This window comes from Marinobacter zhejiangensis (assembly GCF_900114775.1).
GTDB lineage: Bacteria > Pseudomonadota > Gammaproteobacteria > Pseudomonadales > Oleiphilaceae > Marinobacter > Marinobacter zhejiangensis.
On record NZ_FOUE01000002.1, the window covers coordinates 343,280 to 397,846 of the forward strand.

37 protein-coding genes, 1 tRNA gene and 1 pseudogene (1 of these 39 running past the window's edge) are annotated in these 54,567 nt (G+C 54.9%); 28 read left to right on the forward strand and 11 right to left on the reverse strand.

Translation table 11 applies throughout. The features are described from left to right. From BMZ67_RS06965 to BMZ67_RS07015, 11 genes are all read left to right on the forward strand, one after another. A protein-coding gene (locus tag BMZ67_RS06965) for a DUF262 domain-containing protein (protein WP_092021231.1) crosses the window boundary here: on the forward strand, positions 1-334 show its 3' portion. It extends 1,655 nt beyond the left edge of the window; 334 of the gene's 1,989 nt are visible here — the last part of the coding sequence; its start codon lies off the left edge, out of view; its stop codon occupies positions 332-334. Next, on the forward strand, positions 331-1,461 hold the full coding sequence (locus tag BMZ67_RS06970) for an AAA family ATPase (RefSeq protein WP_092021232.1): 1,131 nt from the start codon (positions 331-333) through the stop codon (positions 1,459-1,461). Before BMZ67_RS06965 ends, BMZ67_RS06970 begins: the two co-directional genes overlap by 4 nt. Before the next feature lies 1 nt (position 1,462). Continuing rightward, on the forward strand, positions 1,463-2,206 hold the full coding sequence (locus BMZ67_RS06975; RefSeq protein WP_139214341.1) for a hypothetical protein: 744 nt from the start codon (positions 1,463-1,465) through the stop codon (positions 2,204-2,206). Then, entirely contained in the window at positions 2,203-4,830 is a 2,628-nt protein-coding gene (gene pglZ, locus BMZ67_RS06980; protein ID WP_092021234.1) for a BREX-1 system phosphatase PglZ type A, read from the forward strand. The genes BMZ67_RS06975 and pglZ overlap by 4 nt, the downstream gene beginning before the upstream one ends. A 28-nt stretch (positions 4,831-4,858) precedes the next feature. Next, the gene (gene brxL, locus BMZ67_RS06985) at positions 4,859-6,898 is read left to right on the forward strand and encodes a protease Lon-related BREX system protein BrxL (protein ID WP_092022085.1); all 2,040 of its coding nucleotides are present in this window, start codon (positions 4,859-4,861) and stop codon (positions 6,896-6,898) included. A 40-nt stretch (positions 6,899-6,938) separates the two neighbouring features. After that, positions 6,939-8,360, forward strand: a complete 1,422-nt coding sequence (locus BMZ67_RS06990) for an SMEK domain-containing protein (protein WP_092021235.1) — start codon at positions 6,939-6,941, stop codon at positions 8,358-8,360. Then, the gene (locus BMZ67_RS06995; RefSeq protein ID WP_245749902.1) at positions 8,344-9,792 is read left to right on the forward strand and encodes an argonaute/piwi family protein; all 1,449 of its coding nucleotides are present in this window, start codon (positions 8,344-8,346) and stop codon (positions 9,790-9,792) included. The genes BMZ67_RS06990 and BMZ67_RS06995 overlap by 17 nt, the downstream gene beginning before the upstream one ends. Before the next feature lie 149 nt (positions 9,793-9,941). Continuing rightward, entirely contained in the window at positions 9,942-10,793 is an 852-nt protein-coding gene (locus BMZ67_RS07000; protein WP_092021236.1) for a hypothetical protein, read from the forward strand. Next, positions 10,790-13,783, forward strand: coding sequence for a hypothetical protein (locus tag BMZ67_RS07005; RefSeq protein ID WP_092021237.1), 2,994 nt, complete (start codon positions 10,790-10,792; stop codon positions 13,781-13,783). The genes BMZ67_RS07000 and BMZ67_RS07005 overlap by 4 nt, the downstream gene beginning before the upstream one ends. Next, the gene (locus BMZ67_RS07010; protein ID WP_092021238.1) at positions 13,780-15,198 is read left to right on the forward strand and encodes a coiled-coil domain-containing protein; all 1,419 of its coding nucleotides are present in this window, start codon (positions 13,780-13,782) and stop codon (positions 15,196-15,198) included. The genes BMZ67_RS07005 and BMZ67_RS07010 overlap by 4 nt, the downstream gene beginning before the upstream one ends. Further along, positions 15,195-15,809 carry a condensin complex protein MksE gene (locus BMZ67_RS07015; protein WP_092021239.1) on the forward strand — a complete coding sequence of 205 codons (615 nt, stop codon included), beginning with the start codon at positions 15,195-15,197 and terminating at the stop codon, positions 15,807-15,809. Before BMZ67_RS07010 ends, BMZ67_RS07015 begins: the two co-directional genes overlap by 4 nt. 151 nt (positions 15,810-15,960) lie before the next feature. Here the strand turns inward: BMZ67_RS07015 and BMZ67_RS07020 are convergent, their stop codons facing one another. Further along, complete coding sequence (locus tag BMZ67_RS07020) at positions 15,961-18,690, reverse strand: ankyrin repeat domain-containing protein (RefSeq protein WP_092021240.1); 2,730 nt, start codon at positions 18,688-18,690, stop codon at positions 15,961-15,963. 186 nt (positions 18,691-18,876) lie between these two features. Between BMZ67_RS07020 and BMZ67_RS07025 the strand changes: the two genes are divergently transcribed. Beyond that, positions 18,877-19,788 carry a viperin family antiviral radical SAM protein gene (locus tag BMZ67_RS07025; RefSeq protein WP_092021241.1) on the forward strand — a complete coding sequence of 304 codons (912 nt, stop codon included), beginning with the start codon at positions 18,877-18,879 and terminating at the stop codon, positions 19,786-19,788. Positions 19,789-20,170: 382 nt separating this feature from the next. On the opposite strand, the gene BMZ67_RS07030 is transcribed toward BMZ67_RS07025, so the two are convergent. Continuing rightward, on the reverse strand, positions 20,171-20,383 hold the full coding sequence (locus tag BMZ67_RS07030; protein ID WP_092021242.1) for an AlpA family transcriptional regulator: 213 nt from the start codon (positions 20,381-20,383) through the stop codon (positions 20,171-20,173). A gap of 165 nt (positions 20,384-20,548) precedes the next feature. Here BMZ67_RS07030 and BMZ67_RS07035 point away from each other — a divergent pair, with 165 nt between their 5' ends. Then, the gene (locus BMZ67_RS07035; protein ID WP_092021243.1) at positions 20,549-21,013 is read left to right on the forward strand and encodes a hypothetical protein; all 465 of its coding nucleotides are present in this window, start codon (positions 20,549-20,551) and stop codon (positions 21,011-21,013) included. 122 nt (positions 21,014-21,135) lie between these two features. Here the strand turns inward: BMZ67_RS07035 and BMZ67_RS07040 are convergent. Continuing rightward, positions 21,136-21,212, reverse strand: a tRNA-Pro gene (locus tag BMZ67_RS07040). A 404-nt stretch (positions 21,213-21,616) separates the two neighbouring features. Here BMZ67_RS07040 and BMZ67_RS07045 point away from each other — a divergent pair. Then, positions 21,617-23,206, forward strand: a complete 1,590-nt coding sequence (locus tag BMZ67_RS07045; RefSeq protein ID WP_092021244.1) for a BCCT family transporter — start codon at positions 21,617-21,619, stop codon at positions 23,204-23,206. 50 nt (positions 23,207-23,256) lie between these two features. On the opposite strand, the gene BMZ67_RS07050 is transcribed toward BMZ67_RS07045, so the two are convergent. The 4 genes from BMZ67_RS07050 to BMZ67_RS18585 form a co-directional block, all read right to left on the reverse strand. Next, positions 23,257-24,216: an alpha-L-glutamate ligase-like protein gene (locus tag BMZ67_RS07050; protein WP_092021245.1), complete on the reverse strand. Its 960-nt coding sequence runs from the start codon at positions 24,214-24,216 to the stop codon at positions 23,257-23,259. Continuing rightward, positions 24,213-25,727 (reverse strand): inactive transglutaminase family protein, encoded by a 1,515-nt coding sequence (locus BMZ67_RS07055; protein ID WP_092021246.1) that lies wholly within the window; start codon positions 25,725-25,727, stop codon positions 24,213-24,215. The genes BMZ67_RS07050 and BMZ67_RS07055 overlap by 4 nt, the downstream gene beginning before the upstream one ends. Then, positions 25,724-26,530 carry an ATP-dependent zinc protease family protein gene (locus BMZ67_RS07060; RefSeq protein WP_092021247.1) on the reverse strand — a complete coding sequence of 269 codons (807 nt, stop codon included), beginning with the start codon at positions 26,528-26,530 and terminating at the stop codon, positions 25,724-25,726. Before BMZ67_RS07060 ends, BMZ67_RS07055 begins: the two co-directional genes overlap by 4 nt. A gap of 179 nt (positions 26,531-26,709) precedes the next feature. Beyond that, positions 26,710-27,075 carry a hypothetical protein gene (locus BMZ67_RS18585; protein ID WP_175481860.1) on the reverse strand — a complete coding sequence of 122 codons (366 nt, stop codon included), beginning with the start codon at positions 27,073-27,075 and terminating at the stop codon, positions 26,710-26,712. 288 nt (positions 27,076-27,363) lie between these two features. Between BMZ67_RS18585 and BMZ67_RS07070 the strand changes: the two genes are divergently transcribed. Both BMZ67_RS07070 and BMZ67_RS07075 read left to right on the forward strand, forming a co-directional pair. Then, positions 27,364-28,944: a DNA recombination protein RmuC gene (locus BMZ67_RS07070; protein WP_425434228.1), complete on the forward strand. Its 1,581-nt coding sequence runs from the start codon at positions 27,364-27,366 to the stop codon at positions 28,942-28,944. Positions 28,945-28,970: 26 nt separating this feature from the next. Beyond that, positions 28,971-29,834 (forward strand): tetratricopeptide repeat protein, encoded by an 864-nt coding sequence (locus BMZ67_RS07075; protein WP_425434229.1) that lies wholly within the window; start codon positions 28,971-28,973, stop codon positions 29,832-29,834. Between the two features lie 12 nt (positions 29,835-29,846). Here BMZ67_RS07075 and BMZ67_RS07080 read toward each other — a convergent pair whose 3' ends face one another. Then, a complete protein-coding gene (locus tag BMZ67_RS07080) occupies positions 29,847-30,857 on the reverse strand; it encodes an AraC family transcriptional regulator (RefSeq protein ID WP_092021248.1) in 1,011 nt (336 codons plus the stop codon). Between the two features lie 185 nt (positions 30,858-31,042). On the opposite strand from BMZ67_RS07080, the gene BMZ67_RS07085 reads away from it, so the two are divergent. Beyond that, positions 31,043-32,167, forward strand: coding sequence for a CaiB/BaiF CoA transferase family protein (locus tag BMZ67_RS07085; protein WP_092021249.1), 1,125 nt, complete (start codon positions 31,043-31,045; stop codon positions 32,165-32,167). A 66-nt stretch (positions 32,168-32,233) separates the two neighbouring features. On the opposite strand, the gene BMZ67_RS07090 is transcribed toward BMZ67_RS07085, so the two are convergent. Together BMZ67_RS07090 and BMZ67_RS07095 are read right to left on the reverse strand one after the other, a co-directional pair. After that, on the reverse strand, positions 32,234-34,933 hold the full coding sequence (locus BMZ67_RS07090) for a hypothetical protein (protein ID WP_092021250.1): 2,700 nt from the start codon (positions 34,931-34,933) through the stop codon (positions 32,234-32,236). 330 nt (positions 34,934-35,263) lie between these two features. Next, on the reverse strand, positions 35,264-36,037 hold the full coding sequence (locus tag BMZ67_RS07095; RefSeq protein ID WP_092021251.1) for an enoyl-CoA hydratase: 774 nt from the start codon (positions 36,035-36,037) through the stop codon (positions 35,264-35,266). Between the two features lie 296 nt (positions 36,038-36,333). On the opposite strand from BMZ67_RS07095, the gene BMZ67_RS07100 reads away from it, so the two are divergent. After that, positions 36,334-37,848 (forward strand): fumarate hydratase, encoded by a 1,515-nt coding sequence (locus tag BMZ67_RS07100; RefSeq protein ID WP_092021252.1) that lies wholly within the window; start codon positions 36,334-36,336, stop codon positions 37,846-37,848. A 76-nt stretch (positions 37,849-37,924) separates the two neighbouring features. Here the strand turns inward: BMZ67_RS07100 and BMZ67_RS07105 are convergent, their stop codons facing one another. Further along, positions 37,925-39,379 carry a protein adenylyltransferase SelO gene (locus BMZ67_RS07105; protein ID WP_092021253.1) on the reverse strand — a complete coding sequence of 485 codons (1,455 nt, stop codon included), beginning with the start codon at positions 39,377-39,379 and terminating at the stop codon, positions 37,925-37,927. Between the two features lie 166 nt (positions 39,380-39,545). On the opposite strand from BMZ67_RS07105, the gene BMZ67_RS07110 reads away from it, so the two are divergent. The 10 genes and pseudogenes from BMZ67_RS07110 to BMZ67_RS07155 form a co-directional block, all read left to right on the forward strand. After that, a complete protein-coding gene (locus BMZ67_RS07110; protein WP_092021254.1) occupies positions 39,546-40,487 on the forward strand; it encodes a hypothetical protein in 942 nt (313 codons plus the stop codon). Then, positions 40,484-41,287, forward strand: a complete 804-nt coding sequence (locus BMZ67_RS07115) for an HAD-IIB family hydrolase (protein ID WP_092021255.1) — start codon at positions 40,484-40,486, stop codon at positions 41,285-41,287. Before BMZ67_RS07110 ends, BMZ67_RS07115 begins: the two co-directional genes overlap by 4 nt. Positions 41,288-41,332: 45 nt before the next feature. After that, the gene (locus tag BMZ67_RS07120) at positions 41,333-42,559 is read left to right on the forward strand and encodes a glycosyltransferase family protein (protein ID WP_092021256.1); all 1,227 of its coding nucleotides are present in this window, start codon (positions 41,333-41,335) and stop codon (positions 42,557-42,559) included. 48 nt (positions 42,560-42,607) lie between these two features. Then, positions 42,608-44,335: an alpha-amylase family glycosyl hydrolase gene (locus BMZ67_RS07125; protein WP_092021257.1), complete on the forward strand. Its 1,728-nt coding sequence runs from the start codon at positions 42,608-42,610 to the stop codon at positions 44,333-44,335. 147 nt (positions 44,336-44,482) lie between these two features. Beyond that, positions 44,483-46,561 (forward strand): type VI secretion system Vgr family protein, encoded by a 2,079-nt coding sequence (locus tag BMZ67_RS07130; protein ID WP_092021258.1) that lies wholly within the window; start codon positions 44,483-44,485, stop codon positions 46,559-46,561. Positions 46,562-46,595: 34 nt separating this feature from the next. Then, positions 46,596-47,351, forward strand: coding sequence for a DUF4123 domain-containing protein (locus BMZ67_RS07135; RefSeq protein WP_175481861.1), 756 nt, complete (start codon positions 46,596-46,598; stop codon positions 47,349-47,351). Positions 47,352-47,376: 25 nt separating this feature from the next. Further along, a complete protein-coding gene (locus BMZ67_RS18695; protein ID WP_245749905.1) occupies positions 47,377-52,434 on the forward strand; it encodes an RHS repeat-associated core domain-containing protein in 5,058 nt (1,685 codons plus the stop codon). Between the two features lie 9 nt (positions 52,435-52,443). Next, positions 52,444-52,821 (forward strand): barstar family protein, encoded by a 378-nt coding sequence (locus tag BMZ67_RS07145; protein ID WP_175481862.1) that lies wholly within the window; start codon positions 52,444-52,446, stop codon positions 52,819-52,821. A 57-nt stretch (positions 52,822-52,878) separates the two neighbouring features. After that, a complete protein-coding gene (locus BMZ67_RS07150) occupies positions 52,879-53,304 on the forward strand; it encodes a hypothetical protein (RefSeq protein ID WP_092021261.1) in 426 nt (141 codons plus the stop codon). A gap of 439 nt (positions 53,305-53,743) precedes the next feature. Next, positions 53,744-54,567: pseudogene (locus BMZ67_RS07155) on the forward strand (hypothetical protein); the annotation flags it as partial.

Consider the following 54,567-nt stretch of genomic DNA (forward strand, 5'->3'; position numbering starts at 1 on the left):
ATTGTCACGCTCGAAAAACGCATCACTACAAAATGATAGCTTCCCTCTTAAGGTTAATAATGGCTCTGGGGTTGGATATTACAATGGTTCGGTTTCTGAAAATGAAGTAGCACAGAGTCCGGAATGGCGGCCCGAAGAAATCTTTAATCGTGGTTTGACCCTTCTAGAGTTCATGGAGCAGCGCTGGAATATTGAGCTAGGTAATACAGACTTTAAAAATCGATTACTACACACTAACAACATCAGATGTTGTAGTGAAAGTGAGCAACATGCTGGAGTATCAAATCCTGAGGAATCAGGGTTTTTGGATAATGCTTCCGAGATAAGTTTATGATTAATTACATTTGGGTTGATAATTTTAAATCACTGGTTGATTTTAGAATCGATTTGGCCAAATTCAATTGTGTTGTTGGTTTAAATGGAGCTGGTAAATCAACGTTGCTCCAGGCATTGGATTTTGTTTCTCAGCTGATGCTTGGTGATATTGATGAGTGGTTGAAAGGACGCCACTGGGATAGCTCTGACCTTAATTCAAAGTTGACAAAGAAAAGCAATATAGATTTTGAGGTAGGACTTGAAATCTCAGGTAAGAAAGTGTCTTGGTCTGGGAGTTTTAATCGGTCGTCTTTAAGCTGTACTAAGGAGTTTATTATTGAGGAAGGCGAGAGGCTGCTGTCGGTTGAGGATGCCGGATATACGTTTAATGGTCTTCGTCATGAGATTGTTTTTGATTATCAAGGGTCTTTGCTCTCACGCTTAAAAGAAAGCCAGCAAGGTAATACACTTCGTTTGGTGAAAGAGCTGATTCTTAATATACGTTCGCTAGACCTGATTAGCCCTGAATTACTGAGAAGCCAGTCTCGCTCCTCTGAAGGAAAGCTTGGGTTGGGCGGTGAAAAGCTATCGGCCCTTATCCATGAATCGGGTTTTGAAGCTAAATCCAAATTGAAGCGTGAGTTGAAAAAGGTTTATCCACAGCTGGACTCTATTGTTACTAAGTCTCTACGTTCTGGCTGGAAGCAGCTTGAAGTTAACGAACATTATGGAGAGCGGAAGCTAACATCAACTGCCAGACATGTGAATGACGGTATGCTTAGGCTAATGGCAATTCTGCTTCAGCTGGAAATTGGTAATGCCTTTTTGCTATTCGATGAGATAGAAAACGGGATTAATCCAGAATTAATCGAATATTTGATTGACCATCTTGTTAATTCCAATGATCAGGTCATGGTGACTACCCACAGTCCAATGATTCTGAACTTCATGGAAGATGATGTGGCGAGAGCAGGTGTTCATTACCTCTATAAAACTAAAGAGGGTTTCACTCGTTCAATTAAGCTATTTGATATTCCATCAATGTCTAAAAAGTTAGAGTTTATGGGGCCTGGCGAAGCATTTATCGATACCGACCTTACTCAGCTATATAAAGAAATCTCAGATATTAATCCTGCGGAGGCTTAACATGTATTTGTTGTTAAGCGGGGAAGGACCTAGTGATATTGGGCGGTGCAATCCTTCCGCAGGTTCTTGTGAGCGTACAGGCTTTGCTGAAGGGCCAATGGCAATCATAGTCGATCAGTTGGTAGAGGTATTTCAGGGGTATGAAATGTCTCATCTGGCTACGGAGCGAGTTAGCTATGTATCAGAAGCTTATTTGGCAGCAAATAAATTGCCACCCAAAAGAAGAGCCATGGCTCTGAAAGGTAAGAAAAAACCTGCTGAAACGAAATATTTCTACGAAAATGCCCGAGCATTAGCTGCTACAGCCAAGGCAAAAAGCGAAGAGGTCGGTGATAAGGTCGTGGCTGTTTTGTTTAGGGACTCGGATGGCACCGCTTCGGCTGGTCGCGGGAATTGGCACGACAAACGCAACTCTATGTTACAAGGCTTCAAAGATGAAGATTTTGAGTTGGGTGTGCCGATGGTGCCTAAGCCAAAGTCTGAGGCGTGGTTGCTATGCGCAACGAAAGTGAACCCTTATCAGCATTGCGCTGCCTTAGAGAATGAGTCGGGTAATGATAAATCAGTTAATCCGCTCAAAGACCAGCTTTCAGCTTCGCTTAATGGAAAAGCAGGCACTGCTCATGTCAATCGCCTAGTTACGGATAAAAAGATAGATATTGATCGAATCGACATGCCTTCGTTCAATTGTTTTAAAGCCGATCTTCACCGAGCAGTAAATTTAGCTAATGGAGTTGGCGAATGAACCTCAGCCAACTTCGTCAAGGCCTGGAGCAGGCATTCTACAAAGAAAATCATCGTCTGGTGTTCTGGTATGACCCGGAGCTGTCATTTTTGGATGAACTGCCATCTCTGTCTCTCGTGGACGTGCAGATCCTTAACATGGCAAATGAATCGACACTGGGAATCAAGATCAAATTGGAGCTGGAAGACAAGGCTGGTAAGTACCTCCTGTACTTCCCCTTTGCGGAGCCAGATGCGGAAAAAGACTGGCTGCTCGACATCAAGTTGTACTCCAGATGTTTCTACGCCGATCGCTTCTCAATCATCTTCAACGATCTTGGCCTTCACCAGCAAAGCTTGAGAGAGCACCTGGCCAAGCGAGACAAATTCCTTGCCAGCAAAGCAAGGCTGACGGCGCTGCAGCGCTATGTTCAGCCTGATTTTGACGAGACTGACCTGGACATGGCCATGATTGCTTCCGTAGTTAAGGCGGAAAGCTGTGACCTCCCACATGTGATCCTGGCACTTGCTGAAGAGACGGTGGCGGATGATCTAGGCCTGGAAACCAATCCGGCAGCACTCAATGAGCTCGAAAAGTACGACCTGGTACCGGCACTGGTAGCCGCGCTTCAGTCTGAAATTGGCTACCCGGCTAAGTTTGAGGAGTTGAACGGCGAAGCGCCGTTTAAGCTGGGGCATTTCTTTATCCGGCTGCTGATTACAGGTTTCTGCGAGAGTGTTGGTGATGTACCAAGCTGGGCGAAAGAACTCGTGATGTCGTCAGCCAGCTCCCGCGCAACGGCCAGAGCGCTGCTCTCACGTTGGCGGGACAGTTCACGGTACTACAAGGCATTCGATGCTGTGTCCGGGTGGGTAGCAATCGCGTTGCGCATCAAGGATAAGGTTGGTGTTTTCGACATTGACCAGCTCAGCGATGTTGTCACCTTTGAGGCCGTGGAGCAGAAGATCATCGTTGATCTTGCCGAGGCTATTCCACATGCTCCCAGGGGGGAGCTGGAGCGCTTCCGCGCAATGATTGCGTCGCGCCTGGACGGTTACTGGGCTTCCAAGCATAAAGACGATACGACGCGCCGGAAGTACCGCACCGTTTACACTGCATTGCAGGCTGCTATCGACCTGTTCAGTCTGCGTATTCAGCATGATGGCGGATTTCACTTCGAGTCGAGTGAGGCTCTATACAAGGCTTACGAGCGAGATCTATACCGCTTTGATATGGCCTACCGCCATTACTGTGAAGCCTCTCACCGTGCTCATGTTGAGATCCTGAAAAAGCTCGATGACGAAGTGGAGAACTGTTACGCCTACTGGTACATCGACAACCTGGCGAAGAACTGGGGTGACCGCATCGAGGCAGAGCAACGTCTTGCTCAGTGGCGTTTCCCTGGAACCCCCAATCAGCAGGACTTCTTTCAGGGCTTGGTGAAGCCGCTTTTTTCCAGATCTACCAAGCGCCGGGTGGTGGTGATAATCAGTGATGCCTTCCGCTATGAGGCGGCCGTTGAGCTACGTGATCGTATCAACGATAAACGATACTCAGAAGCCACCCTGTCTTCGCAGCTTGGCGTGGTCCCAAGTTATACGACTTTGGGGATGGCTTCCCTCTTGCCCCATAAAACACTGGAGTACCGAGAATCAGCGTCCGATGACGTGTTTGTCGATGGCCAATCCAGTAAAGGCACGGCGGCAAGATCCAAGATCCTTGCTGCACATGGCGGCCTGGCCGTGACAGCGGAAACCGTAAAAGGGTGGTCGCGGGATGAAGGCCGGGAGGTTCTCAAGGATCAGGAGCTGGTGTACGTCTACCACAATATTATCGATGATCGTAGCGACGGTGGTGGGCCTTCAGAGATATACACCTTCAAGCATGTCGAAGATGCAATTGAGGATCTTACGGAGCTGAGCCGCAAGATTCTGATGCACTTCAACACATCAACGGTGCTTATTACCGCAGATCATGGCTTCCTGTTCCAGCAAAGCAAGCTGGAAGCTGCCGATCGCTCGTCTCTGGCTGAGAAGCCAACCAATGCCCTGAAGAACAAAAAGCGCTACGTCGTGGGCTTTGGACTGCCAGATACCAAGGAAGCTTGGAAGGGCTCCACCAAGGCAACGGCCGGAACTGCTTCAGAAACTGATTTTTGGGTACCAAAAGGGGCTAATCGATTCCACTTTGTGGGCGGCTCGCGTTTCGTCCACGGAGGGGTCATGCCACAAGAGATTGTTGTCCCAGTGCTAACCGTCAAGCAGCTTCGTGGGGAGAAAGCCGAGAAGCGTACCAAGCGCAAGGTGGGTGTAATTTCTACCAAGTCCACTCTGAAGATGGTGAACAACATTCAGAAGTTCGACCTGATGCAGACCGAAGTGGTCAGTGATTTGGTTACGCCGGTCACGGTGTCAGTGGCGATCTATGACGGTGACAGTAAAGTCTCCAGTGAGGAATCGGTGACTTTTGACTGCGCAACGGATTCCGTGACAGAGCGGGTCAAACAGATACGCCTCTCATTGTCTGGCACGGATTTCGATCGGAAGAAGGATTACTTCCTGGTGCTTAAGGACAAGGATCTGAATACCGAGATGGAGCGCTACAAGGTTACGATTGACCTGGCATTTACCGACGACTTCTTCTGACTACGAATTGACTTAGAGCATGCTGAGTATGGAATCCGCTAACGATAAAGAACTGGATCAACTGCTGAATGAGCACTTTGCGGGGCGCGTGGTTCGCAAGGATCTCACGAAGCTCATCAAAGAGGGGGCCAATGTCCCTGTCTATGTGCTCGAATACCTTCTTGGCATGTACTGCGCTTCTGATGATCCGGAGATCATTGAACAGGGTCTCAACAACGTCAAGACTGTGTTGGCAGAGAACTACGTTCGCCCGGATGAAGCCGAAAAGGTTAAGTCGCTGGTGAAGGAGCGGGGTACCTATAAGGTCATCGACCGGGTAACCGTGAAGCTGAATGAGCGCAAGGACAAGTATGAGGCCTCCTTCAGCAATCTGGGGATCAAAGACGCTGAAATCTCCTCAGGTATCGTCAAAGAGTACGAGAAGCTGCTGGTGGGCGGTATCTGGGTGATTGCCACCTTGAGCTATTACCATGAGGAAGGCCAGTCCGGTTCTCCGTTTGGGGTGACTCTTCTCAAGCCTATCCAAATGCCGAATATGGACATGGATGAGCTCTTCCAGGGACGATCCGCATTAACAACGGACCAATGGCGCGAGTGTTTGATCCGCTCGGTCGGTATGGAACCTGCGGCATTGGGTGTGGATGTACAGTGGCACATTCTGGCTCGGATGATTCCATTCGTAGAAAACAACTACAACGTCTGTGAGTTGGGTCCACGCGGGACAGGTAAAAGTCACATTTACAAGGAATGCTCCCCCAATAGCATCTTGGTATCCGGTGGCCAGACGACCGTGGCCAACCTGTTCTACAACATGAGTTCACGCCGGATTGGCTTGGTTGGACTCTGGGATCTGGTTGCTTTTGATGAGGTGGCAGGTATTTCCTTCAAGGACAAAGATGGCGTCCAGATTATGAAGGACTATATGGCCTCCGGCTCCTTTGCCCGTGGTCGCGAACAGATGGAAGCCTCGGCCTCAATGGTCTTTGTCGGCAATATCAACCAGAGCGTTGAGTCTCTGGTGAAAACCAGTCACCTGCTGGCACCATTTCCGGAAGCCATGATCGACTCCGCTTTTTTTGATCGTTTCCATGCCTACATCCCAGGCTGGGAAATCCCCAAGATGCGCCCGGAGTTTTTCACCAATCGCTACGGTTTGATTGTGGACTACCTTGCCGAGTTCTACCGCGAGATGCGCAGGCGGAGCTTCGCCGATGCCATCGAGAAATACTTCAAACTGGGGAACAACCTGAACCAGCGCGACGTGATCGCGGTACGTAAGACCGTTTCCGGGCTATTGAAGCTGCTATTCCCGCATGGACAATTCGAGAAAGAAGATGTCCGTCAGTGTCTGGAATACGCCCTCCAGGTTCGACGCCGAGTGAAGGAACAACTCAAAAAGATTGGTGGTATGGAGTTCTACGATGTCCACTTCAGTTACATCGACAATGACTCGTTGGAAGAGCATTTCGTATCAGTCAAAGAGCAGGGTGGCGGCGGACTGATCCCCGAAGGCCCTGGTAAGCCCGGATTCCTTCACACCATTGGTCTCAGTAACAAAGGGATGCCGGGGTTATACCGGCTGGAGCTTCAGGTTACTAAAGGTTCCGGCAAGCTGGCCACGTCCGGGCTATGGAACTCCAGTGCAGCTAAAGAACAGGTGAAGATTGCCTTCGATTACTTTAAGGCAAATGCCTCGAGGATCAGCGGTGGCACTAAGGTGGGCGAGCATGACTTCCATTTGCACGCGGTTGAACTTCAGAACACTGGTCCATTCAGTCACCTGGCACTCTCCAGTCTGGTTGCCTTTGCGTCAGGCCTCCTTGGTAAGCCTCTCCAGAACCAGATGGTGGTGTTGGGGGACATGAGTCTTGGCGGCTCAGTCACCCCGGTAGAAAGCCTTGCTGAGTGCCTGCAAGTTGCTTTTGATGCAGGTGCCAAGAAGGTGGCTTTGCCGATGAGCAGCGCAGCTGACATCCCAACGATACCGGCCGAGCTGTTTACCAAGTTCCAGACCAGCTTCTATGCCGATCCGGTGGATGCGGTGTTTAAAGCTCTTGGGGTGGACTAATAGTAAGCATCAAATTGAAATCGGGACTGGAAGGACGCCAATGAAACAAGTCGAGATCGAAAATCAGTTACGGGAGGTTGTCAGCAGGTTGATGACCGAAGTTGATCTGGCGACAAAGCAGGGAAGGCTTGATTTAAACCTGATTTCAGAAGATGCCTGGATACCGATCCTGAAGGAGGTCTACCAGTGCCCAAATCTGGTTAACCTGAATAGGAAACACAAGAATTTTCCAGGTATCGATTTGGGGGACGAACAGGATCGGGTTGCTTTTCAGGTTACTTCCTCCACGGATTTAGAGAAGGTCAAATCGACCTTAGAGCAATTCAAGAAACGCAACTACAAGAATGCTTTTGACGAGCTGTATATCTTTACATTGCGGGCTAAGCAGAAAAGCTACTCTCAAGAAGCCATTGATAAGGTGATCGGTGATGATATTCGGTTTGATCCAAAGGACCATATCATTGATCCAGGCGATATATTGGCCACGATCACCGGGTTACGATTACCTGCTCAAGAGAGGATGTTGCAGGAGTTTCGGACAATCCTTGGGGATGTGCAAACTTCAGTTCATGAGCTGAACGCGCCTGAGAATGCTCCATATATCTTAGTCTCAAACCTCATTGAGGTTACTCCTCCAAAAGCATTGTATGTAGCGGAATTGTGCATAGACGAAGAAAGCACGCTTGTCGCCGCTCGGCGGGATTTTAATTACAAGGGTCAGCGCCCTAAAAAACATCTCCTGGTGCGGTTTGCACTACAGATTGCAGGTTTGGACTGTTATGGCTGGACTATACATGAAAATCGGATTTTTACGTTTTATGACATGGAACGAGAGTCTGCATTCAGGTCTGTAGTGGACATTGGAAGTATCGAAGAGCTGATGACGGAGGATATTTCTCAGCATGAGTTAGTGGAGTATCAAAATCTGTTCAAGTACTTGATGAAAGATACAGTGCGCGACCAGCTTTTGGCTTTCAATGTGAATTGGAGCAAGCAGCAGAAGCAGTTTTACTTCCTTCCTAATGAAAAAGACGCAGACCAAAGAAAGGAAGAGTGGGTAGGTAAAAAACTCTCTAGGAGAACGGTTTTCGAGCGAAAGCTCCAAAAGAAAGATCCGACCAAGGTGGCCTTTTTCAAGCACCTTGCATTCGATATTTCGTTCTTGGATGTTGACTCTCAGTGGTATGCCACCGTCACTCCGAGTTGGTATTACACTTTCAACCTATATAGGCCGAGCATCTTCCACGTTGACCTGTTAACCAAGCAGAAGCGTTTGGAGCACAACCACTCCGTCAGGGACCAGGTTCGGTTTATTGGATATTTTCTTTCTCACAATCGGAATGAAGAAGATCTAATCGGTTTTGGTGATCTTGTCGAACTCCAGTGCCTGTCAAACATCTCGCTTGAAGAAAATGAGGAGCTAGAGGAAGCCTTGGAAGGGGAGGATGCCTGTGCAAATTAAGATCCTTGACGAGCCAAAACTGGAATTTGCCAACGGTACCCATATCTGTCCGAAGGCAGGTATTGAAACGCTTGGCGTCTATGACATGAACGATAAGTTCCGGCAAAGCGAACTGAGGCTGGGTATTGTTGGGCGCGGTGAAGGTGTAGATCTATTAGATCTATGGATTGCGAAATGTCAGGAAGGGATAGAGGGCAAGGAATCTAAATACTCAAACCTCTTCCGGGGATTTGGTGGGTTCACCCAGCATCACGGGTTTTACGCGAAATTTTTATCTGGCCCGACCCTAACCAGGACCATTCAGAAGTCTGAATTAAACAAGACATTGAGAGTTGAGTCTAGGGAAAGGCGGGTTCAAGTATGCGTAGATCTGTACTTTGATCAGATCCGCTTTCTTGCGGAACACCGCCCAGTAGATGTCATTGTCTGTGTTATTCCAAATGATATCTTTGAGTCACTTACTAAAGAAGGGGCTAAGGCTGCCAATCCAGAGGTCAGTGACGAAGAAGAGGATGTGGATGCGGCGAAGAGCACGCTAGAACATAACTTTCGCCGCCTCCTGAAAGCGAAAACCATGCACCTGGGAAAGCCCTTGCAGCTTGTTCTGGAGAAGTCATTGTCTCTTGATACCGGTAATAAGGGCCAGCAAGATGATGCCACAAGAGCATGGAACTTTTGTACGGCACTCTACTATAAAGGGAACAAAACAATTCCCTGGCGACTGGTAGAGGAAGCCCATAAACCGAAGACGTGTTATGTAGGGATAGGGTTCTATAAAAGTCGCGATAATGAAACGGTATCGACCAGTCTGGCGCAGGTGTTTGACGAGTTTGGACATGGAGTGATCCTCAGGGGCTCGCCAGTTCAGCTAGACAAGCGAGACCGGCGGCCATACATGAATGAGGCGCAGGCGTTCGAGTTGCTGATGAATGCCCTGAACGAGTACGACCATGCATTGATGCAAATGCCTGCCCGTCTCGTCATTCACAAATCAAGTAATTTCCGAGAAGAAGAAATTCGCGGCTTTACCAAGGCGATTGAAAGTAAGGGAATACGAATGAAAGACTTCGTGACCATCATGGAATCCAGGATACGGCTCTATAGTTATGAACAGTATCCGCCCGTCAGGGGAACCCTACTATCCTTGTCGGAAAGTAAGGCGATTCTCTATACAAAGGGAGCTGTGAATTTTTATAGGACCTATCCCGGCATGTACGTTCCTTCTCCCTTGGAAATCCGGGCTTTTGAGCAAGACTCCTCACTTGAAGATTTATGCGAGGAAGTTCTCGGTCTGACCAAGATGAACTGGAACAACACGCAGTTTGACGGACGTTATCCAATCACATTGGAATGTTCTCGGAAAGTGGGAGAAATCATGAAGTATGTTGAGGCTAATGAGAAGCCCCAAGTCAGCTATAGCTTCTATATGTGATAAATGGGCAATAAATAATGATAAGTCACAATCTACGACTTCGATTCTCTTGGTAACCCTCCCATTTTGGTGCGGGGTAATTATCGAGAGAATTCGTCAATGCGAGGCGAGCTTGGTTTCCGTTTCCATCAAACGTCGCAGGAGTAAAAATGGTGGCACGGCGCATTTCGCGGAGCCAGCTATTGGGCTATCTCCATAAACTATCTCGAGAAGAAGCCCTGCCTGAGCCCAAACTGTATCAGGCCGCAGACCAATTTGCGCTGGACATCGACCAACTGCTCGCCAACGCCACTCGGTTACATGTTCGTCGTGACATGGTCAGATACCTGGGGGTAAATAAAGACCTCCTGGCAAAGTGGCAACGTATAGCGGAGGAACGCCACGAGGTTCCCCGGATTGACCAGTCCAGCCTGGGCAACAGCCATGGCGCTCGGGTCAGCGGCGCGATGGTCACTGTCCGTAGCGCCCGCCAGCCACACCCTCAGGTTGTCATGGTGAACGATCAAGGCGAGATCAGCGCCCCATTGGGGAGCACCCCTGCCGCTAGGCTGGTCATCGTGGAGAACCTTGAGAACTTCCTGAGCCTTGACGGCACGTTGTCACTTCTTCCAGCCTGTGGGCTAAGTCCTACCTGGCAGGACGCTGATATCCTCTACGGCAGTGGTAACAGCATCACGAACATTCTGCTCACTCCTTTTTTCCAGCAGTACCAGGAGATCGGCTGCCTATTCGACCCGGACCCTGGTGGCATCCGCATGTGTGACACGCTTTACCAGCGCGGAGACCTTCCTCCCCTCTATTTTTTGGCACCAGCGGACCTTCGGGAGCGCCTGAGTGCTTCCAGGCGAGAGCTAACCATGAAACAGCGCCAGCAGTTGGCCACTCACATACGCCGTTCACCGCCCTGCGCTCATGTAGCTGGCCTGATCCGCACTATGGGTAAGCACCTCGAACAGGAAACCTACCTTCTCCCCCTGTCAGCTAAGGAGGCCGCCCGATGAATCTGGGCTTTGATACCTTTGATACTTTCCGCTTCAAGCAACTGGTCTTCGTTAACAGTGCGGCCTATGCATACACCCAGATTCGGATCGATCAGCACACAGCGCTTTTTGGCGAGAACAACCTGGGCAAGACGTCCATGCTCAACGCCCTTAAGTTGTTTCTCCTACCGGAGGTCAACTTCCGAAACTGCGGCAGCAAGTTCAACTTTCGGGGTACCAACGGCAATCTCTATGACGGAATGGCGAGCTTTCGCTACTACTTCCCGGAAGACCGCGCCTTCATCATACTTGAGGCTGAGAACCCCCACGGTGACTTTTGTATTGTCCTGCATCGTGGCGGTGCCACCGAAAAGATGGAATACGCCCGCCTGGTGGTGCCTTGCCCTTATGCAAAGCTTGAAGCGCTATTCTGGGATGTCCACGCTGGCGGGGACGGCGGAATCGGGGCACCGGTCGAGAGCATGACCCTGCAGGGGGTGAAGACGGTACTGCGTGAGATGGGCGGTGAGCCGCTGAGTGACCCGAAGACCATTCTGGAGCGCCTGTTCACCAACCAGCCCTATGACAAGAAGGCCGGACGATACAGCCTGCTCCCCCTGCGCAATGGCGCCGGCAAGCGAGAGATGGATGCATGGCGCAAGCTCGTGCACCTCGCATTCGATATCTCCGCGTCTGACGAGCGCACGTTGCCGGATACTCTGGCTACCATCATCGAGGGCCAGAAGAGCCGAAAAGCAGAGGAATTGCAGCTCGACCTTAATGCTATCGTTGAAGAGGCATACCAGCTTCGTGAGGAGGGCGACCGCATCACTCGCATCAACAACGCGTCCGACAGCTGGGAGAAATTTGACGAGTCATTCCAGCACGAGACGCAACTTCGCGGCCAAGCGGCCAAGGCGTATGCGGATCTTTATGAGAGTGTTGAGGTCGAGGAGGGACGACTGCAGGAGGCGCTGGAGATAGCCTCACGGGCGCACAACGAAGCCGAAAACCGCGCAGAGACCCTTGGTGGCATCAAGCGAGACACTAATAATTCGGTCACCAACACCGCTGCCGATGTGAAGGCCACCGGCAAGCAGGTAGAGCGCCTACGCAAAGAAATTAATGCTGCGCACGCCACCTTGAACGAGTTCCCGGGCCTACCTCGCCAGGGAATTATAGAAAACCTCGACGAGCACATCGCCGAACAGGAAAAAGACATCAAGGGCTACAACGACAAGGCTGTGGCCCAACAGCAACACGCTGAAATCTGTGATCGGCTGGCCAGCAATGAACGTCAAGCCAAATGGCTGGATCAACAGATCACCAATCGCACCCCAACGCTATTGGACGACCTCGCCGTAAGTGATGCCAGTATCCTGAACTCCCTGAACCGCTCACTGGGCACCACCCATGGAGTGCTCACCCATGAGCAGAAACAAGCATTCGCTCAATTCAGCCAGCAATTCCGGTCGGAAGATGGCCATCTCATGTTAGGCGCGCCCCAAGAGGGCATTGCTCTGAATGATATTTCATACCAAGAGTATGACGCCGAGAAGACCCGCCAGCAGATGCGTAGTCAACTGGATGAGCTGAAAGAGAGGAATGCTCAAGACAAAAAACGTCGCGACAGGCTACTGGAAGAGGCGACAATGAGCTCAGAGGAAATAGCTCGCCGCCGGCAGCGGGCCGAGAACGAAATCAGCAAGGCCCAGAAGGACAAGAACGCGCTCAACGCCCTCGATGCAAATCTCCAGACGATGGAGAGCCTGGAGGGTGAACTGCGCGAAAATGAAGAAAAACTTGAAGAGCAAAAGCGCCAACACGCCGAAGCTGATGCGCAGTGGAAGGAGGCCGATGAAAACCGCCAGAAAGCGCGGCAGGCTCATAAAACCCTTCAAGGTCAGGCACAGCAGGTACGATTGATCCGGCAGCGCATCGACCGCATCGGCAGGGATGCCAACAACGTCCTAGAAGGGCGCCACAAGGTGATTAAGCCGACTCTATGTGAGGTCAGCGAGGCCAATATCGAGGCCCTTGAGAAGAATGTTGATGATCTGAGCGCCCTGCGCAACAGAGTCCAAGAACGGCTCCGTAAGCTGCTTACCATGAATATCCTGCGCAATGCCGACAACCAGGCTCACCTCAGCTCATTCACCGGCGATCAGGTGGTTGAATTCCATGAGCAGCTCAAGGCGGTGTTCGATAACCTAGATACCCAGGAGGCGAACTACCGCCATCAGGTCGACCGCCACAACAAGACCACGCACTCCCAGGTCGATATCCTGCGCAGCGCCAAACAACTTGTGGCCGCCTTCATTAGTGGAATCAACGCTGAGATGGGACAGTTCTCGATCTCTGATCTGGAGGAGGTACGGGTGGACTACAAGCTTCACCCACGCTTCGAACAGCTCCTGGCCGACCTTGAGAAAGCAGACCTACTTAGTGACGAACTGCAGGACAACAAGGTCTACGAGCAGCTGAAAGCCTTTCAGGCCGACTTCTTCAACGCGGATGCCCGGCGTACAGGCATCCTGCTCAGCCTCGACAAGATTCTGGCCGGCGTGCATTACAAGTACCGCAAACGTGGCGAGGAAGGCTGGACGACGAATGCCCAGTCTAACGGCACGACCATGATGATCACGACCAACCTGCTCTCGGTGTTGATGTCGCGCTTGATGGACGGTGACGCCCAAGTGACTATGCCGTTGGTCATGGACGAATTCGGCTCTCTGGCCACCCAAAACATGCGCACCGCTCGCCAGATAGCCGAGCAGCACGGCTACTGCCTTTTCGTGGCCAACCCCAATCGAGACTCGAAGATTACTCAGGTCCTCGGCAACTACGTCCATCTCGGCCTGTTTCACGCCACTCAGGCTTATGCTGAAAATCGTACTGTTGTGCACCACGGCGTCTGCGAGTCATTCGCTCGCAAAGGGGGGCTCACTAGACGGCCGGAAAACCCCCAGGTTGAAGGAGCGCCTCTTTCGGAAGAGGAGGCTGACCTGTGAACATCAAGTCGCCGTTCGTGCTCAAGCAGATCATCGAGCACCGTCAACTCTTTACTCAGCTGGTGGCCTACATAGAAGAGCACGACGGGGATGTAGAGATCCCCTCAAGGCTCTACCGCTTCATTGTGCGCCAGGCTATCCAGACAGAAGCAATCCAGGGGAATGATCGCGAACGTGAGCGCATTCGCTATACCCTCTCGGAAGACAACCTGTTGCGTGAACGGTTGATCATCCGGAAAGATCCTGCTCGTGGAACACTGGTGTTGGCACCCTTCGTCGTCGACATGCTGCGCCACTTTGATATCGGGCGCATGCGGGGCTTGAGCCAGGCGGAACTTGAAGACCTACGTGACGGCCTCAACCAGAGCCTGGCGGCCTTCCAGGATATGCCCATCGACTTGGAGAACGACGACTTCACCGATGAGTTACGCCTGCTCCGGCGTCGGATACAGGACACGCTCGGTAAGATGCAGGAGAGCATCGCGGCGCTCGAAGCTCAAGGGGATCACCTGGCGGATCAGGTAGAGAAACAGGATGTAGGCAGCCTCGAAGGTGCAGCGGAAACCCGCAGGGCCTTAGAGAAGATCAACCGCATCTACCAGCGATATATCCTACCCGCGCTTGAATTTCTCGACCCCAAGACAAGTTTCAAGAAAGGCGTCCCGGCGATCACTGCCATACGGCGCATCGCCAAACTAGCGGGCGAAAGCGATCATCCAGCGCTTAATGAGGAGATGCAGCTCTCAGCCAACGCCATCCAGAGTTACGTCAAGGACATCGATTCTTTGCGCCTTTCACTTGAACGCTATGTCCGCCAAGACCGGCATCAGCGCGAGCAATATGACGCCATCGAGCGAGCCTTCAATACCATCCGGCTCGCCACGGAGGAGCGTCATGACGATAGCTTCCGCAATCTTTACATTCCCGTTCGTCACGCCGCCATCCAGTCGCCAGGTACTTTCTTGGGGATCAAGCGGATGCGCTTTGCTCGCCTGGACTGGCACGAAATCGACCACCGGGCCGATATTGAGGAGTTCACAGATCGACGCATTGAAGAGCTGCGCACCCGGCTCGATAAAGCCGGCTCTGTTACGGTAGATCCAGCGCGGGCGAGGCGTTCAGAGGCCGAACTGCAAGAACAGATGCGACAACACCAGATCCAGGCGCTACTGGAAAAATGGATGATCCCGGATGATTGCCAAGACCTTCACGCTTCACTTCACGAATACTTAGGCGGTCACCTTGAGAACTACACCCTCAATGACCTTCTCGAAGGCCTGGACTGGGTAATGGCTCTCCCGGACTTCAAGTTTCATGCCCGCTTCCAACACCTCGAAATTGCCCACGGTGAGTTAGCGCTGTCATATCACCCCCTCATTCCCCGGGAAGCCCCGACCCAGGAGATCACCGCATGAGCGACATCCCCCTTACTCAAGAAACAAATCCTGGACGGCCGGTCGTGAATCGTCGCTTGAGTCAGGAAGCTTTTCGCAAGTTGACTGCGGGCCAAGTCATCAACCAAACCCAATATGTGAATGGTCAGTTAGCCCCCAACCCTCTGTTCGATGAGCTCTTCAAGGAGCGGGACCGATATTACGTCGAGGCCTACGCCAACATGGGAATGGAGTTGGTTCAGCGCCCCGGGTTCTTCTACATTCGCTCTCTATCTGAAGCGCAGAACGATGATGACACCAGGGATCATGAAAGCACTGGCGCCATCCGCCAAATTCAGGGGGTACTATTGGTGCTGGGTCGCGGCGTGCTTGAGAAGGGCTTCATGTTCGAAGCACTAACGCTACCTGATGCCGGCATCTCTCGAGAAATCCTCGAAAACATCGGTAACGATCCGATCTTTAACCAGATTCTTAAGGCATGCAAGATGGATCAACCGCTCCCCGAGGCGGCAAAGGTGGCTCTGGTGGACCGAGATATCGCCTACTTCAACGTGAAAGGGAACCTGGTGCTTGCCGAATCCGGGAAGGCGTTCTTCGACGACCTTTTCATCGAATATCAGTCCGGCGAATAGGCATCAGAGGGATGCTCTCCGGATGAATCGAGGATGATTCAGTAACGTAATTAATCCGAGCATTTAAGGTTTGGATTGCGGATTAGGGCGGAGGTTATACCTGGCCGATGGGTTTTAACCGGCCAGGTATGTTGTCGTTGGAAGTAGTGGTTCAATTAATCATAGGGGCGTTTTCCAGAGAGCTAATGAGCCCCTGCAAGTCCTTTGCATAAACCGGTCTTCGCTTCTGCTTCTCCAGTTCTTGGTTGAGATAGGCGAGGGCATCTGGTTCTTCGCACAACTTTTCGGCGAGCTCCAAGGGGGTCATGTCATGCGAGTCTCGTCGCCACGCAAGTTGCGGAGATAGCTCAATAAGCCGATCGATTGCATACCCATTTCCCGACCAAGCCCCAGTGTGCATCGGCGAGCGCCCATCCACCGTGCTCAAATCGGTGGTGCATGGGTGATCTAATAAAGCATCGATCGTCCTTTTGTCGTGCGATTTCACAGCAGCATGAAGGGCAGCCCTACCTTCAAAATCCTGAAGATCAGGATCTGCACCAGCGTCGAGGAAGGATTGAACCAATTCCGCATCACCCGCCTCAGCAACCAGCATCAAGGGAGTCTGGCCCTTGAAATCAGCGTAATTCAACTGCTTTTCAACCTTGCTTGCGAGCAATTTGATTGCCTGTCTCCAGGTTGTTGTTACCGTTTCCATTCGTTGCAGCTCTGACTCGAACTCCGCCGGGTCGATATGCCGTAATTTGGGGAGTTGATCATTGAAATGGGATCGGAGTTTGATCCACCGCATCAGAACCGAATCTCCGGTAACGCATTTCAAGCTACTGCTGAATTTGCGGGAGTTATCCTTAATCCAGTTTTCCAGTCCGGGTAAGTCGCCAGACATGATGAGACCAAAGGAGTCATTCAAGGCTTGCTCGGAGACGGGCTTCATTGGTTCAATGCCGGGGTAGGGGCTGTATAGCTGATGCCAGAAATAATCGGCAGCTTCTCGCGCTGAATCATAGATGTCTAGCACCTGACGATTGTTGAAGACGCCCCAGCCAAGCATCGCCCGATAGTATCTTTCGTGGTTATTTGGGACTAGCCTTTGGTTCGCGACTTCAGTGGCGAGGCAATCCAGGGCGATCTCACCCTTGAGGGTTCCGAACGCCTTTTCGTCCGAGGCCTCAAGAGCCTGGCGGAAGCCCTTTGACGCATTGTTGATGTCGTTCATGGCCAGCTGGTGTTTGGCCTCAAAGTGAAGCAACAGTGCCCGCCAATTCTCATAGGCTGAATTTTGCTTGGCCTCATTCAAAAGCGATTCGACCCGAGTACAGGCGTCGTTTGGCAACATCTTCTTGCCCTGGCCTCCGAGGTAGTTGCCGAGCTCAAGCAGTATCGGTTGAATTTTCTGTTCGGGAGTGTCCGCCAGCTCTTTCATTCTCGCTGTCGCAGCCCATCTTGCCTTGGGTGAAAGTCCGGCGAAGTTTGCGACTTGCGCCATGACAGCGAAACGGTTTTCCTTTTGAAAAGTCCGCCAGGGTGAGGCCGTTCTAGCCCTCTTTATGAGGTCTCGAGCGGCTTTTGCTTCCTCTGCGTGGCTCCTGAGCAGCTCTACCCGGGAACGAACTATCTGCGCGTGAGTCGGCGCGTCACTGCCAACGATGTCCGTCAGTTCATCGCCAGGCCTTGATAAAGAGAACAGCTGGGTCAGCAATTCCGCCAATTCGAGATTTCCGGTCTCACGTTTTGAAGGAAGGATGGACAGGTAAAGAGTGTTTGCATCCCAGGGTTCAAGCTGCTCTTCGAACCAGACATTTTCTGCCGCCTCGCCAGAGCTTCGAAAGTTGCGCCAGGCTTCTACCGTAAGATTGTAGATATGTTTATAGCTCGCAAGAATTTGCAGCAGTTTGTTCTGCTCGAAGTCAGAACATAACTTATCGACACCGGGGCAGAGCTTTTTCAGGATTCGGTCGTAACCGTCTTGCATCAACCTAGCGAAAAGCAGGCGTTGGCGGATGATCTTGGCAGTTGGTTTCTGGTAGCGGTCTGCAACCAGGCGTACCAAAAGTTCCTTTTCAGATTCCGTTGATTGGCCAGAAATTATACGCTTGATATCGTTGTCTTCGCCCATTGCGAGCTCTCGCCTGAGAGCATCCTCGTTATCATCCAATTTTCTGTTTTTCAAAAAGGCCACTGCGGCGTCGAACTGTTGCGCAGCCGGCTGGGCTTTGTCGATTTCAAACGTGCCCTCGAAGGGAATGTACAAGTCATCGGGAAAAAACTGATAGATCTTGTCGTGGTATGGAAGTGTACCGCTTCTCCAGTTGTATATGGTTCTGGTGAAGGTATCGGCATCATCTTGACCTCTATCGTTTTTAGCTCGAATTCTGGCCTGGGAGAGGCTTTCAATCGAACCCCCAGCCAGATCCGCCAGCCAGTCGATAACCTGCTTCACCGGAAGATCTATTTCCGTTCCATCAGAAGTTGTACGCGGCTCTGGAAGATACCAAAAGCTTCCGCTAGGCATGCCCCGATCTAAATTACCGTATAGGTTCCAGAAGGCTGTATGGCGAGCAACGCCGGGTATAAAAAAGTATCCCAATAGCACCCAAAGGACCTGCCGTTCGTCGGCCTGGAACGTCCATGTATTGCACTCCAGTCCCTTGAAGGCATTACCGAGCTCCGTCAAATTGGTCATGAAATCTGCACGCGCTTGCCCGCCAAGTTCGAGCTCATCGAATATTTCACAAAGGATTCGCTCGCCCATTACCTGGTGCTCAGCAAGGCGCATATTTCCGGTACCGAATTTTCTTTTGGTCTTCGTCTGATCTTGCTTCAGCCCCAAGCTTTGATGGATTTCCATCAATACGGTCTCAATCGAAGGGAAGGTAGCCATATATTTCTCCTTGGTTAGTGATGGCTCCATCCTTGTCGAAATTGGTAGCGCTTTCACTGAAAAGTGGCGTACCCCCCCCTTATTTGTTTGAACTCGGTTGAGTGAGAAGGGGGGTACGGCGGATTTCATACTGGGAAAATCTGATGCCTGACATTCTGGCTCCTCGATTAATCGATAGGAGCTTTTATGAGTACAACTTCACACCCCGTGCCCGTTGTCGTCAATTGGCATCTGACTGAAGCATGTAATTTTTCGTGTCGATACTGTTATGCCCATTGGGAGAGAGCGGAGAGCATAAAGGACTTGATCAGAGAGGAACACCAGGTTCGTGCCTTGGTGACAGAGCTTGGGCGATTCTTCCGTTCTGATGAGGCCGCCAGAAAGTTTGGGTTCCAAGGTGTCAATCCGCGTTTGAATATCGCGGGTGGGGAGCCTTTGCTTTTCCCTTCAGCACTCCAAACAGCTATACATCAGGCGCGCCGGCTTGGTATTCGGGCATCTTTGATTACGAACGGCTCCTTTTTGACCGAGGAGCTATGCGAATCACTGGCGCCCGGGCTCGATATGCTCGGGGTTAGTATCGACTCTGGGAACGTCGACACCAACAACCTAATCGGGAGAGTTGATAGTCACGGCCGGCTCCTGAACCTGGACTCCCTCAGCCGCTCTTTTAAGGTCCTGAGGCGTTGCAATCCTGCCTTAGCGGTGAAACTGAATACCGTGGTTAATCGGCTTAACTGGCAGGATGACCTCTCAAACGTTGTTGACTTAGTAGAGCCCGAGAAATGGAAAATTCTCAGGGCGCTGCCGCTTGTTGATCAATCGACTAGCGTGACGGACATTCAGTTCCAGGCTTTTGTTGCGCGGCATGCAGCTTATCGGTCAATCGCAGTGGTTGAGGACAGCCAGGACATGCAGGAGTCCTACATAATGGTTGATCCTCAGGGGCGCTTTTTCCAGAATTCCCCATATTCTGTGGGGTATCAGTACAGCCAGCCCATTCTGGAGGTGGGAGCTGAAAAAGCATTTGAGCAGGTGAACTTCGATCCGGAGCGATTTCTTTCTCGGTATTCGAAAGAAGCCGGGGATGCGACGTGAAGTTCTCTTCGGATAAGGATATTAATCGGTATGCGAAGCACCTGGTCCGTGATGGCTGGAGATTCAAGCAGGGTAAGAAGCATTGGAAATTACTCGCACCGGGATCTCAGGCAATGGTGGTGGTTCCTTCTACGCCCAGTAAAAGAAGGTCTCTGCAGGAGATGATGTCCACTGTGAGAAGGATAAAGCACCGAAGCTAGAGGCCGCTCAGGAGTCCGGATCAACTTCATGGTATTGGCGTTATCAGCTGGGTGGAAGGTGGCACCGTTTGCACGTTGACTCCGACAGCAAATAACTAAGAGGGAATAAGGCCGCCGGTTTTAAGCCGGCGGCTTTGGGTTCCATTGGAATCCACCGAGGTCTATGGCAGACACTTAAAATATCAGAGGCTCCAGCCCCTAGGTGCTTCATGCCTCATATCGCGTTCAACCTGTTTTTCCTGCAACCACTCATGGATTTCCGAATCGATCCATCCCACAGATTTTCCGCCCAATGATATTGGCCTGGGGAATCTGCCCAGATCGGCGTACTTATAAATAGTCGATCTTGCCAGGCCGGTTTTCTCGATCACCTCTGCGAGTCTCAGTACTCTCATAACATAGCTCCTGTTTTCATCCATAACATCTGTTGGAAGTCAGCGATATGACAACACCGAAAAGTCGGAGTTGGCACGATTGCCATTATTCGCCACAACTTGTGCAGTGGCGTGCCACTTTCTGTTGGTACTGTTTTTAGAACACAACAAGAAAGGAGCGCTGTTATGGGATTTGTTTCATGCCTAGAGGATCAACAAAAGCGGTTTGAATCGGATTGTCACCTTCTACAAAGAGGTGTTCGGTCGGGTAAAATTGATGGTGAAAAGGCGAAGAAGGAAGCCCTTCGTCTGCTTGGTGATGCAAAGGTTCGCTGGGCGCAAATGTTGAAGTACTTCGACGAGCTGACAGAACCCGATTCTGTCGTTGGTGAGACGCCTCAGGAGCTTCGTAACCGGTGTTCAGCATTGGAGGGGGAGGTCGCGAAGCTTAAACAGAAGGCATCGAAATTGGGCGACGTGGCAGGGATACTTGCTATGCAGAACCAATTACTTCAGGAGCAGTTAAAGCATGAGCGTCGCCAGCGTAAGAAGCTTGAGCGAGAATTCGAGAAAATGGGACATGAGGACTTTGGCCGATTGGTTGAGCCGTTCATGACAAAAGGGATGTTTGAGCGACATGCGAAACGGTGAGCGAATGGTGACGGGAATTCCAAGCGTTCGCGAAACGGTGACCAAACGGTGACGAAAAAGGCTATTTTCCAGAAACAACAAAGCCCGGATCTTTCGATGCCGGGCTAAGTTGTTGAAGAATATGGTCGGGACGGCAGGATTTGAACCTGCGACCACCTGCACCCCATACAGGTGCGCTACCAGGCTGCGCTACGCCCCGAGACGCTACGGTAATCGTTCGAAAGGCCAAACCTCTCGTGATACCGCTCCACTGCTATAGAGGTGTCAGGCGACAACTCTCAGTGGCTTAGCGGGAGCGAAGTCTACACTAGCCCACAAGGAAAAGAAACCGTTTTATAAGGCTGGCCTGAAAACCGGGCTCCCTACCGTTGGCCTTGGGCTTCTAACTTGGGTGTTGCGTGGCCAGTTAAGCTGTATTTTTCACCATTACTGTTAGTGTTGTAATTATATTGTCGAGCGATATCTCCGCGTTGATCTATGATTTAAGGGTGGCTAGTTATTTTTTGCGCAATTTGATGCTTAGATCTCAAAGTTATAGGATTACATAATTGTTATCTAAGTGTTGGTCCATGTCGGACTGGCTTTCAGACAGGAGATTCGTTCGTGGGAGACGTAATCAAAGACGAGTACCAAACGGATTATGTGGTTGGTCAAGACAACATAAACCCGTTGGGCTTGGATCTGCATGCGCCGGTATTTCCCATTACAGCGGTGCTGGTGGTGCTGTTTGTTATGGGGACGCTGATGTTCCCCTCCGAGGCAAAGGAGTTGCTCGACGGCGCCAAATGGGGGGCGATCAATACGTTTGACTGGTTCTTCCTGATCAGCGCCAATATCTTCGTGGTTGTGTGCTTTGCCTTGATTTTTATGCCCGTTGGCAAGATTCGTATTGGTGGGCAGGACGCCCGACCAGACTTCAGTACCATGTCGTGGTTCGCGATGCTGTTTGCCGCTGGCATGGGCATCGGGCTGATGTTCTGGGCGGTGGCTGAGCCGGTTGCGTATTACACCGGTTGGTATGGAACGCCGCTCAATGCGGTTGCAAACACGGCCGAGGGTCGTGAGCTTGCGATGGGTGCGACCATGTACCATTGGGGTTTCCACCCCTGGGCAATCTACGCCGTAGTGGCGTTGTCGCTGGCGTTCTTTGCCTATAACAAAGGTATGCCTCTGACTATTCGCTCGGCGTTCTTCCCGCTGCTACGGGACCGTGTTTGGGGCTGGCCTGGGCACCTTATTGATATCCTGGCTGTGTTGGCGACCATCTTCGGGCTGGCGACATCTTTGGGGTTCGGTGCTCAACAGGCGGCCTCGGGGCTGCATTATCTGTTCGGTATATCCAGCGGTATCAATGTCCAGATGGCGATCATTACCGGGGTGACCTTTGTTGCCCTGATCTCAGTGGTCCGCGGGCTTGATGGCGGCGTAAAGGTGCTGAGTAACATCAATATGGTGACAGCCGCAGCGCTGCTGCTGTTCATTATCTTTGCGGGGCCAACAGCGGCGATTCTGGATACCATGTGGGTGACCACGTCGAACTACGCGACCAACATTCTGCCTTTGAGCAACCCGTTTGGCCGCGAGGATGAAACCTGGTTCCATGGCTGGACCGTGTTCTATTGGGCCTGGTGGGTTTCCTGGTCGCCCTTTGTTGGTATGTTCATCGCGCGAGTGTCCCGTGGCAGGACGGTACGTGAATTTGTCACGGCGGTACTGATTGTCCCGACGCTGATCACCGTCGTGTGGATGAGCGCGTTTGGGGGGGCTGCCCTTGAGCAGATTCAGCAAGGCATTGGTGCGCTGGCACAGGATGGTTTGACGGAAGTGCCGCTTGCGATGTTCCAGATGCTTGAAAACCTACCGTGGGTGGCCGTGTCATCGTTTGTGGGCATTGTTCTGGTGCTGGTGTTCTTTGTGACCTCATCAGACTCCGGTTCGCTGGTAATTGACAGCATTACGGCCGGGGGTAAAACCGATGCCCCGACGGTTCAGCGTATCTTCTGGGCGGTCATGGAGGGCGCTATTGCAGCGGCCTTGATCTTTGGTGGCGGCGATGACGCCTTGGGCGCGATCCAGGCAACGGCCATTGCGGCAGGGCTTCCGTTTACTGTCATCCTGCTGGTGATGACTTGGGGGCTGCTGAAAGGGCTGACCCATGAGCGCAAATTGTTGCTAGCCGAGGGTAAGCTCTAAAGCGCGCGGCATTTGTGTGAACTAAAAAACCGGGGTTTGTCCCCGGTTTTTTAGTTCTGCTGAATGGGTCGGGCAAACGCCTTGATGGCGTAGGCAACCCGCTCTTCAGGGGTCAGGTGGAAGCGTTTTAGCTGCTCAATGGTCCTCAGGCGGGGCAGTAGCCCCTCACCGTTGGCCATCTGGATAGCCAGCCCGGGGCGGGCGTTGAGTTCCAGCAGGAGAGGGCCCTCAATCGCATCCACCACTAAGTCCACACCCATGTAGCCGAGCCCGGTTGCTTCATAGCAGCGGGAGGCCATTTCCAGCATCTGTCGCCAGTTCTCGATAGCAATGTTCCCCAGCGCCAGCCCAGTGTCCGGGTGCAGGTGAATTGCCCGGTTGAACTGGACGGCGTTCAGGCTGTGTCCGGTTGCGATATCGAGGCCTACACCGACAGCGCCCTGGTGCAGGTTGGCTTTACCGTCAGAGTCGGTAGTGGCGAGCCTGAGCATGGCCATGACAGGGTAGCCCTGGAAGACCACAATGCGGATGTCCGGAACCCCCTGAAAGGAGCACTTGGCAAGGTCGGCGGCCGGTTGCACCAGGCTTTCGACGATGGCGACATCCGGCGTGCCGCCGAGGGAGTAGAGGCCAGCAAGGATGTTGGACAGGTGGCGCTCCAGTGTTTCCAGGGTCACTGGTGCGCCCGAAGCCTTGATGTAGTCATCGCCGTCGCGGCGAGTAATCACCGTGATGCCTTTTCCGCCGGACCCTTTGGCCGGTTTGATGGCAAAACCGTCAAGTTCGTCCACTAACTCCCGAAAGTGGGAGATTTCATGCTGCTGCCGAACCACCTGCAGCAGGCGGGGCGTCGGGACGTCATATTCCGCGGCAATCAGCTTGGTTTTCAGCTTGTTGTCGACCAGAGGGTAGGACGAGCGTTCGTTATACCGGCCGATATAGCCAACATTGCGCCGGTTCATGCTCAGCATGCCGGCGCGCTTAAGCCTGAACGGGGAGATCCAGTTCATGGCTTATAAGCCTTCATCGGATGAAACCTTCTCAGCTCGCTCAGCTTGTAGCCGGTGTACTGGCCCATCAGCAGGATCAGTCCCAGGATCACCAGGTGAAGCTCCGGGAAATTGAAGGTGAGGTGGCCAGCCAGCGGTGCGCTCATCGCCAGGTAGGCGAGTACCGCCACAAACAGGCTGCCGAAGCCTTGGACCAGAACTTCCCTGGCTCCTTCCTCTTCCCACAGGATCGACATCCGCTCGATGGTCCAGGCGAGAATGATCATTGGGAAAAAGGTGACCGTCATGCCGGTATTGAAGCCCATCTGGTAGCCCACGATGCTGATACCGGTGGTGATGAAGATAACCAGAATAATCAGGGCCGATATTCGTGACACCAGAAGCAGGTTGAGGGCTGACAAATAGCCCCGCATGAGCAGGCCCATGGAGACCACCGAGATGAAGGCGATCAGGCCGGGCAGCAGGGAGGTCTGAACAAACGCCACCGCAATCAGCACCGGCATGAAGGTCCCGGACGTGCGGATGCCGATAACGATCCGCATGAACGCGACAATCAGGGCGCCAATGGGCAGGAGCAACAGCATGCGGAACATGCTCTGCTCTTCAATGGGGAGCTGGTACAGGCTCAGGAAACCCAGGCCATTGTCGCCAGCCTGAGCCCGTGCCAGCTGCAGTGCCGGTACCGTTTGCCGAAGCATGGAGAAGCTGACCTGGGACTCGTTGCCTCCGACGACGTCGAGCAGGGAGACCGCGTTCTGCCGCCACAGCAGGACATCGTCAGGCAAGCCCTGGGCACCGGTGTGGGGGTTAAACGTCAACCACTCGTCGCCGTTGTAGATCTGGAGGTAGGGCTTCAGGGTCTGGCGACGGCGGGCGTCTTCCAGCTGGAGACCATCGGCAATCCGCGCCGGGATGCCCGCATGGTTCAGCATCCGTGCCAGTAGTTCCGGGTAGTTGGTGGACGCTGTCAGCAGGCTGGTGTTCTGTTCCGAGTTTTCCGGCTGCAGCAGTTTGATGAGCTCACGGGTCAGGCTTTCCGGGGTGCTGGATTTGCGTCGTGCCTGTTGCAGGACCTCGCGTACCGCGGTCGCCTGGGGTTCTTCCCAGAATACCCTGCGTGCTGTGGGTTGCTGCCTCGGGGGCGGAGTGCTGCTGGTCGTATCGGGAATCAGTTGAACCTTGAAGTACAGTGTTTGAGCGCCGGTCGCAAAACGTTTGGACCACTCGGCACGACGGTTGCCGGCTTCTTCGACGATGGAGAAGCCGTAACCCGGGGAAGCAGCCTGCTCTGACAGCAGCAGGAACCCCGGTGGCTGGTCGGGAACGTTTAGGCTTGCCAGGACCGGTTCGTTCGAAGCCACGAAATCCACGCGGGCTTCCACAAGCCAAACCGGTTGTTGCTTGCCGGGAAACCAGGGAATTCCAAGCTCAACATGACGCAAAACCGCCAGGACAAGCCCGGCGGTGATGAGCAGGAAGATGGCAAAATAGAACGGTAACCTGGAGGTCAAAGGTTGTCTTCCTCTGCGGAAAGAAGGGATTCGGGGAGTTCATGGATGAACTCTTTGCTGACATCCACCAGCATCACGTCCCGTAGGACATTTCGACCGATGAGTACGTTGTTGGTCAGGTGTTCACGGTCGGTAAGGGTGAACTCGGCCTTTTGCTGGTGGTCACCAATGGCGAACTGGAGTTCCACAACCGCTCGCCGCTCATACTCCTCATCGTTGGACTGGAGGATGCGAACATTGCGGACAATTTCCTGCTCCAGGGTTACGTAATCCCCATTGGAGTTGGGAACAGGAACCTCGAAGCGCACCCAGTTCTGGCCATCGCGTTCAAAGCGACGAATGTTGCGGGCATCCAGGGATGAGGTTTCCGCGCCACTGTCGATTCTTGCAACGTAGAGGAGCCCCGGGCCGATAATGTACAGACGCTCCCTTTCGCCGACAACAAGCTTGCCGTCGAGGCGGGGGCCGGTGTTGGCTCTGGCGTCACTGGTCGGAGCCGGGGCGCTGCACCGCACCGGTTGCGGGATCGGAGGGCAGGACGGTGGCTTGACCTGTTCGCGGATGGCGGCCAGTACCTGCTCTGTTGATGATTGGTTCTGGCGGATCAGCGTATCCGTTTGTTCAATGGACGTCTCATAGAGGGTGTTCAGCCCCGAACGCTGGGAAGTCATGGTCGCGTCCAAGTCATGGATGTCCTGCTTGGAGACCAGGTAGTAACTGTCGGTAGCACAGCCGGCCAGCAGTGTGAAACCCAGCGCCAGGGCGGTGCCCTTAAACCCCTTATCGAAAATTCGATGAAACATTCAAAACCTCGGAACCAGCGCCTGCCCGACTTCTTGCGGTCGCGATCTGTGCTGCCTGTATGGGTTTGCCCCTGATCGTCCTGCAGAGAGCAATAATGGTTGCGCCGGAGTATACAACACTTGGCGTTCGCGGTGCTTTACCGAAGGTTAAGGAAGCGAGAGATCGCCATGTAATGGAATCAGTCTTTGTCGCGCTGAAGAGTGTTATTGAAGAAGGGATGATTGCTGAACAGCTCCGCGGAACGAAGGTAGTCCTGAATGACCGGTGAGCAGTTCAGGTAGAACAATAGCAACTCCCGCTGTACGTCTTTATCCTGAATTCGAACAGCGTACTGGATCAGCTGCCGGATGGCTTCGTCACCTTGTTGATCAATTTCCATGCCGTAGCGGGAGGTGAGCAGAGTGGTCAGCCTGTCCAGGTGGAATTCACCGGTGTGGGTCAGGTGGGGAAGCAGGCGGAGCTGCATGGGCTTTTCTTTCTTCTCGGCAATCATCGCCACCAAGGAAGGGTGCCCAATCGTTTTTCTCCAGAGTTGTTTCAGCATATGTGTGATCCTGTGGCTCCCTGACCTCTGCTACCTTTGAATGCGATATGTCCTCAACGCTCCTTTTATGGGGCAATTCCGTGTCCCTTAGTTAAGTTTCTAGCGCATCGCTCAAGAGGAGTCCAGCATCTAGGTAGCAAAGTCATCTAAATGGCTGGATTGCGTGGGAAAGTGAGACCTGGGCCGCCCTTGAAAGTGGATCCGAAGCACACCTTGCAATCGCCACTCGGCTGGCAAGATACGTTAGACTGTGCCAGGTAATTTGCTTGATGGTTTAAGGAGCTGTGTGTGTCCGAGGTACTGTCTACCCTCACGGGCCGACCGGAGTTATTGCTGTGGCTGTTGGTGCTGGCAACGCTGTTTGTTGGTACATGTTTGGTTCTCGTGGTTGCTACCAGGCGGAAGCTTGCTGAACTGAACGCGGAGTTGGCGCAGGGGCGCCAGGACTTGCAGAGCGCCCAGCACGAGCAGGCGCTGCGTGACCAGCAGTCTGCCCAGGTTAGCGCACAACGGGATGACATGGGGGCGCGAATCGCCGCTTTGGAGCAATCCGTTGCAGACTATCGTAGCCAGGTGTCACAGCTGGAAAGCGCAAATACCGCGCTACAAGCGGAAATCCGGACCCGGCGTGAAGGCACTGAGCATTTGCAACGTGAACATACCGAGTTGCAGCAGCGATATGAGCGTCTTTCCACCGAGTTGAGTGACGTGCGGATTGCCCTGAAGGAGAGCGAAGTCACTCTCGAGAAAGAGCTACGCGGTGCCAGAGAGAAGCTGGAGCTGCTGGAGCACAACCGGGATGCGCTTAAACAGGAATTTGAAAACCTCGCCAACAAGATCTTCGAGCAAAAGCACGAGCGGTTCAGCCAGCAAGCCCGGACCAGCATCGATACCTTGCTCAACCCCTTCCGTGATCAGTTGCAGGATTTCCGCAAGCGGGTTGAAGATGTCTACACCACGGAAACTAAAGACCGGCAGGCGCTCCGCAGTGAGATCAAATCCCTGCAGGAGTTGAATCGCCAGATTACCGAAGAAGCCGCCAACCTGACGCGGGCGCTGAAAGGCGACAAAAAAATTCAGGGGAACTGGGGTGAGCTGATTCTGGAGCGGGTGCTTGAACGTTCCGGGTTGCGCAAAGGCATCGAGTACGAGACACAGGGCAGCTACCGGGATGCCGATGGCAGCCTGCTTCGCCCTGACGTTATCGTTCACCTCCCTGACCAGCGCAATCTGGTGGTTGATTCCAAGGTATCGCTGGTGGCGTACCAGCAGTGGATCAACGAAGAAGACGAGACAATTCGTGGCGAGGCGCTGAAAGCCCATGTCGAGGCGGTACGAAACCACATCCGTACCCTGAGCGAGAAGGACTACAGTCAGCTTAATGGTCTGCATTCACCAGACTTTGTGTTGTTGTTCATGCCGATCGAGCCGGCGTTTGTGGCGGCCTTCCAGCAAGACGAGAACCTGTTCGCAGAAGCCTTTGAGCGAAAGATTATTGTGGTAACCCCAACCACCCTGCTGGCAACCCTGCGAACCATCGAGAATATCTGGCGTTATGAGCGACAAAGTCAGAACGCGCGTCGGATAGCGGAGCGGGCAGGGGCGGTCTATGACAAGCTCAGGGTCTTTGTGGAAGCCATGGAGAAGATGGGCTCCCAGCTGCAGACGGTTCAGGGCACTTATGACTCTGCCATGAATACCCTGACCCGCGGTCGTGGTAACCTGATCTCCCAGGCCAGCCGATTTGTGGAGCTGGGGGTTCGGGTGAAAAAAGAACTACCAAAATCTATACTGGATCAGGCCGAGGTGGATGCGGGCGATGATGAGCAGCAGCCTGCCTCAACCGATCCGGCAGCGGTTGAACAGTAACCAGGGTATCTCACGGGAGGAGTAGTATGTCAGTGACCATCAAAAGAGCGCGGGCATTCTTCCACGGAAAGACGCGGCTGGCGGTTGCACTTACCTTGGCGATGGCCGCCGGGTCTGCCAGTGCACTGTCGCCGGAGCATGAGGTCCGCCGTTTGATGCTGGCGACCGAATCGGCTGTGGAGAGTGGCAACTGGCAGGAAGCGGGGGAGTACCTGAACCGCCTACAGGGGCTGGATGCAGAGAAGCCTGATGAATATCAGTTCTATCGTGGCCGGGTCATGCTGCAAGCCGGCCAGTTGAATGAAGCACGGCAGGCGCTGGAGCAGTACGTATCGTCGGTTGGTGACGATGGCGGGCATTACGACGAGGCCCTGGAGCTCATCACTGAGGTCGAGAAGGCGCAGCGCACTGGCGGAAACGGGGTCGACGCACGGCCCCAGCAGGAGCGGGTGGCGATCATTGAACCTGCGGACGGCCAGACCCTCGAAAGCCTGCAGCGTTTGTACCTCACCAACTCCAATTCCGGGGCGCTCGCCGCGCACCTGAATAGCCTGGTATCAGTGAACGGCTGGCGGGAAGACCACCGGGTAGTCCGGGCCGGGGCGCCAGCGGATATTGAATACAAGGTGTCTTCGGCGGCGGGGGAAATCCATATCCAGGAATCCCGGATGACCGTGTCAGGACAGCGTCAGGTATCCACGGAAACCATACTGGTGTTTGGGGTCAGCCCCATGGTCCGCTGGGATTGCGACGGCACACTGGATACCTGCTGGATCTACGATCCCCGCGATGGCTCCCGGTTGATGCAGCTTGGTGCCAGCCGCGACCAGGCCCGCGAGGCAGCACGAACCCTGGGGCGGCTGATCAAGGAACTGCAGAACCCCAGCTGATGCTGTTTTAGGTCAGTTACTCCGATCGCCTTCCCTATAGGCGCCCGGGGTAACACCGGTCCATTTTTTGAATGCCCGATGGAAAGTGGACGGTTCGGTAAAGCCAACCCGGTGGGCGATATCGTTGATGGGCAGCTCTGGCCGGCCCAGGAAGTAGATGGCCAGATCCCTCCTGAGTAGATCCTTGATTTCCTGGAACGATGTATTTTCCTGTTTAAGCCTGCGACGTAAGGTCTGGGGGCTGGTGTGCAGCTCTGCCGCAATCCACTCGAAATCCGGCAGCGGTTGGGTGAAGTCGCGCCCAATCAGGGTACGAATCCGGCCGGTGTAGGTATTACTTTCATCGGGGCGTGACAGCAAATCGGCTGGGGACGTCTTCAGAAACTGCCGCATTTCTGACTTATCCCGGATCACCGGCGCCGACAGGAAACGTTTGTCAAAGGACAGGCTGGTTTCCTTCGCGTCAAAATTCAGCGGGCAGTGAAATATGTGCCGGTACTCATCGCCATGATCCGGTTCCGGGTAGTCAAATGTCGCACCGCTCAGTTCAATGGGCTGGCCGATCAGCCAGCTGCCCAACCGATGCCAGATCACCAGAATGCTTTCCCTGAGGAAAAACAGGGGGTCGGTGATTTCACCCTCAATCAGGGTAATGAGCCGCGCCTCGTCGCTGGTGGTATCCAGTCGCATGCAGGCGGTGGGTTCGAACAGCCGGGAAAATTGGAAGGCACGTTCATACACATGTTCGAGAGTGGCGCACTCAATCACCAGGTCGCACATGGTGGCAAAGGTGCCTGGCCGGCAGCGTCGTGGTCCCATTCCGCCGAATTCATCCCCCATTTCGATCCAGATAACCTGCATCAGCCGGCTGTACTGTGTGCTGTTGACCCGGGATTTTTCGATTTTCAGCAGATCTGGAGAAATGCCAGCCAGACGGAGCAGCCGGTCGGTATCAAAGCCCGCCTGCTCGGCACCACAGAGGGCGGCCTGAACGAAGTGTCGGGATACGGTTAAATCTGACATGGGGGAGTCCAGCGGAAGCAACGTAGTCATCATAAGGCGCGGCGGTCACATTGCAACCGCCGCACCCGTCGAGATTTGGTAGAAATGGTCAATTGGAATGTCGTCACCGACGGTTGGCCCGGAAAGAAAAACCCGGCAGCATCGGAGTCATGGATTCCCATAATGGCAAGACCTGAGGAGACGCTATGCCCGGCCCGTTACAGACGTTGAAAATCCTGGATTTCAGCACCTTGCTGCCAGGTCCCTACGCAACCATGTTGTTGGCGGACATGGGGGCGGATGTGCTGCGAGTGGAGGCGCCGGATCGACTGGACCTGACCCGGGTGATGCCGCCCCACGACGATGGCGTCAGCACCGCCCATACCTTCCTTAACCGGGGTAAACGTTCGTTGGGGCTTAACCTCAAGGACCCGGCCAGCGTCGAGGTAGTCAAGCGCTTGGTGGCGGAGTATGACGTGGTGGTTGAACAGTTCCGCCCCGGGGTTATGGATCGACTGGGTATTGGCTATGAGGCCCTTAAAGCGATCAACCCGCGGCTGATCTACTGTGCCATCACCGGCTACGGCCAGACCGGCCCCTACAAGGATCGCGCCGGTCATGACATCAACTATCTGGCCCTGGCGGGCGTCAGCAGTCACTGCGGCCGTCAGAACAGCGGGCCGCCCCCGATGGGCATCCAGATCGCCGATGTGGCTGGGGGCTCCCACCATGCGGTGATGGGCATCCTGGCGGCGGTTGTTCATCGTCAACAGACCGGGGAGGGGCAGTTTGTTGATATCAGCATGACGGATGCGGCCTTTGCGCTCAACGCCATGGCCGGGGCGGCCTGCCTGGCCGGTGGTGTGGAACAGAAGCCGGAAGGTGCGCTGCTGAATGGTGGCAGCTTCTATGACTATTACCGGACTTCAGACGGTCGCTGGTTGTCCGTTGGCAGTCTGGAGCCCCAGTTCCTGGCCCGCCTGTGCGAAGTGATTGGCAAACCGGAGCTGAAAAGCTACGGTCTGAGCCAGAACCCGGAGCACCAGCAGACGCTGAAGTCAGCCATTGCCGAAGCCATCGCCAGCCGGCCCCTGAACGAGTGGTGCAACATCTTCGCGGATCAGGACGCCTGTGTGGAACCGGTGTTGACGATCTCTGAAGCCGCCGAGCATCCCCAGCTAAAGGCGCGAGGTATGGTGATTGAAGTGCCGAAAGGCGATGGCCGAACACAGCGTCAGATTGGACATCCAATCAAGTTTGAGAAGACGGGGTGTGAGAGCGCGTATGTGGGTAAAGTGCTGGGGGCGGATAACGGAGAGATCTTGGACTAAAGCCTGTAAGTTGTAATAAAAAAGCCCCGGCAATGCCGGGGCTTTTAGGTTTAGGCAACTGCGGGTTTATGGAGCCATAAACAGACCGAGGGTTTCCTGAACCATTTGGCCGAAGACGGCTGCAGGGTCTGCAGAAACTGGTGTGCCGTGGTTTGCTCCATCGTACGCTGTGATGTTGCTCAAACCGAGCGTCATCGGTTGAGTACCAGACAGCGGCGCGTTGAAGCTGTTGATGGAAACAGGGATCTGCTGGCCGGCAATTTCGGCGTTAAATACGCCGGACAGGGCCGGGGTACCCCATTGCGCTTCGTCAGCGGCGTTCGGAACAACAGTGTCTCCGTTCACCTGGGACAGCAGGATCTGACCAGCTTGACCGTTCAGGTTGTCGACAAAGTTGATCGGGTCAACCGTATCGAGAGCTGCCTGGAAGACGTTGAAGTAAGTTTCCAGGTTCGCGTCGCCCTGAGCCAAGCCAGCCGCTTGCTGCAGGCCAAGGTAGATATTGGGTGCAAACGCCGGGGAGTTTTGCGCCATACCGGCAATACCGCCGCCTGGAGTCAGCAGGCTGGCTGCCAGGACATCGTTGGCCGCTTCCGCCGGGTTCAGTGCAGCAGTCTGGTTGGCATTGACGGCCGCCAGGAACGGAGTGCCAGTCAGGGTGCCGAAGGAGTGACCGACAAAGTACGTGTCTGGAGCTGGGTTAATCTGGAACGGTTGTCCACCGAGATTGACCATGGTCAACCCGGGAATACTGGCGCTCAGGTTCATCAGATCCACCGAACCCTGGCGCATGTTGTCCCGAGACGTCAGGAAGCTGGTCAGGTTGATGAACATGCTACCGGAGTCGCCCGCGCCGTTGGCGTAGTCAAACGGTGCGACCGTGCCAGGTACCGGGGCGTAGAAGCCAAAGTGACGCTCGTTAGCCTCCATTGGTGCGAGACCCGGAACGGTACTGCCGGCATTGGCGACGGTATTTTCAATAGAAACAAGTCCTGCCATGCTGGCCGCAGATCCCGCGACTTGGGCTTCACATGCACCACCCATAACTTGCTGTATCGCGATTGCGTCGTCAGCATCCACGGTGCATCCTGCGCCACGAAGCTGGGCCAACAAGCCCAACGACAGCTGGCTGCCAATTAAGGCTGCCCGGTTAGTGTCGTTGACGGGCAGGCCTGCTCCAGTAAGGAGCTTGTCTGCAAGTGCTGCTTGCTCTTCAGCAGTAAATGCGCCAACACCGTGCAGCGGAAGGTCGATGCCAAATACAGCATAGCCCTGGGCCGCCAGTGCGGTTCCGAAAGTGAGCATGGCGCTTCGGTCTGTGGTGATGCCGTGCTGGTAGATCACGACGCCGGCAACATTGCCGTCAGATGGATACAGGGCCAGCAGCGGGACTTCTACATCGGACTTCTTCTTGGGGAAGGGGAAGACGTAGTTCACCGCTGTGGAAACTGCAGGGTTGGCCTGAGGAATGGATAGGCCGATGTTGGTAAAGGCCTGATTCATAGCGGTGGCCAGGGCATCGTCCGCCACCCAGGACTCGGTCATGATGCCGGAAGCACTGCTACCCAGGTAGTACGGGAGAGAGATGGTGCCTTCCACGGCCAGCACGTCTGTTGGGCCTGCTCCAACGGCCGTCAGAACGCTGCTGGTTGGTGCAGAGACCAGGGGAACCGGTTTTGTGGATGCCAGGTTCAATGTGATATCACCTGCACTGCGGCCTGACTGGTTAGGTAGCGCGGCGCCGAAATTGCCAGCCAATGCAATACCTGTACAGTCAATTGCCATTTGTCCGATCAGGCCGCCGCAGCCTGCTGGCGGAGCAGCGTCAAAGACCGGAGACAGTGCAGCTTGTAGCTCAGGTGAAGGGAAAGCGCCAACGGCAGCTGTGACGGTGGCGTTAACTGTGGCGTAATCGCTAGCCCCGCCTGCAATGGCAGCTTTTGCAGCGCTAACTTTCAGAAAAGTACCGAGCTGATCGGCAAACCAAGCGGCAGGTTCAGCAATATACTGAAGCACTTTCTCATCGTTGGATGTGGTAAAGCTGTAGCTGACAGCAATGCTGTCCGCTTCAATGCCCAGAGCGGCTACTGCGGTACCTTCCCAAAGCTTATTAATGAGAGTGCGCACTGACGCAAGAGATGCGTTGCCGAGCGGCTGCTCCTCATCGGTCAGGTTGCTGTAGCTTGGTGAGGAAATGATCGGGTCACCGTTAATGTCGGTGATGCCTTTGGTGACCACTGCAACGTAACGTTTACGCGGGGCCAGGGGCTCCAGCGGAAGCAGGCGGATAGCGGACGTGCCGTCGAGTGCTACAACGTCCACCCGTGCTGCAGGTACACCTGCGACGGTGGGCGGCTCAGCATTGGCGAGACCCTGCACGGGGTCGCCGCTGGCGTATTCAAGCTCCAGCAGGAATACGGTCTGGCCGTAAACTGCGGTAGCGGGATCAATCTGGCCATTAAACTGAATCACGGCGGGTGCTACGGTGGACGCGCCGCTCAGTTCATTAAGGGCTGTTGTTACAGGTGGGGAGCTGTCAGCAACTCCAAAGGTTCCATCACCCTGTGCGGAATCAAAAATCAGATCGTTCGGGATAGGCAGTGCACCTGCCAGAGGGTTAAAGACGGGCCATGTCTTTCCATCGAACCCCGGGTTTGAAATTTTATAATCCGGGTCTGCATTTGCGCCTGTTTGGCCGTCGTCGAAACAGCCGGTGAGCCCAAGGGTAGATGCCACGGCAAGACTTATTAGGGTTTTCTTGAACATGGGTGGAACCTTTTCCTGTTGTTGTGTCGTTATATTCGGCAACTGACGGGGCCGGTGAGTCCCGGTAAGCCCTATGCCAGTGGCCGGTGCTGTCTGGTTTTTGTGCCAGCAATCTGCGCCACTTTTTATTCCACTCTGACTATATCGAAAGTCGATGGATACTGTTGATCGCTCTAAAGTGTGATTCTGGGGTGAGTTGTGGTGATCATCCTTTGCTGATTCACCCAACCTGATGCTTCAGAGGCCCGCTCGCCTTCTTGAACATAGATGCGGACGGGTAGATTGTCGAGCCGGGCGGCCGGAGGCCGGCCCGGCAGGACAACAGGTGTATCAGCTGAAGTTGGAAAAGTCCGGTTTGCGCTTTTCCATAAAGGCTTTGAGTGCCTCGGCAGCTTCCGGGGACTTCAGCCGCTCTGCAAACAAGGCGCCTTCCGTCTTGAGGGTCTCGAGCAGCTCTTCTTTGGGTGCCCGGTTCAGCAGGGCTTTGGTGGCGCGAATGGCGGCTGGCGCCTGGGCGACAACCTGCTGGCAGAATTGCAGCGCCGTCGCTTCAGTTTCTTCCGGATCACACACGCGGTTGATCAGCCCCAGGCGATCGGCCTCTTCAGCACCAAATACCCCGCCAAGCATCAGCAGCTCCGCTGCCCGTACCCGACCAATCCAGGTTGGCAATAGCAGGCTTGAACCGCCCTCCGGACACAGTCCGAGGTTGGCAAAGGGCATCTGGAAGCGGGTGTTGGTGCCGGCACAGACAAAATCGCAGTGCAGCAGCATGGTGGTGCCAATGCCCACCGCAGGGCCATTGACCGCCGCAACCACCGGCTTGGTGGCGGTGGCCAGCAGAAGCAGGAAACGACCAACCGGGGTTTCCTCGAAGGCGCCGGGCAGGCCCTTGGCAAAATCGCTCAGGTCATTACCTGCGGTGAAGCAGTCGCTGCTACCGGTAAACAGGACGCAACGGATATCAGCGTCGTCTTCGGCGGTTTTCAGAGCGTCGCCCATAGCGGTGTACATGTCGTGGGTCAGCGCGTTCTTGCGATCCAGCCGGTTGATTCGAACGACCAGAAGGTGTTGTTGTTTTTCGGTGAGCACGTGATTCGTCACGGGGGTCTCCTGCTGTGAATGTCGTGGGAGCATTCGCTCCCTTGCTGGATTTAACCTTAAACGGGCGTTTGAATGCAAAGAGGATAGCTAACTATCTTGGTGTCTTTTGGTAACCGGGTTCGCGCTGGAATACCTGCATAGAGGGTGTTTGGAGAGCCTTGGCCGATGGTCGTGTTCCCGCCTCTGTATAAAGAAGCAACTGACTGGTAAACTTTATGCCCGATTTTTCTGGACGGCTCGCCGACGATGGCGCCAGTCCCAGCCTACGCAAAGCAACATTACCTGATGAGACGCCTATGACCACCGTAATCCGCCAGGACGACCTGATTGAAAGCGTAGCGGACGCGCTGCAGTACATTTCTTATTACCACCCCAAGGACTTTATCCAGGCTGTCTACGAGGCCTATCAGAAGGAAGAGTCCCAGGCGGCAAAAGATGCCATGGCACAGATCCTGATCAACTCCCGTATGTGCGCCATGGGACATCGCCCGATCTGCCAGGACACCGGCATCGTGACGGTATTCGTGAACGTGGGTATGGACGTGCAGTGGGATTGCGATATGCCGCTGGATGACGTCATTAACGAAGGCGTTCGTCGTGCCTACCTGCATCCGGACAACGTACTGCGAGCGTCGGTTCTGGCGGACCCGGACGGCGCCCGCGCGAACACCAAAGACAATACCCCGGCGATCATTCACTACAAGCTGGTACCCGGTGACAAGGTTGACGTGCACGTGGCTGCCAAAGGTGGTGGTTCCGAAGCCAAATCCAAGTTCGCCATGCTGAACCCGTCTGACTCTGTCGTTGAGTGGGTGTTGAAGATGGTTCCCCAGATGGGTGCTGGCTGGTGTCCGCCAGGTATGCTGGGCATTGGTATCGGTGGTACCGCCGAGAAGGCAATGGAGCTGGCGAAGGAAGCTCTGCTGGATCCGATTGATATTCACGACCTGAAAGAACGTGGAGCCTCCAACCGCTCTGAAGAGCTGCGTCTGGAGTTGTTCGAGAAGGTGAACGACCTGGGCATCGGCGCTCAGGGCCTGGGTGGTCTGACCACGGTTCTCGACGTAAAAGTGAAGGATTACCCGACCCACGCGGCCAACAAGCCGGTGGCGATCATCCCGAACTGTGCCGCCACCCGCCACGCACATTTTGTGCTGGATGGCACTGGCCCGTCCCTGCAAACGCCGCCGAGTCTGGAAGACTGGCCGGAAATCACCTGGGAAGTGGGCGACAGCGTACGCCGGGTGAACCTGGACACCGTTACCCCTGAGGATGTCAAAGACTGGCAGCCGGGCGAAACCGTTCTGCTGTCCGGCAAAATGCTGACCGGTCGTGATGCCGCTCATAAAAAGATGGTCGATATGCTGGCCAACGGCGAAGAGCTGCCGGTGGACCTGAAAGGTCGTTTCATCTATTACGTGGGCCCGGTCGACCCGGTTCGCGAAGAAGTGGTGGGTCCGGCTGGCCCGACCACCGCAACCCGTATGGACAAGTTCACTCACACCATGCTCGAGAAGACTGGCCTGACCGGTATGATCGGTAAGGCGGAGCGTGGCCAGGTGGCGATTGATGCCATCAAGGAGTTTGGCGCGGTCTACCTGATGGCGGTGGGTGGCTCTGCTTACCTGGTGTCGAAGGCCATCAAGAACGCCGAAGTCGTTGCCTTCCCGGAACTGGGAATGGAAGCCATCTACGAGTTTGAAGTGGAAGACATGCCAGTGACCGTCGCGGTGGACTCTAAGGGCACCTCGGTGCACCAGACCGGACCACAGGAATGGCACGATAAGATCATTGCTGCCAAGGCGGTTTAAGCCCAACAGGCGGTGATCAAAGAAAAAAGGGGTCAGAACGACAGTTCTGACCCCTTTTTTTGTTCTTTGTGTCCGCTTACGACGAACAACTGATGTTCAGGTGTTTGCCCCAGTCCGGCGGCAGGGCGGCATAGTCTTCGTTTTCCGGTTGCTCATCAAAGGGCCGGGCCAACACCGCCAGCAGTTTATGCATGGGGTCGTAGTCACCATTCTGCGCTTCCTGAATCACCTGTTGGGCGAGGTAGTTTCTCAGGATGAACTTGGGGTTGGTTGCGCACATGGCCGCTTCCCGCGCCTCCTCTGACCGGGTTTCCTGCGCCAGCCGTTCCCGGTAGCGAACGAGCCAGCTGTCGGCTGCACTGCGGTCGACAAACAGGTCCCGTATGGGAGCGGTGCCCTGTGAGGGCAGGGTGGACAATCCCCTGAAGAAGCGGGTGAAATCCACACGGAACTCATGGAGCAGGTTGAAGGTTTCCATGATCAACTCCACATCGCCGTCCAGTTCCTGCTCCAGGCCCAGTTTGGCGCGCAGCAGGCGGGGGAAACGGTCGTTGTAGCTCAGTTCGTACTGGCGCATTGCCCGGCGCAGGTCATCCTCGTTCATCACCGGTGCCAGTGCGCGGGCCAGGTACTGGCAATTAATGAAGCCGATCTGGGGCTGCCGGTTGTAGGCGTAACGCCCGCCCTGGTCGCTGTGATTACAGATATGGCCGGCATCAAAGTCATCGAGGAAAGCGTAGGGGCCATAGTCAAAGGTGTCGCCGATGATGGACATGTTGTCGCTGTTCATCACGCCGTGGCAGAAGCCCAGGGCCTGCCACTGGGCCACCAGGTTGGCGGTTCGGGAGACGACTTGCTCGAGGAACAGGCGGTAGCGGTCCTCTTCTGGTTGGTTCAGCAGGTCAGGGAAATGCAATTCAAGTGTGTGGTCGATTAGCGTCCGCAGGGCCTCTTCACCCTGGTGATAGGCGGCGTATTCAAAATGGCCAAAGCGGATGTGACTCTGGGCCACCCGCATCAGGGTCGCGGCGGTTTCGACGCCTTCCCGCTGGACCGGGTCCCTTGCGCTGACCATGAACAGGGCCCGGGTCGTTGGCACATCGAGCGCGGCCATCGCTTCGCTGCACAGATATTCCCGAATGGTTGACCGTAGCACCGCCCGGCCATCGCCAAACCGGGAGTAGGGCGTTATGCCTGCGCCCTTCAGGTGCCAGTCCCACCGCCGTTGATCTGGACCAACGGTCTCCCACAGCAGTAAACCGCGGCCATCGCCAAGCTCCGGGTTGTAAGCGCCAAACTGGTGACCGGTGTATTTCATTGCCACCGGGTCCATGCCCTCAAGCAGTTCGGCACCAGCCCCAATGGCTGTCCAGTCATCGGGGTTGTCACTGTGAATGCCCATGTCGGCGGCCAACTGTTGGTTAAAACACACCATGCGGGCGCCTTTCAGTGGCATGGGTTGCACCCGGGTGTAGAACGTGTGGGGAAGTTCCAGATAACGGTGTTCAATTCGAAAACGGTCGGCAGACATACGGTTGAACCAGGCTGTTCATGGGTGGGTTCTGACAAGTGTCTCAGACCCGTGCCAACCAGACAAATAGAGCGGCAGCTGGTACGAAATCTGCAAATTACCCTACCTGTCAGCTTGCCAAGCTACCTATGATGATTAACACCACCAAGGCCAGGGGAGATCAACGGTGCGTGAACAGGAACTCAATCGACTGATCGATTCGCTCATCCAACAGGAACACCTGCCGGATACGTACCGGCAGACTGTCGCGGATGTGGTTCTGCCATTGGCACGGGACTTGAGCCAGCAGGCAGGGAAAGCGGCCTATCCGTTGCTGGTCGGTATCAACGGCGCGCAAGGAACCGGGAAGTCCACTCTGTCGTTGTTTCTGAGTGAGCTGCTGACGAAAGCGTTTGACTGCCCCTGCGCCCGTTTTTCCCTTGATGACATCTATCTGACTCTGGCCGAGCGAGAACATTTGGCTGAGACCATTCACCCCTTGCTCAGAACCCGGGGTGTTCCCGGCACCCATGACCTGCTGCTCGGGCAACAGGTGATTGAGCAACTGCGATCGGTGAAGGCCGGCGAGCACGTCGCGATACCTGCGTTTGACAAGGCCAGTGACGACCGTTTTCCCCATAGCCGGTGGGCTGTGGTGGAGGGGCCGTTCAAGGTCATTTTGTTGGAGGGCTGGTGCCTGGGCGCGGTTGCGGAGCGCGAGCCTGACAGTCTGGACACCCCAATCAATACGTTGGAAAAGGACGAGGATGCCGATGGGGCGTGGCGGCGTTTTGTGAACGACCGTCTGGCGACGGACTACCGGGATTTTTTTGGTCAGTTAGACGTCCTGATCATGCTCAAGGCGCCCTCAATGGCATGCGTTGTTGAGTGGCGCACCCTTCAGGAGCGCAAGCTTGCACAACATCGGAACGGCGCACCAAAACGGGGCGCAATGGAGAGCGTGCCGCCCAACCGCATCATGTCTGATCAGCAAGTGCAGCGCTTTATCATGCACTACGAGCGAATAACCCGGGCCACCCTGGCGGAAATGCCTGATCGCGCCGATGTTGTGATTGCTGTGGGCGGGGACCATGGACTGGCGGCACCGGTCTACCGGGAGTCGATATGAGTAAGCCTCGTCTGCTGATTTTCACCGATCTGGACGGCACCCTGCTGGATCACGACAGCTACTGCTGGCGACCCGCCCAGCCTGCGCTGACGCGGTTAGAACGAGCGGGTATTCCGGTGGTCATCAGCTCAAGCAAAACCGCGGCGGAGATTACGGACTTGCGGGCGAGGCTGGGTAACCAGGCGCCCTACATCGTTGAAAACGGGGCGGCTGTGGTGGTTCCTGAACACTATTTTGAACCGGGTCCTGAGCAGTTAGTGCATTTTGGTGCGAATCATGCAGAGCTATTGGAAACGCTGGTGCAGTTGCGTGACCAGGGTTACGCCTTTCGCGGATTTACGGACATGACCGTGGAGGAGCTGGCGGGAATCACCGGGCTGCCACCAAGGCTTGCCCGGCTCGCCAGGCAGCGGAGCGGGACGGAGCCTCTGCTTTGGCACGACAGCTCGGAGCGCCTGGATGAGTTCCGGGCACAGTTGCAAAGGCGTGGTTTGCGGTTGGTGGCCGGTGGGCGCTTCCTGCATGTAATGGGGGCGTTTGATAAGGCCGACGGTGTGCGTTGGCTCAGCGAACGCTTCCAGCGTCAGCACCCTGGGGAGCATTGGCTGACGGTTGCGTTGGGGGATGGTCCCAATGACAGCGACATGCTGGCGGCGGTGGATTGCCCGGTGATTATTCGCGGGGCCCGGTCGGACGAGATTACGCTGGCGCCGGATTGCCCGGTGATGCGTTCAAACGCGCGAGGGCCTGCTGGCTGGAACGAGTGCGTTACGCAGATCCTGAACGAGCATGGTTATTAGGCGCCAACAGGCGCACCCCAGAAGAACCCCGTAAGGAGGATTTCCATGGGCGATTTCTACCAGAACGGCATTATCACCACCCTCCATAACCTCTGTCGGCGACCGGTGGAGGAGTTGGAGCAGGAGTTGATGGGCTTCAGCAAGACCCGGCCAATGGCGCTGGTCTTGCCATGCCTGTACTCAGAACTGGAAGGGCCGGCTCTAAAGAATATTGTCAGGGAGCTGGCCAAAGTACCCTACCTGGAACAGATCGTGATCGGCCTTGACCGGGCCAATGAAGAACAGTACCGGCACGCCATGGCGTACTTCGCGGAGTTGCCCCAGCACGTCCGGGTGCTCTGGAACGATGGCCCACGGCTGAGGCAGGTTGACCTTAAACTGCGTGAGCAAGGCCTGGCCCCCACCGAGATGGGCAAAGGCCGCAACGTCTGGTATTGCTTCGGCTATGTGTTGGCGTGTGACCGTGCTGAATCCGTGGCGTTGCACGATTGCGATATTCTGACCTATTCCCGTGACCTGGTTGCCCGGTTGATCTACCCAGTGGCCAACCCGAATTTCAACTACATGTTCTGTAAGGGCTACTACGCCCGGGTAGCGGAGGGCAAGATGAATGGCCGGGTCAGCCGGCTATTGGTTACCCCGCTGATTCGTGCGCTGAAGAAAGTCTGTGGCCCCAGTGATTTCCTGGACTACCTCGACAGCTACCGCTATCCGTTGGCGGGTGAATTCTCACTACGCACCGATGTCATCAATGACCTGCGCATTCCCAGTGACTGGGGGCTGGAAGTGGGGGTGCTGTCGGAAATGAAGCGCAATTACTCCACCAACCGGCTGTGTCAGGTGGACATTGCAGACGTCTATGACCATAAGCATCAGGAACTGTCTGAACACGATTCCAGCCGGGGCCTCTCCAAGATGAGCACTGACATCAGCAAGGCCGTGTTCCGCAAGCTGGCAACCAACGGCGAAGTGTTTTCCCAAGAGAAGTTCCGCACCATCAAGGCGACCTATTTCCGCATCGCCCTCGACTTCATCGAAACCTACCAGAACGACGCCATTATTAACGGTCTCAGTCTGGACCGTCACAAGGAAGAAAAGGCGGTGGAGCTGTTCGCCCAGAACATCGTCAAAGCTGGGGCTTACTTCCTGGAGAATCCGATGGATACACCGTTTATTCCAAGCTGGAGCCGGGTAACCAGTGCCTTGCCGGGGCTGATGACCGAACTCTTGGAAGCGGTGGAGGCTGATAACCAGGAGTATCAGCCAATCTGAAGAGTCGTTGACCGTTAAGGCTGGATCGATATGGGGAGGTGACCTGACATGGGGCAGGGGTTACAGGCCAGGCTGATGGGGATGCTGGAAACGGTCTATCCGGATCTGGATAGTGGGTTCCTGGCGCAGCAATTGATGAAGGCCATGGGGCTGGCGCCTGATGTTCCCGCACCGCCTGCCCACACCAATAACTGGGCTGAGTCGGATATCCTGCTGATTAGCTATGCGGACTCTATTCAGTCCAGCGGTGAGAAGCCGCTGCATACCCTGCGACGCTTTCTCCACCACCAGTTTGCAGACACCGTGTCGGCGGTACATATCCTGCCTTTTTTCCCGTACAGCTCCGATGACGGGTTTTCCGTGATGGACTACCTAGCGGTGAATGAGTCCCACGGTTCATGGCAAGACATTGAGGCCATCGCCGGGGAATTCCGGTTGATGGCTGACCTGGTGATCAACCACATGTCGGCACGCAGCCGCTGGTTTGAGAACTTCAGGAAGCGGGTCGATCCCGGCAAGGACTATTTTGTTGAGGCGAAGCCTGACACCGATGTGAGCATGGTGGTCCGGCCTCGTACGTCGCCGCTGTTGAACCCGGTACAAACCGCTGATGGGGAGCGGTACGTCTGGTGCACCTTTAGTGAAGACCAGGTGGATCTGGAGTTTCGTAACCCCAAAGTACTGCTGGAGTTTGTCGGTATCATCCGGCACTACCTGGAACGGGGTGTGCGGTGGTTTCGTATGGATGCGGTGGCGTTCTTGTGGAAGGAGGCAGGAACCCCGTGCATCCACCTGCAACAGACCCACGAACTGATCAAGATTCTGCGGTTACTGATCGAGCATCACACCCCCAATGCGGTGGTGATTACCGAGACCAATGTGCCTAACCGCGAAAACCTGACCTACTTTGGCAACGCCAACGAAGCCCATGTGATCTACAACTTCTCACTGCCGCCACTGCTGATCCAGACCCTGGTGACCGGCAACTGCCGGCACCTGAAAACCTGGCTGATGAGCATGCCGCCGGCGCAAGTCGGGACCACCTACCTGAATTTCATCGCGTCCCATGATGGCATTGGCATGCGCCCGACCGATGGCCTGCTGAGCGATGAGGAAAAGCAGCAACTGATTGCCACCATGGAAACCTTTGGTGGAAAGGTATCTTATCGCCATACCAACGGTGAGGAGCAGGCCTACGAAATCAATATCGCGTTGTATGATGCCCTTAAGGGCACGGTTGAACAGGGGCCAGATAGCTGGCAGATGGCACGATTCCTGTGTGCTCACGCCATCATGCTGGCGCTGGAGGGTATTCCTGCCTTCTACATCCATTCTCTGGTGGGCACTGAGAACGATTACGCCAGGGTTGAGCATACGGGTCGTTTACGTTCCATCAACCGTGCCCAGTGGGATCGCGACGACCTCGAAGCCCGGTTGAATGATCCTCTCAGTCACCACAGCCAAGTGTGCCGGGAGTTGAAGCGGTTGATTGCCATCCGGCGCCGTCAGCCGGCGTTTCACCCGAATGCCACCCAGTTCACGTTGCATCTGGGGTTGCAGGTGTTCGGCTTCTGGCGCCAGAGCGTGCGGCGTGATCAGTCAATTTTCTGCATTTACAACGTGACCGACGAGGTGAGGCAGGTGGCGCTTAGCGACATCAACCTGATTGGTACTGACTGTTGGGTGGACCTGATTTCCGGTCAGGCCGTTGACGATTTCTCCGGGGAGCTCACCCTGAAGCCCTATCAGAGTGTTTGGCTGTCCAACCGGGCGTAGAATGGCGGTGTGAGTTACTGCATTACTGTGAGCTGATTCAGGGTATCCCCGGGGAAGGCTTTTAATCGGCGGGCTGTTCGTTATAATCGCCGTTGGCTCAGGAAGGGCCGACCGATGAATAATGATGTTTCTTCAAGGACTGAAGATATGCCCGAGGCTCCCGCTTCCCCAGGGTCCCCGTCCGTGGGACTGCAGTTCACTGTCCGTATTGGCCAGCTCCCTGTTGATCTCTTCGCCGTGGTCGGTTTTAAGGTGATCGAGGCCCTGTCGACGCTGTTCCGGGGCACCCTCGAACTGGCCAGCTTTGACCCCGCCGTTGCAGTTAACGAGGTGTTGGAACAACCGGTCGAACTGGCCGTGTGGCAGGACGGCCAATTACTGCGCCGGTTTGTAGGTGTGGTGTCCGAATTTGCCCGCGGCGACAGCGGCCACCGCCGTACCCGTTACGAGGTGGTGGTGGAACCGCCGCTGTGGCGGCTGGGGCTGATGCACAACAGCCGCATCTTCCAGACCCAGACCCCTGAGGCCATCCTGAAAACCCTGCTGGAAGAGCGCGGCATCGCCGATACCGTCTTCGACCTCAAACGTCCCCCTGCGGAACGGGAATACTGCGTCCAGCACCGGGAAAGCGACCTGGCGTTCCTCCAGCGCCTCGCAGCGGAAGAGGGCTGGCACTACCGGTTTGACCTTGACGCCGACAGCCAACCACTGACGATCTCAGACCATCACGGCGACACCGTCACCCTGCCAGAGGTCACCTACAACGCCACCGCCGGCGGTAGTAGCCGGCAACCGGCGGTCTTTGCGTTCAACTACCGGGAACGGGTTCGCGCCGCCTCGGTGGCGCTGAAAGACTACACCTTCCAGAACCCCGCCTACGCCCTGATGCACGAACGTGCTGCCACCAATCTGGATGGCCAGCGCGACGATTACCAACATTACGATTACCCCGGTCGCTTCAAGGCCGATGCCAGCGGCACCGCCTTCACCCAGGCCAAACTGGACGCCCTGCGTAACGACGCCAGCGTGGCCAGCGGCAAGAGCAACCGCCCCGACTTTGCCCCGGGCACCAAGCTGCCGCTGACCGGCCACAGCCGGGACAGCCTCAACCGCGACTGGCTGATCACCGGGGTAGAGCATACCGGCCGCCAACCCCAGGCCCTGGAGGAAGAGGGCGGGAGCGAACCCACCACCTACCACAACGAATTCCAAGCCATCCCGGCGGATCGCACCTGGCGGCCACAGGTCAGCCACCGACCACTGATGGACGGCCCCCAGATCGCCATCGTCACCGGCCCGGCCGGGGAAGAAATTCACTGCGACGAACACGGCCGGGTGAAAGTGCGTTTCCCCTGGGATCGTTACAGTCAGAACGACGAACACAGCAGCGCCTGGCTAAGAGTCAGCCAGGGTTGGGCGGGTGGCCAGTATGGCTTTATGGCACTGCCACGGATCGGCCACGAAGTCATCGTCAGCTTCCTCGACGGCGACCCGGATCAGCCCATCATCACCGGTCGCACCTACCACGCCACCAACACGCCGCCCTATGCACTGCCGGAGCACAAAACCCGCACCGTGCTGAAAACCCAGACCCACAAGGGCGAGGGCAGCAACGAGCTGCGCTTCGAGGACGAAGCCAACCAGGAACAGATCTACCTCCACGCCCAGAAAGACCTGGACCTGCTCACCGAAAACGACCGCACCGAGGTCATCAAACACGACAGCCACCTGACGGTGGAGAATGAGCGGATCAGCCACATCAAAGCCAGTGACCACCTGACCGTGGATGGTGAGCAGCGGGCAAGCGTTGGCGCAGACAGCAGTCAGATTATTGGTGGCACCTTCCACCAGAAAACCGCCCAGGCCATCCTCAGCGAAGCCGGCACCGAAGCCCACCACAAGGCCGGGGCCAAAGTGGTGCTCGACGCCGGCGCTGAACTCACCATCGCCGCAGGCGGCAGCTTCCTCAAGCTTGATCCCAGTGGCGTGACCTTGTCTGGGCCGACGTTGAAAATTAACTCCGGCGGCGCACCGGCGAGTGGAAGTGGGCAGGGGGCGATTGGGCCGGTGTTGCCTCAGGATCTGGCCAGGAATGTCCATCAGGCAGTGACGCCAGAGAAATTGCCGGAGGTGCCACTGACTCGCCCACAGTACAACAACCTGAAATCTGCGGCGCCATTCTGTGAAGAGTGCGTCAAGTGCCACGGTGGGGTGTGTAGTGCCTGAGCGAGGGGCCTTTCGGCGGTGCCTGGAAGCCGAATTGGAACAGGCGGGAGAGGGCGCATCTCTGTATCTCGTATTAAGCGGGACAAGTGAGGGTGAACCTGTACGTCACTTCTATGAGCAGGATGGGCTTATCGCTCGGCCGCTGTTTCTGGGTACGGCCTATTCGGGTTGGCATGAGGTGATGCCCTACCTGGCACAGATTGATCCTATGAGTGGCTTTCTGGACTGGATCGAAGAAACAGAATGGGGCGACTGGGGCTGGGCCGCTGTGTCCATGTTGTCTTTCGACGACCTATTTGGGCACCTGCAGAGCCTCATCAAGATCCGTATGCCGGATCAACGTGAGGTGTTTTTCCGTTATTGGGATGCGCGCTTTTTCGGTCCATTGCTTTCATATCTGGATGACCAGAGCCTCGCTGCCATGATGGGGCCGGTCAAAGTCGCGATTATGCCTGGGGGGCAGCCCTACCAACACTCGGGCCTGTTGCCGGTGGAGAAGCAGGAGCCCAGCCCTTGGTTCCAGCTGACTCCAGAGGTAGAGCGGCAGCTTTCTGGCTTGTGCTGGCACCAGCTGGTAGATGCAACGCTGGCGGAATTGCACCGGATTAACGGATCTCCGTTATTAAGCTGGCCGCCTGAGGTGGCAAGGCTCAAAGTTGAGCGGCAACTACGCAGGCTGTCCAGGGGCCAGCCAATAACGGAGCTTTCACAGCCCGACCTTGCCCATCTTCACCAATGCTTGCTGCAGGAAGCGCGCAAAGCATCACCAATCAGATCATCTACCGTTTAAGGAAGAACGTATGACGGCGCCAAGGATGGCACAGAATTCCACTGATGGCTTGGGATTCGCTCGCCCGGACATCGAGGCACTGAAACAGGAGCTTCGTGAGTCACTGGCAAAAAGCTACGACGACCTGCAGGATGACTTTCTCGCCTCTCTATTCCTTGGGCACGAGCAGGTGCTGGAAGTAAACGGTGAGCAAGTTAGCGAATCGGCTTCCGAGGATCAGGTTGTGTCATCCACGGTTGCTCCGTGTCAGCTGACCCGAACAATCAAGATTGCCCATTTTCACGAAAACATTCGCAGAACCCCCATTCCCGATACTCGATTTGAAGTTCAGGAGAACACGGGCAATTGGTTTTGGGACAGCTGGGATACTGTTCACCTGGGTTCCACAAATAAAAGCGGAGTAGCGGAAGTCGAGGTTGTGCCCGGTAGAGAGTACAGGGTGATCCTGTCTCCTCAGGTTACTAAAAACGATTTAGAGGCGCTTTATAGAACCTACGAGTCGTTCGTTGAGCAATGTTGTGAGGTTCTCGATAAGTCTTGGAATAACGGGGTAAGCGCAGAGTGGGACAATTTCCTGGCAATGGGCTCCGTGGTCCAGGTGGCAGCGATTTACCTTCGTTATCAGGAAGGAATCGTGGATGGCTTTACTTCCATTATCGATGACATCCGGCGAATTTATGATGTCATTTGTGGTTTGCTCGACTATGACTTCGACAACCTGCCAGAAGACCTCCGGGACCAGCTGGAGGTCTTGAAACAGAGTGACGAGGCCTACCTCAAAGCCTGCCTGGTGGCCAACGACGAGATCTTTCTGTTCCTGGTGATGTACACCATTCGCCAGTACTTCAGGATGCTGGCTCCCACCCAACTCGCTGAATCCATAGGGAACGTGATTGGTCAGATCCTGTTTGATGTTGTCGTCGGGCTCCTGTTGACTGGGGGGACGGGGTTGGCGGCCAAGTATGGTGCTCGTATTGGCAGCAAGGTCGTGGAAAGTGTTGTCATGGATCGCGACGTACCAAGCAGCAGTCTGGCGGAGTTCCTGGGAAACCTTGCCGAAGTCTTCCAGCAGACGATGGAAGATTTGGGAACTAAACACCGGCCCCTGCAAATGGCGGGTGGTGGACGCCTCGATACGTCAGGAACCGTATCCGGCGACACTGTCGGACGCAGAAGCGAGACAACACCTCCGGTTAGCGATGGCGAGGGGGCACGATCTTCTGGAGCAGAGCCCGAACCGTCGGATACTGCGGCTGTTCGTCGCACCGATGAACCTGATGAGGGCGCTGCGACACCCGTGTCCAACGACGAGCGGCGTGAAACTGCGCCGGTGCTGACCAATAGCGATCGGCCAGAGACGGAGGTTGATCTTCCTGACGACGATTCCGTTGATCAGTCGATGACTCCCGTTGCGAATGATGGGCAAGTTGAGCCATCAGCGGTACAGGGAAATGTTGATCAGCAACCATCGGTTAACACTGGCCCATCCAATGGACTTGCTGCTAGTGACCAAGTAGCTATGTTCCAGGCTCGTAAGCAGAGTCATGCTGTCGTTAGCGAGCGCAGTAATGATGTGGAAGTTCGAGACGAAGATTCGCCTTCAGAGACCGACCAAGGCCGGGTTACCCAGGACAACGACTCCACCGAGACCAGTGAAGACCCCATCAGTACGGTCACCGGCGAGGAAATGATGGAGTTGGTGGATGCCCGGCTCGCTGGGCCGCTGCCATTTGAGTTCAAGCGCCTGTACCGTTCCGGCAGCAGTGACCGACGGCTCGACATGGGGTACGGCTGGCGTCACAGCCTCAACCACAGCCTGAGTTTTTCTGATCAGCACATCACCTGGCACGACCACGAGGGCAAGAACACCCGTCTGCCAGCATTGGATGACGAGCCTTTCGGCATAAACTCCCGTTCTGGCATGGCCGCCTGGAAAGACGGGGAAGAGATTGTCGTTTGTGCCGGCGAGAAGGCGCCCCGCTATCACTTCCGCCGCGACGGCGAGCGCGGACTGCTGTCCCGCATCACCGATCGGTATGGCAACGAACTGCGGCTGGGTTACGACCTCCACGGTCGTCTGCAGCGGCTGGTGAATGATGCCGCTCAGGCCCTGGCCTTCGAATACCAGGATGGCTATCTGGTGACTGTCAGCCTGTTCCATCGCAGGCTGAGTGAGGATGGGCCTGTATGGGATCGGCTTCGCACGGAACAGCAGTACAGCTACGACGACCAGGGAGACCTGGTTGCCGCCACTAATGCGGTGGACGACACCGAACACTATCAGTTTGATAACCACATGCTCGTCCGCCGGACCCTGGCTGGTGGCTACAGCTTCCACCTAGAATGGGACCAGACCGATCCCATGGGCCGTTGTGTCCGCCAATGGGGTGATAGTGCCCAGGTCGATACCCGCTTTGAATGGGACGACGACAAGGGTACCTGTACCGTCCGCTACGTGGATGGCAGTGAGGAACGCTGGCAATACGATGGTGCTGCCCAGCTCCAGGAGAAAATTGACCCGGACGGCGCCAGGCACCTTAACGAATATGACGAAAAAGGCCGCCTTCTGGCTTCCGTTGACCCCATGGGAGCCCGGACCGAGTACCGGTACGACAATCAGGGACGGCTGACCGGCAAGACCGGTCCGGACGGAATCCCGGTGCTGCTGGCCTATCGAAAGGGTCGGATTGCAGAGATTCATCGCCAGCGCCAGTGCTGGAAATTCGACTACACCTCTGCCGGTGACCTTGCCTGCGAAACCGACCCCAAAGGGCGCAAGACTCGCTATAGCTATTCGGATAGAGGTCAGCTGTTGCGTGTGGACCTGCCGGATGGTCGTTATCACCGGTGGGACTGGAATGACAAGGGCCAGCTGCTGGAGGCCGTTGACCCGGCAGGAGCCATCACCAAGTATCGCTACGACGAGTTTGGTCAATTGCTGGGGAAAAAGGATGGTCGTGGGGCGATCACCCAGTACCGGTATGATGCGCTGGGCCGGGTGACCGATGAACTCATGACTGGAAACCGGTCGCGCCGTTACGAGTATAACAGCTACGGCAAGGTCACCCGGTTTGTTGATGAACAGGGCCGGGAGACCCGGTTCGAGTATGGCAACAACCTTCACCTGCTGACCCGTCGCATCAATCCCGACGGCAGCGAACTGAAGTACCGCTACGACCATCACCGATTCCTGCTTACCCACATCGAGAACGAACGTGGCGAGCAGTACCGCATCGATTACTACCCCAATGGCCTGGTGCGCGAGGAAACGGCCTTTGATGGCCACAGCACCGGTTACGAGTACGACCTCAACGGCCACCTGTTAGCCAAGGCGGAGTACGGGCTTGGCCGTGAGGTTTTGCAGACCACATCGTACGAGCGGGATACACTCGGCCAACTGCTGAAGAAAACCCTGCCGGACGGGCGTGAGATTCAGTACCGCTACGACGCCGACGGCAAGCTGCTGGGCGTCGATGACGGCAAATGGCCGCTGGCGTTCGAGTACGACAACGCAGGCGTCCTGAAGGCGGAGCACCAGGGTTGGGCCACGTTCCACTACCGTTACGACGACTACGACCGGCTGGCGGGAATGGTGCTGCCCGATGGCCAGACCCTGGGCTACCAGCGGGATGCCGCAGGCCTGCTCGCCGGCATCGACCTCAATGGTCAGCCTCTTAGCCGCCATCGGCTCTCCGCCATGGGGGACGAGATCGAGCGGGTGCAGGGCGACCTGATCAGCGCGTACGTCTACGACGACCAGGGCCGGTTGACCCAGCATCGCCTGCACCAGCAGCGAGTCAAAGACATCGTCGCCCAGCGCGATTACCAGTACGACCCCAACGGCAACCTCAAGGCTATCCAGGACAGCCGCAAAGGCCTGCGGGAGTATGTTTACGATCCCATGGACCGGCTGGTGGGGGTGAGAGGTGATCTCTACGAACAATTGATCCACGATCCCGCAGGAAACCTGCTGGAGCAGGTCCAGGGCGCGTCCAGTGACAACAAGGCCAATGTCCGTGGCAACCGGCTGCTGTTCCAAGGCGATAGCCACTACCACTACGACGACTTTGGTAACCTGATCGAGGAGCGGCGAGGCAAGGACCAGAAGCTGGTCACCCGCTACGCCTACGATTGCGAGCACCGCCTCACCGAAGTCACCCTGCCGGATGGCAAGACTGTCCGCTACGACTACGACGCCTTTGGACGTCGCATCGCCAAGGACGACGGCCTGCGCCGAACCGAATTCCTCTGGCAGGGCGACCGTCTGATCGCCGAGGAGTGCGGCGACCAGTACCGCACCTACCTCTACGAACCCGACAGTTTCCGCCCCCTGGCCCTGATCGACGGCCACGGCCCCGAGCAGGCGAGGGTGTATTACTACCACCTGGACCACCTCGGAACCCCGCAGGAACTGACCAACGCCCAGGGTCACCTAGTGTGGTCCGTCACCTACCGAGCCTACGGCAACGTCCTCAAGCAACAGGTCGCCGAGATCGACAACCCGCTGCGCTTCCAGGGCCAGTACCACGACCCGGAAACCGGCCTGCACTACAACCGGCACCGCTACTACAACCCCACCACCGGCCGCTTCCTGACCCCGGACCCGATAGGGCTTGCGGGCGGGCTCAATAATTACCAGTATGTGCCGAACCCGACGGGGTGGGTGGATCCGTTGGGGTTGAAGGTCGTATCTAAGGATAAGCCTGATAGGAATGAGTTTGTTGATGGCTCCCAACCGGAAGTTCCAAAGCCAGAAGGTCGGATTCCTTGGATTACGCCGGATTCACTCCCTGAAGCTGAAGAGCGCTCGTTACTAAGTACGCTTTCACATATTGATGCTGGCACCAAGCCAAGCGGTAAACTTGCAAGAAAATGGGGAGTAACCTTCAAGAACTGGGAGGGAAATTTACCTGGGGCGAAAGGGAATGATTCTCCATACCAAGAGTTTAGAGTTCAGCCTGCTGTCGGTGAGAAAGGAGCAGGTACTCGGCGTATAGTTAGGAATAGAATCTCAGGGGAAACCTATTACACTTGGACGCACTATGGAGATACTGGGAATCCAGCTTTCGTAAGGATTAGGTGAAAAATGGTTATGAATCTACCTCCAGGGTTAATTAAAATTAGTTCTTCCCAATTTGAAGATGTTCAGTGGAAAGAATATTTGAGTGAGGTTGACGAAATAGTTATTGATGGCAAGGGAATAGTGAGTAAAGAAAATATTATTGATGCTATTCGAGCGAATTTTCCATTGGACCCTCCAGTTGAATCATACAATTGGGATGCAATATCGGATTCGCTGTGGGAGGGGATGGATTCTAAGTATAGAGATACTGTAGTTGTTATAAAAGGTGGGCTGGATTTTCTTAAGAGAAATGACTTTGAAAGTTATAAGGTTGTTATGGATATTTTCTCAGATATTTCAGGTTCTTCTTCCAAGAAAGTTTATTGGCTATTTGTTGATTCTGATTGATTAGAATGGAAATGCAAGGCCATACGAGGTAGATCTGCCAAGAAGGGCGCATTTCGAATGAACATTCAGCGAGACTTAGATACCCTAATGGGGTTCGAACTCTTTGTTTCAGGAGAGGAAGGCGTGGTACCCGTGTATCTTGAAGGTCATTACAACCGCTTGGGGGCTATCGAGAATATACGAGCATTAGGTCAAACCAATGAATTTGTTTTGGCGGCTCTGATCAGAACCATTGTTTTGGATGAAGATGAAGAAATACGTGAGGCAGCACTATCTACACTGTGCGAAGTCTCTGGCAGCAATCAGATGGAACGATTAGCCCTCATCTTGGCTTCAGCGGACGCACATGAAGCTGTTCTTACGACCGTCTTGGAGCAAGCAGTGATATTTGATTCATCACTAGCCAAGAAGATTGCTGAACGGCTGGTAAGCCACCCTGATTCACTTGTTTCGAGTTACGCTAGTCGGCTCTTGAAGGACTAAGCATTTTCGGGTCTAGAAACCCGTGCCAAGGTACAGAATGAAACCTAAAATCGGCCCCTGACGCTGTATATATGGAGTTGCCTTGGATGCTTTACATGGCATCGAAATCAAGATGATGAAGAACGTTATTTAAAAGCTGGGACAGATCTATTTTCTAGCTATATCTGTAAATCTTACGGCTAAAAATAGATCTGTCCCGGTTAGCTCCCAGATTAGGCCAAGCCCAGTGATACCTTAAAGCGCTTGAACCAGAAGGTTCGTGACAAGCAAAAGGCCCGCCCGGGGCGTTTGCCCTATGAGGTGTTTGCGGAAGTGTATGAGGAGGAAGAGAAGGACAGGGCAATATTGCTTTAGCGGGTGGAGGAAAATTGCCAGATAAGTTCGTTGAACAGGACTTTAGTGCCCTGCATTTAAGCAGTGCATAAACATGGAGCGTTGCATGATAGAAAGGCAGGTAATGTCGGAATATGCCGCGACCGCCTTTAATGGCACAAATATTGGCCCATTACCCCCGAGCCCCAAAAATCGCATCCGTATAGGTGAGGAGCTGCAGCCCATTGGGGTTTATGCAAAAGCCATCCCCTATCTTGGTACGATTCAGGATGTTGAAGCACTCCAGGATCAGGAGAAGTCTGATCCGGATTTTGAGTCCAGGGACTGGTGGTGGGACCACAAGCGAGTACGGTTCCTGAACGAGAAGCTAGGCCTTAAATTCTTAATCTTGGTTATTCCTTTTGCCTGGATCATCAGTCTTGTTGTGGGAGGAATGGGGCTAGTTGGATGGAGTATTTTAGAGATCGCGAAGTATTATGGCTTGCCTGCCCTTTTGGTTGGCTTGCTTGGACTGACTCTTGTCCCTGGGTGGATGCTATTTGCTCTTTGGTTTGCCCGCCCCAGTACTAATTGGCTTATGAGCTCTGGCATTGCCTGTATCGTTAAGCCTTTTGAAAAGACTATAGATAGAAAATTAAACAAAACCTTGGAAGACGGCTGCAGCGAATTTAACCGGCTCACTGGTCAGGTTCGTTTTGCTCTGGGAAGGGGGCGCATTTTCGAGGCGCCGTTTGTGGAGTTTGATGCTTACGTCGAACGGGTGATTCAACAGGGCGGTATTTTTTACCGGCTGATGCTGGTGCATCGCTATACCCAGAAAACCTTCAACAAGACCTCCTTCAGTTCAATCGAAGCTGAAAAACACGAAGTACAGGCCCTGTGGGACATGCTGCAATGCTATATGGACGTGACCCAGCCCTTGCCAGATAC

Excerpts from the sequence above, each read along its gene's own strand:
- brxL (WP_092022085.1), top strand. The coding sequence starts at position 4,859 with ATGGAATCCGCTAACGATAAAGAACTGGATCAACTGCTGAATGAGCAC.
- BMZ67_RS07125 (WP_092021257.1), top strand. The coding sequence starts at position 42,608 with ATGGGGCAGGGGTTACAGGCCAGGCTGATGGGGATGCTGGAAACGGTC.
- BMZ67_RS07080 (WP_092021248.1), bottom strand. The coding sequence starts at position 30,857 with ATGTCAGATTTAACCGTATCCCGACACTTCGTTCAGGCCGCCCTCTGT.
- BMZ67_RS07120 (WP_092021256.1), top strand. The coding sequence starts at position 41,333 with ATGGGCGATTTCTACCAGAACGGCATTATCACCACCCTCCATAACCTC.
- BMZ67_RS18585 (WP_175481860.1), bottom strand. The coding sequence starts at position 27,075 with ATGCTGAAACAACTCTGGAGAAAAACGATTGGGCACCCTTCCTTGGTG.
- BMZ67_RS07150 (WP_092021261.1), top strand. The coding sequence starts at position 52,879 with ATGAACATTCAGCGAGACTTAGATACCCTAATGGGGTTCGAACTCTTT.
- BMZ67_RS07075 (WP_425434229.1), top strand. The coding sequence starts at position 28,971 with ATGTCAGTGACCATCAAAAGAGCGCGGGCATTCTTCCACGGAAAGACG.
- pglZ (WP_092021234.1), top strand. The coding sequence starts at position 2,203 with ATGAACCTCAGCCAACTTCGTCAAGGCCTGGAGCAGGCATTCTACAAA.
- BMZ67_RS07100 (WP_092021252.1), top strand. The coding sequence starts at position 36,334 with ATGACCACCGTAATCCGCCAGGACGACCTGATTGAAAGCGTAGCGGAC.
- BMZ67_RS07090 (WP_092021250.1), bottom strand. The coding sequence starts at position 34,933 with ATGTTCAAGAAAACCCTAATAAGTCTTGCCGTGGCATCTACCCTTGGG.
- BMZ67_RS07115 (WP_092021255.1), top strand. The coding sequence starts at position 40,484 with ATGAGTAAGCCTCGTCTGCTGATTTTCACCGATCTGGACGGCACCCTG.
- BMZ67_RS07060 (WP_092021247.1), bottom strand. The coding sequence starts at position 26,530 with ATGTTTCATCGAATTTTCGATAAGGGGTTTAAGGGCACCGCCCTGGCG.
- BMZ67_RS07085 (WP_092021249.1), top strand. The coding sequence starts at position 31,043 with ATGCCCGGCCCGTTACAGACGTTGAAAATCCTGGATTTCAGCACCTTG.
- BMZ67_RS07145 (WP_175481862.1), top strand. The coding sequence starts at position 52,444 with ATGAATCTACCTCCAGGGTTAATTAAAATTAGTTCTTCCCAATTTGAA.
- BMZ67_RS07015 (WP_092021239.1), top strand. The coding sequence starts at position 15,195 with ATGAGCGACATCCCCCTTACTCAAGAAACAAATCCTGGACGGCCGGTC.
- BMZ67_RS07035 (WP_092021243.1), top strand. The coding sequence starts at position 20,549 with ATGGGATTTGTTTCATGCCTAGAGGATCAACAAAAGCGGTTTGAATCG.
- BMZ67_RS06970 (WP_092021232.1), top strand. The coding sequence starts at position 331 with ATGATTAATTACATTTGGGTTGATAATTTTAAATCACTGGTTGATTTT.
- BMZ67_RS07005 (WP_092021237.1), top strand. The coding sequence starts at position 10,790 with ATGAATCTGGGCTTTGATACCTTTGATACTTTCCGCTTCAAGCAACTG.
- BMZ67_RS07030 (WP_092021242.1), bottom strand. The coding sequence starts at position 20,383 with ATGAGAGTACTGAGACTCGCAGAGGTGATCGAGAAAACCGGCCTGGCA.
- BMZ67_RS07105 (WP_092021253.1), bottom strand. The coding sequence starts at position 39,379 with ATGTCTGCCGACCGTTTTCGAATTGAACACCGTTATCTGGAACTTCCC.
- BMZ67_RS06975 (WP_139214341.1), top strand. The coding sequence starts at position 1,463 with ATGTATTTGTTGTTAAGCGGGGAAGGACCTAGTGATATTGGGCGGTGC.
- BMZ67_RS18695 (WP_245749905.1), top strand. The coding sequence starts at position 47,377 with ATGGCACAGAATTCCACTGATGGCTTGGGATTCGCTCGCCCGGACATC.
- BMZ67_RS07000 (WP_092021236.1), top strand. The coding sequence starts at position 9,942 with ATGGTGGCACGGCGCATTTCGCGGAGCCAGCTATTGGGCTATCTCCAT.
- BMZ67_RS07020 (WP_092021240.1), bottom strand. The coding sequence starts at position 18,690 with ATGGCTACCTTCCCTTCGATTGAGACCGTATTGATGGAAATCCATCAA.
- BMZ67_RS07130 (WP_092021258.1), top strand. The coding sequence starts at position 44,483 with ATGCCCGAGGCTCCCGCTTCCCCAGGGTCCCCGTCCGTGGGACTGCAG.
- BMZ67_RS06990 (WP_092021235.1), top strand. The coding sequence starts at position 6,939 with ATGAAACAAGTCGAGATCGAAAATCAGTTACGGGAGGTTGTCAGCAGG.
- BMZ67_RS07025 (WP_092021241.1), top strand. The coding sequence starts at position 18,877 with ATGAGTACAACTTCACACCCCGTGCCCGTTGTCGTCAATTGGCATCTG.
- BMZ67_RS06995 (WP_245749902.1), top strand. The coding sequence starts at position 8,344 with ATGCCTGTGCAAATTAAGATCCTTGACGAGCCAAAACTGGAATTTGCC.
- BMZ67_RS07050 (WP_092021245.1), bottom strand. The coding sequence starts at position 24,216 with ATGAACTGGATCTCCCCGTTCAGGCTTAAGCGCGCCGGCATGCTGAGC.